Raw genomic sequence first — 57,671 nt, forward strand, 5'->3', positions numbered from 1 at the left:
TATTTTCGCCCACAATAGTCATAGAACTTGATTCTATGTTTGAGATGATCCGCAACTCGCTGTCAAGAGATTGTTGCCATCGATACCTATCTCACCTTCAATCCTGAACTCTTTTATAATGCCCGCTATTTTCCTAAAAAGTTGTTTCGGGAAACAGGATCCTTCGGCAATCCCGACAAAAAGCCCACCGGTTTTTGTTTTCATAGTCACCGAGGGAGATGCCGCATCCCGAACATACTCTACAGATTATCCGATCCCATTGAGGATTCGATACTCGATATCGAATCGTTCTGGATTGTCGATATCCATATTGAAATTTTTCAATCGCCTTTTTGATTTCTTGATAAGCAGGCGTGTACATGCTTATCACCTCCATTGTTTTTATTGTTCAATGGAGGTGTAGAAGGAACATGTCGAAACACCGGCAAAGTGTCGCTCACCATGATCGATCATTGTCTGGCCAGCAATTTTTATCTGGATCCTTGAATGGTAACGGTAATTGCACCCAGCCATTAGAATTCTGTTGGGCATCCAAGAAATTGGAGACCGTAATGCCCAATAGACGCACCTTGATTTTCCCGGCATCAGTATTCGCAAGCAGCTTTTTGACCGCTGCTATGATCGTACTGGAGCTGGTTATCGGCTCTGGAAAAGTGACACTCCGCGTGACAGTTTGAAAATCATGATATTTGACTTTCAAGGTTAATGTCAGTCCTTGGCGATCTTCACGCCGCAATCCATCCGCCACCTTCCTGGCAAGATCATCAAGGATAACGATCATCTGGTGGGTGTCGTCAATGTCGCTTGTAAGGGTGATCTCTTTGCCGTATGATTTATGGGTACGATTGGGTTGTACCGGTCGATCATCCCGCCCATGTGCAATATGATAATAGTATGCGCCCACTTTTCCAAAGCTTTGGACCAAACGCTCAAGACTGATTTTTTTCAGGTCTGCGCCGGTTTTGATGCCCAGGTTTAGCATGCGTTCCTCGGTAACCCTCCCCACACCAAAAAATCTACGGATAGGTAATTGGTCGATAAACGCCGGTGCATCATCTGGCGTGATGACGGTGATACCGTTGGGCTTATTACAATCAGAGGCGACCTTTGCCAGAAATTTATTGAACGAAACTCCAGCGGAGGCTGTCAACCCGCCTGTTACATGAACAATTTGTGTTCTGATCTGCTGCGCGATCTGGGTGGCCGATGATAGCCCTAATTTATTATGGGTCACATCCAAAAACGCCTCATCCAAGGAAAGGGGTTCAACTAAATCGGTGTATTGAAAAAAAATCTCTCGGATCTGATGGGAAACAGTTTTGTAGACATCAAATCGGGGCCGGATAAAAAATGCTTGAGGGCAAAGCCGATAGGCAGTGGCGCAAGCCATTGCCGAATGAATACCGAACCTGCGGGCTTCATAGGAACAGGCAGCGACTACCCCACGGCTACTTGGATCACCACCCACAATCACCGGTCTGCCTTTCAGCTGCGGATTGTCTCTTTGTTCAACCGATGCATAGAAGGCATCCATATCGATGTGAATGATTTTTCGAATGAAGTACATGCGCTTGTGGATCAAAAAGGTTTTCTGAAATTGACTACACCATTCAATGGTCTGTCAACCATGTTGACACAAACCGAAAAAAATATAAACGACCAACGATTTCCTTACTCCGGGACCAAGGGAGTTTCCAATCTGAATAGACTCAGCGGTCCCAGTATTCAGGGGGCGCATATCGCGCCCATATCCTTCTGGCTTCTAAAATCCTACGGTTCAATTCAGCGATTTTTTGTTCGAGAGTCGATCGTCTATCGTAATCCCTGCAATTTTGAAGTTGAACAATTAGAACAGCCAACCGATCACGGAATTTGAGATCAAGGAAGTTTTCGTATCGTTTTTCTATTTCATCGCGTCCATCGGAACTGTTGATGGATGAATGTAAGATTGCAAGGTTCTGGATGTGTTCCATGATTTTACCCATTGCATATCCGTATTTGTCAAATGCAGGACGTTTAAAATCAGCGGAATTAAATGCACTGTATTCAGAATCAGTTGCAGTGACATCATGGAATGCAAATTCATCTTTGTTGTCATTTTTGGGAATCAACAGTAGCAATTCAAAATCTCTGAAAAGGTAACAGCGAATAAATTCCAATCGGTCTCGGATTTCATCATCGCTCATCTTGTAATAGGGATTGTTCATACGAATTGCGATCAAACCGGCTCTCGGCGGTAATAATTCTTCTGGGATACAGTTTTCTGTGTTCATGGTTAATTCCTCTGGGAGTGGGTCTTTGCCCCCTCTCTTTTTCAATTCATTAAAAAGAGAGGGGCCATTGTATTCGAAGTGGAGAAAAAGACATGAAAAAAGAACCTACCATTTAGTATATTGGCTTAAAGGGAATCGAGCCGACCCGGCAGGGGAAACCTTAAAATAGGGGTTTGCGATGAGCAAAAGGCGCAGCCGTCCCCTATTTATTGGTTTAGGCTTTGAGTAGGTTCTATTTTTGGAAACCAGTGAAAAATTCAAGAAATAATGGGGATACAAGAAGATTTGTAGAGATCGACAAGCAACCTGAGGCATTAGTAGTCAATGAAATCGAGAGGATCTTTGACATTGCGCATTTGCCGCAGCCGTTCATCGATAAAGTAAGTTTTCCCATTATCCAACGTGACAGTTGGTAACATCCTTGGCAATGTCGATTTATTTGTTTTCATGGTATCACGCTCCGTTTGATTTTTCACGGAGCGTGCATCTAAAGATATTCATCCGATTGTGGTTGTTCAACAATTTTCACTTTTCTGATAGATCAGACAATATTCATGCTTGATCGGTATCAGGAACGGATTCTTGTTCTTGTAATTTATTCTTTCGCTATGACAGTTATGCTGTATCTTGATGATGATGGACTTTAGTTGGCCGATATTGGGGTTTGATAGAAGCGTTCTGAAAAGTGGATAATAATTTCCATCTTTGCGTTTATCCCCGATGAGAATGGCTATAATACCGTATGGCTTGATTACGCCGATTAATTTTTCAACCGAACTGTTCAATTTATCCTCGAATTCGGCTAAGGTTTGGCAGGCGCTCAAATCGCAGGGATTGCTGGAGTACTTGATAATATCCCAGTAGGGAGGATGGAACCATACCATGTCAAATTGTTTGTTTGGCATTGGGTCTGAGGTGATATCAAAGCCTGATTTTAGGTCTCTGCCTTCGTAGAAAATGTTTCTTTGCCGGAATCTATTGATACCGGCAACCACCTCTTTAATGGTTCCGCTTCCTTCTGCTGGATCAAAAACGCTCTGGCATTTGAATCGTAGAATGAGATCTTTCACCAAGTAGCCGCTGCAATTGCCTCTGTAGCTTGAATCCCCCCACGGACCTCTATCTGGGTACGATACAACGCTGTTCAAATTTTCAATCTCGCTGTATATCCCATAAAAACCATCGCCATAGGTTCGGATTTTTTCTTCCAGGTTCCTTGTTCTGGACATTTCTGAAAGTCTGGCACGAATGGTATGTTGCGGGACTTCAGGGCGGATTTGTGTAATTTGAAGATGGATCTCTTTGATATGGCCTGAACCGTTTTCGGAAACGAATTCCAGGATCAGGTGTTTAATTGTGTGTTTCATCTTATCACGCTCCGTTTTTATTGATAGTGGAGCGTGATATTTAGAAACTTCCTTTGGACGAAAAATTCTCCAAAAATCAGCTGTCCTGATAGATAAAAAACAACCTAACATATAAAAATTAAAGGTACATTTTAATACAGATAGCCACATTTCTTGGCTTACTGGGCGTTCGAAATGAGGTTTTCCACAAAAGCTCATTCACATAAATACACATCTGCAGATATGCTGTACAGGTGACACTGTCTCTTTTCCCAAAAAGTTGATAATCGAAATCTATATTAAGAAGAGCTACTTATCCTTTTCTGGGTGAAACTATGGCAATCTGGGATATTTTTCGGCAACAGTACGTGGAGGGCAAGGTTCGGGATAGACACCGGCTCGCAAACGGCAATATCGGTTTGATCGTGGAGGATAGCGTGGACCAACGACGCTACCATGTGGAATTCAATGATGGCAGGCCCGGTTTGAATAATTTTTATGGGCTGTTCAAAACTCCGTTTGAGAACAAAAGTGACCCCTTATACAAACTCATTGCCAAGGGTGATTATATTGGAGTTAGCTTAAATTACAACAGGATCCCTTTTAAACAGGCCTATCAATTACACTCAGTTTCCCCGATACCACAATACCGAGCACCAATTACTCGATATAATCAGCCAAGGTTGTTTTCAGCACCCTATTGAACAAGGGCCTTTCATCGAATCGATGAAAGAATTGGTGAGGCTTTTAGAATTGGAAAGGATCTATAGCAAGCTGCTTTGGTAAGGTTTCTTTTCACACCAGCATTTTACGGTGACCTGCCCGTCGATAACAACCGATCAATTACCTGATTTGGCAGAGCTCCCATTATTTCCCGAGTTTTACCGTAGCGTCCCATGGAGACTACCCGTGCATTGATCAGCCCGTAAAGGTCTAAAAAACTGATCATGTCACAGAATCGGCGTTGAGTCAGTGGACGGTAATTTTGGATTTCACACAAACTTCTGTAGGTTTCGTATGATTGGCCAGTGGTGATCTTGATAGAACCGTTTCGCAAAAGGCAATAACAAGCTTGTAGTGCCAGTCGTTGCTGTACCGCCAGAACCTGGATTAGCTCTATTGTCTTATCCACTTCCAATCGGTGCTCGGCAATATCAACCTCATCCAATCCTAAATATCCCGAGCTATCCTCAGCAACCTGAACAGCCTTGGTTAGCAATTCAACGGCTTTCCGCGCGTCGCCGGTCTCACGGGAAGCATATGCAGCAATTTTATTTAAAGCTGCAGGATCGATCTTGTCAGTCTTGAGCGCCTTTTTTGCACGTAGTTTCAAGATCTCAAGCAAATCCAGTGCATCATATGGTTCAAAGATGATGTCGCTCTTCTTTAGAAAGCTGAGGATTCTTGGATCCAGGGTTTTTTCCCAGTCCAAGCGATTGGTCAACATAATCAATATCAAACGGCAATCGACCTTCCTTGGAAGAGTTTTCCCAAAGAAAGTAAGAAAACCATCTGGATTGGGTCGGATATTATCCACCTCGTCGATCAAAAGGCACAAATAGTCTGAACTTTTCTTAATAGCGTCCTTGATTTTTGCCTGCATGTACTCAACAGGAATACCCTTACGATATCTGCGGTTGGATTCATTTAGGGCAATCGCTGCTTCATTTAAGGCCCCGAAGTATGTTTTTGGAGATGTCAAATCGATATAGACATACTTAAACCCAATGCCCCGTCGAGCAGCCGCTTCACTGAATTTGGATAATACATGTATCAGTGAGACCGTTTTACCACTACCCGTGGGCCCATAAATCAACGCTGACGGCGGGTGTGATCTATCCAGTACCGGTGTAAGGTGGGCAATTATCCGGCTGAGCTGCTTTTGTCGGATTTTTTGATTGAAAATTTGGTTTAAAACAGCAATGCGCTCTTCTTCAGGAAGTTTTTCATCATCCAAGAAATCAGGCCGAATTAAGATAGTCCGATCTTTTCGAGCTGCATGCAGCGATTCAATGAGGATTTCGGTGCTGTCAAGGATAAGATTCATTTTCCATCGGAAATTTCCTGACCTTACCTCTTTTACCTTTTATATAAATATCTTTGGTTTCTCTTCTCAGTGATAACGCAGCCAGGTAGGTGGGAAAGTTTCCGATGGAACTTTGCTTTTAAATTTGAACGGTTTAATTGATATATATATTTTCTATATAGAAAATATAATAATATAATAAAGAGTTATAAGCGCAACCACTGGTGAGTGACAGTGTAAAACTGCAGAAGTAATACCTCTACCTTTTGAGTTTTGATTTCCATCGGAAATCTACCCACCCAGCAATTTAAAAGAATCGGGATCTATAAAATTGATCTAATTACATTTCGATGAAAAACGCCCTATTCATCATTGCATAACCAATGTTTGATGATTCCATCATTTCCTGCTCACTTAACATCTCTTCAGATCCGTCAATATAGTTTATTATCTCAAATTGATTTTCGCGTTCATTATACCATATATGACGACTACTCCTCAGCCCTCCTTTCAGGAGAATGAAGCATTCACATCCATCTATAGAACTTCTTTTTAGTTCTTCAATTGAAGTTATTAGTTTTATTTTCATTTTTTTCACCTTTAACGATTCTTGAAGACCGAGGGTCAAAATCAAACTGAAAGATGCTTTCTCGATATTTAAAAGAAAGCATCTTTAAAATTTAAGGGTAATTATCGATTGCGGTGCCAAGAGATGTCTTACGCTGAGCCTATATATCAACCATGAAAAAACCCACAGACACACATTTCCACAAAATTTAAATATCAGAAGGATTCATCCGTAAATATGGTCATTATCGCTATCGCCAATCAGAAAGGCGGGGTTGGAAAAACAACCATTACCTTAAATTTGGCCCATATTCTGAGTCGAAGTAAAAAGGCCTCTGTTTTAGTTGTTGATAATGATCCCCAGGGAAATCTGACTCGATCCTTTTTCAAGGAACAACCACCAAAGGAGGCTCATGTTCTCAATATTTACGATGAAAAATCGTTGAAACCGGCAATCTGTAATCCACGGTTGCATTTGTTATGGGCGGATATTTCCCTCGCGCCAGTGGCTGAACGCGATTTTTCAGTAATTTTCAGGCTGAAGGATGGAATAGAGCTTTTAGAACCGAAACCAGGCAAATCGTATGATTACGTTCTTATCGATTGTTTGCCTTCTTTTGGACATCTTCAGCTTGCAGCGTTAAATGCGGCCGACTTTGTTTTAATTCCAGTCCGGCCATCCCCATATGCTTTGGCGGGGATGCAAGCACTTTTTCAAACCATTGAAAAAACAAAGAAGTATTTTAATCCAAAGCTTAAGGTGTTGGGCATCGTGGTAAATCAGATCGATGGCCGACGAATCGTAATAGAACGTGAAATGGAGTCAGCATTGAGAGAAACCTACGCCGATCTAGTATTTCAACATCGAATCCAAAAACGCGTTCGGGTGGAAGAGAGCCCTTCATTCCATCAAAGTATACTCCAGTACGATCGGAAATCGCCAGCAACGATTGAATTTAAATCCGTAGCACAAGAGATGAAACGCCGCATCGCTGAGATTGATCAAAATGAATTCAAAAACTGAAAAAAAAGGAAGGTTCAAGTCCAAGGGAGCCGAAATCCTTGGCCAGAATGCACCGAGTAGCGTGGAAAGTTTTCTAAATGATTCTAATGGATCTGAGAGTAACCCACAATCACGCCAACTCTCAATTCCACAAAACCTCAATTCCCCAAATGAGCCATTAAAATCATCAAATAGCCTGGGTAGGTTACACATCGAAGTCCGGCTTGATATCGCTCAGCGACTGATGCAGTGCGTCTTCCAAAGAAAATGTGATCCCCAACTCAAAGGCCGTGCAACCCAGCGAGCCGTCATTGAAGAGGCTTTAGAGGAATATTTCCGGAGGCATTCATAATTCCATGGGAAAACAATATGTCTTGATAAAATTACCCTTAGAGACGGTCCGGAATCTAAGGAAACGCCAGACCCAGTTAGGCAAACCCAGCATCAATGATCTTCTCATAGATATGATTCGTGTCTTTGATGATCGCAATGCCACCCTAAAATGTACTGGCTGGCGAGATGCTGGGGGTGTTTTGGGTGATTGAATCCCACCACCATAATCCTTTGATTCGTGATATCGCGAAAATGGAACCACAGGTGGAAGGCTTCCAACGAAATGTCCGAAGCTTTTATTTTGATGTAATCCTGTCAACTGTCAAATGCCCCCAATGTGCTGGTAGACTTCGTATGGTCGACCAAAGTAAGTGCCAGTGTCAATGCGGCTCGACTTTTGACCCCACATTAAGTTTTCAGGTTAGCCCTTGTTGTGGCGCAAAACTGCTTCGGAAAACGTCTCACTATGTGTGCTCGCTATGCGGGAAATCCGTTCCTTCAAAATTTATTTTCATGGAAAGGATTTTCGACAAAGATTATTTTAAAGAGATGATGCGAACATGCCGGGACCGAAAAAAACAACAAAGGGAAAGGATGCGACAATTGCTGGCCGCCTCACGTTCTGATGATTTGGAGTTAACGGCTGATCCTGACCTGGATAAAATCCCAGGGTTGTTGATCGATTTGGATGAGTTCATCGGTTCTCATATTGACTCGAATCAAAATTATTCAATCAAACTCCCCGACTCATTCAACATGGTAAGATACCGTAATCATATCCTCAGAGACCTTAGTTGGAATCCCGTTGAATTTTCAGAGATAGCACCGTTAATCGATAATCGACGTAAAGACCGCGTCTGGCGGTTTATCACATTAATTTATATGCAAAACGATAAAGAGATAAAGATCCAGCAACTTGAAAATGATCTACTGATCCAGAGGACGTACAATGAAACTCACGGTTAAGGATAAGGACTTTTTGGAGCAATTGAGAGCACTTCTCGATTCAAAGGACTTATCCATCGATCTGAAAGAAGATGGCCACAAACGCTTCGTATTGAGACAAAACTATGGCACCAAAATTGAGACTGCCTTTGGTCTATCCAGGCAAGGAATCCGGTGGCGTTTTCAACGGCTGTTTAACGACATCTATATATCAACTTACATGGCAATATTTTTTATCGAAAGTAATTTCGGCACCGAGCTTCGATCAAGGGCTCTGGAGATCGCAAAAGAGCAAATTGCTATTCGCAAAAAAGCTCAAAAAATGGGCAATATGAAAGTTTACCGACGAGAAACGCACATGAAATAGCCTTTGGCACGCCCTATCAATTTGTAAAGGTATTTGCCCTCCTAAATTTTCACGCCAAAATTGGCCCAAATCACCTATTCCACGCTTTTCACCATATCATTTGCCCGCCAGAGTACCTGGTTGCGCACCGTCTTCACGGAATCGCAGGGTTTTCGGTAAATCGCTATTTCCACTGAGTTCATTGGGATCGTAACGAAAAATTTTAACAACGGTGAGGAATCCCTAACCCTCGCGATGATCCGATTTTAATCAAATACCCAGGGGTAAAATATATGACCAGCACCAAAATCGAGTTTAATTGCCACAAAATCACCCGGATCCAAGGATTGGATGAGTTGGCAATGTTGCTGTTACCCAGCAATCGTAATCACCAAAGGATCTTTTTGGCAATATTCATTGAACTGAAATATTCGCCCACAGGATTCCTGACTTCTTTAACCGATCTTTGCTGCAAGTATGAGTTCAGCCCGCGAATGCTGGAAACTGTCCGCAGTAAAATGAGAAGGATGGGGATCATCGATCATGTCTCCCGCTTCAATAAAAGGTATGGATACAGGGAAGGTTGGATTATTTCCAGTCGATTTCAGAGGGGGTTGAAGCGCTTAGCTGAAATTTTCCAAGATGCAGGATCCCATAAAGAAAACCTCCAGGAGCAAAAGGACAGGGATCTTTTTCGATATCTTTGATTTTTAGAAGATTGTTGATCAAAGGAATATCAGGACTGTTGGGGGTGATGACTGCCCTCATTCTACACGCTCCAATAAAAAGTTCCTCCCCTAAAAGTCCACACATAAATTCCACCCAAACTTCGTAAAATAGGATCTGATAAAATTTTTTTTAATAAATCCTGTAAACATTTGACCTTTTATATACGAGCCAGTGAAAGAGTCGGTTTTGGATACACAGACCAACTGCGATCCGATTCAACATCAAAAGGAGATGATTTCAATGAATGTTTCCATTGGCCACAATAATTATATTAACAGTCGATATATTGTTGCCATAGTCCAAACGGACAGTTCCCCTTTCAAAAAGTTGAGATGTAGAGCCGACAAAGAACGGATGCTTGTCAATGCCACAGGTGGCCGGAAATCCCGAAGTGCCATCGTCATGTCCAGCAATCATGTGATTTTAAGTGCTCTGCAGGCAGACACTTTAAAAGAAAGGATTAAAAAAGAAGAATACCAATATGACCACGGAAATAGGTAGTCTCTATTGGGATAATCATTCTTCTAAAAAATAGACTCAGTGTTTTTCAACAACCGAATGTTGTTAAATAAAAAAGGAGAAAAAAATATATTTTTGGAAATCCTTCAAACATGTCCAATTTTGGTTTTAAGTTCTCGTCGATAATGTCAATTGACTGTTTTCGATTCAATCAGAGGTATATCCACAGCCGACACCATATAGGCATAGGATTGAAAGAGTACCAATATCGCCTTGGGAACATCGTTGACATCCAAACTTTTAGTGGACTTCCACTGACCATAATGATCCTTATAGCGTTTTTGAAAGACTGCCTTTTTAATGCTCATTGTTTGGCCATTACGAATATCTTAATTTGCGAATATTGCAACATCACAGCCACCGCATTGAATATTTTCTTCTGGTTTACCCATTTGTGCCACCTCATCAATCAATACTCAGTCAAAGCTCCAACTCATTTTGTGTGCTTTTCTTTTCAAACGTTCTTTCTTACCGGTATACTCCCCGGTGAGCCAATCTATCCCATATTCCCAATCATCCATAATTTACACCTCCGAAAATTGTTTGGTCATCATGCACCCAAACAATTTTTATTCTGCATTAACAAAACGCCTATTTGCGAGACCTGTTCTTTAAAGACGAAAAATTTTCCAGGTACTGAACCCAAAACCCAAACCAAAGGATATGAAAAAAGTGAGAAAAGGAGCTTATGCAACACAAATCTGTAACGCCATAACTGAAATCAGGGAAAATCTTTCATCTGGCGCTGTAAAATCCTCGCTTTTAATAGAACGACTAAAAAAAGAGGAACAGCGGCTATTGAATGAACTTTATGAGGAGTTCGAAAAAAAGGGCTTAGGCTCCAAGCGAACCAAGATCACCACAAAACAAAAAGAAAATCATTCCCGGAACCCCAGCCAAGGAGGTAGAAATGAAGTCGGATGAAACCCAATTCCCAGTTGTTGAACTTATTAATGTAGCCACCTTCCCCAGAATAACCCGTGACGGCTACTATTCTATGGTTATCACCGATGCTCATTGGGAACATCCTAAGACCAATCGGCCACAACTTCAGATTAAATTTGAAGTGAAGGAAGGGCCCAGCAAGGGAGCAAGACTGCATCGTAGATTTTACATGACTGAAAAGAGCTTAAGAAGTCTCTCCTATCTTTGTGCCGCCGTGGGTATCTTTGGCAAGCTCAGTGATCCACATCTGTTAATAGGTAAAGAACTGGTTGCCTTGGTGAACCTGAAAAATGGCATTAGGAAAGGGAGCCCATTTCCTGAGCCAAACCAATTTGTACCGTTGAATTCAAACACAGGAGGTAATCGTGAACAGGGTTAGGATTGTAGTGATAATCGGACTGCTCATCGGGTTGATCGTATGTGTATCTGATTCCATGTCGGCCCCTGAGTCCCAGACCAAATCACGTGTCATAATCATGGGCCTGGATGACACTGGCAGCTACACCCTTTGGGAAGATGCCAAAAAATTTGCCGCAATGATTGTCTTCCAAATGGTGCCAGGTGATATCTTCTACTTACGGAGAATTACGGCCACTAGCTACAGCGATGACTGTACGCTTTTTCGACTTGAACTGCCTGAGGCCCAGGTAATCGAAAGTAATAATCCTTATGATCGCGTGGCCAAAAAAAAGCGCAAAATAGCAGCATATCGAATTCATCATCTCAAAAAATTAGCTCTAAGGGAAATCGCTATGCTTCAAACCACCGGGGCCAAGAAAACGGATATCCAAGGATTTCTCGCCGTGGCCACAGAAAAATTTGCAGCACAAGATTCAAACCACCATAGATTGCTGCTGATTGCAAGCGATCTGCAGGAAAATGTGCGCTACGCCCCGGAGCTGAACCTAAAAGACGTCCGGGTGGCCGTGGTGGGCTTTCAACCACTGCCAAATCCAAAAAAGACTCAAAACCTTAAAAAATACTGGACTAAATATTTCTCCAATCTGGGAGCCCGGAGGACGCAATTCATCCGCGCAGATGAAAATATCCAACTAGAACGCTTATAGGGGGCCAACATGGAAAAGCAGGATATCTTGCTTTTTATTACAGGCTTTTCGGCTTTGGCATGCGTACTAGCTATTTTCCAGCGTCAAGTGTTAGCTGTGGTCGAGGCTTTGTTTCGAATGGTTTTAAGCCCCATTGCTGTTGCCGTGACAAGCTTGGAGCACTTGTGGGTACGTATGGGTGATGTCTTTCGGCAACAACTTGCCTCCGAAAACGGGTCGCTGGATGCACAGCGAATTTTTTACGAAGTCATCGGCAGTGTAATGTATTCCATCAGTTTCATTTTTTTTATATTTGCTGATTTTCATCTGCTCTTATTGACCCTCGACGCCCTTGGTATCGAAGGTAAGGTAGAGGCATTTCCCGGTGGCACCGCTGCAATCACGGCCATGGCTGTAATCTCCTCTTTTTTGTTTTTCGGTTTGGTTTTATGGGACCTGGCAAAATTATCCCAACTAGCTCCCTGGCACCAGAGGCTATCTTTACAGTGGCGCAAAGCCGTCACATTTATTTGCTTAGCCGGCCTTTTATTGTCCTTGGTTACCACAGGTTTATGTGGATATTGGCGGGGCAAAGCCAACCAGGAAGATAGTATCGATCCATCGATACCCTGGCACACCCTAACCAACAGCGGTGGATTGGCTACGTTTAATGGTTCATCGCAAGCATCTTTGAATGTACCCGTCGAGTCTTTGTCTTCCCCTGATGCTTGGATTCCACTGGTGGTGAATATCAACATTCCTTTGCTATTGATCATGGGTAGCTGTTTAGCGGGATACGGGGTGGTGCAGTTAATCAAATTCACTGTTTTGGGAATTGTTTTTATTGCCTCTTTGCCCTCTTATCTGGTGCTTGTTGCCTTTAGTTATCTTTCCCGCGTAATCGAATACATTTATGCACTAGTGGTGAGTTTGATTGAGTTGCCGGTCGCCATCGGTCTCTGGATTTTAGGTTTGTTCAAATACAAACCCGGAGAAGTAAAGACATCTGAACCTGAGTGTGACGCTACAGTTGTATCTAAAGAATCCGTTGCGCCAGATGAGGATGAACCTTTTGTCAATCCTTATGAGAATAGAAAGGAACCTTTCGATGAGTGATCTTAGTATCTTTCGAATTGTGTTTATTCTACCCAAAGCCCTTGGGGAACTGGTTCGTCAGCTGCATGGATCTATGAAAAGTGAGTTGACCATCCAGGGAAAGCAGCTGCGTTGGCATACCTGTGGTGAACGAGAACTGGAATTAAATCGAGTATACCATGAAATTCTGACGCAAACGACGCATCTCAATCGGAAAGAATCGTTACCAAAACCTATCATCAGCCTTAACCAACAGCATACACATCTGAAGTCCATGGTCACCGCCTTGAAACAGTTGCCGGTGATGGCTCACACCCTTGAAACCAGACCGCAGTGGAAAGAATGCCAACAGGCAATACGCACCATTGGCAAAGCAGCCGCGAACCAACGGATCACAAACGAGATTTGTGACTTGGTCCATCAAACCGATTCCAGCATCCGGCTATTAACACTAAATGCCCATCGTAGACTGGCCCAGGTGGAACAAAATGTGGTGGGCAGTCTTACCGTGGATACACTCCAAACTATGGGCTACCGGCTTAAAGCCCGAGGTCACAATTTGCTGGGCAGCGCTGGGAAGACCAACCTTAGGGCAAAGGTCGAATTGGGAGGTCGGATAATGATGGATACTACGGCCTTTAGCGGAATGGATTGCCACAGAGAGGTGGCCCGAATCGAACATGCATTGAAAGAACGAGGTTTGGTGCTCCAACGCGTTGGGGGAGATTCCAGGATTCGACACCAAGGGGTTTTGTTGTTGGATCCCTTTCCTAAAATGGATCATTCAACGGATCCGGTTACCACTCAAAATGAAACGTTGGCAATGTTTCAGGGCAATGGATCCCAATGGCAAACCTCACAACGCCAGTATCATCAACAGCGTCTGAAGCTGAAGGAGGGGTAAATGAAGCCTCCTTTTCTAGATAAAATGGACCAAGCCCTGAACACCAATCAGCATGTGATTTTGGATTTCAATACTACAGACCGCATCTATTGGTCAGAACAAAATTTGGGTCCTCTCTCCATGACCATGTTTCTGGGCCAGTACTATGCCTCCCAAGGATTCCGAGTAGCGGAGTATGCGCCGGCCAAGGGATTAAAAGAGTTAAATCTGAATATTGAGGCCAAAAGGAACAAAAAACCATTGGTCAATATTAGCCGCGCCAAGGATCCAGTGGAAGCGCTGCAAAAGATCGGCACCCTGTTACGGGAGAAAGATGCCAAGTGGATTGTATTTATCCAATATTGTGAACATCTGGCTCCACAGGACTCTTTAGGGGTATCTGCGGCATCGGTTCCGGGCCAGATTCAGACTTTAGAGATGTTACACCGTTTCTCCTTTGACGACGCCATTACCACCGGGGCTTCCCGTGTTGTGTTGGTCAGCTATGGGGCGTTACCCGCTGATTTGATCACGCGGGCCCATGGGTACAGGTTGATCCAGGTTGACCTCCCAAGCAAGGCTGAGCGGCTGGCCTTCATCGGATTTATAGAAGGTTTATCGGAGAATAACCGGTTTGGTGAGCTGGAGCCGGGATTAAAGGCGGAGGAATTGGCGGTTATCACAGGTGGAATGCCGTTGATCGGAATTGAGTCTCTCTATCTTTCTGCAGGGCATCAGAAGCGACCTATTACCAGAGAACAGGTGCGGATGGCAAAGGCCATTTCGATTGCCCAACTGGCCCAGGATCTATTAGCGGTCAGCGAGCCTGAGATAAGTTTTGCAGAAGTTGCAGGGCTAAAATCGGCAGTGGCCGTCATGAAAAAAGTGGTTACCCAGATTAAGTCAGCCCAATCAGGAGTGCCCCAGACTGTACTATTTCAAGGAGAGCCCGGATGCGGCAAAACACATTTGGCCCAGGCCACGGCACATGAGCTCAGATGGCCAATGATCGAATTCCGCAATATTCGTGGATCGTATGTTGGCCAAAGCGAGAGACAGTTGGAGCTGGTCATTACCATCGTAGAGCAACTTCAACCGGTAGTGCTGCTATTTGACGAGATTGACCAGTTGATCGGCCAGAGGGGGGCCGGCGCTTCAGGAGATTCTGGAACTTCAGAACGCCTATTAGCGAGGATGTTTAACTGGCTGGGTAGTATGGAGCATCGTGGGAAGATTTTGTTTATTGGCACCTCCAACCGCCCTGATCTTTTGGATGCAGCTCTGCTGGATAGGTTCCGAGTATCCATTCCATTCCTCCATCCTACTCAGTCGGACCTGGTAGAGTTGATTCCCTTACTTCTATCTCGTTTTGAGCGGAGCTTAGCCAAACAGCTGTCGTTAAATAAAGCTGCGGAGATCTTGGTTCCGCTGAAACCGTCAGGCCGCTCCCTCCAGGAAATCATCATCCATGCCGGTCTAATCGCCGATGAAACCTTAAGACAGGTAGGATCGACCCTTGATGAAAAGCACCTATTGCTGGCAGCCCAGGATTATTTACCAATCGAAAATCCTCTGGAAATGGAGTTTATTAGACTAACTGCCTTATCCATGTGCAGCGCCAACTCTTTTTTACCCTGGATGGATGGCACTAAAATCAGGAGCAACAACGAGGTGCCTCAATCATTAATTGCGGATGGAATTATAGATAAAAAAACCGGTAGACTTGACCGCACCAAATTGCATCAAAAGTTGAATGAACTGGCCCAAACTCGACAGATGTCCAGGATTATGAGGTGATCAGATGAATCTTTCAGTAGCGGGGTTGATGAGCCAGGATCAGGCCGAGGCAATGACAGCGGCCATTGAAAAGGCCAAAAAGGATCCAAACTATCTGTTTTCATTGTCCGGTGAAGGTCCTGTTGCAGAGTTCGAGCAGGCTTTTGCAGAGGCTGTAGGGTCTAAATATGCTCTGGCCCTGTCCAGTTGTACAGCATCTTTGCATGTTGCTTTATTAGCCTGTGGTATTGGGCCTGGGGATGAAGTGATTGTTAGTCCTTATACCTGGGGTCAGAGTGTGGCGCCGGTTTTGTTCGTAGGTGCCATACCGGTTTTTGCTGATATCGATCCGGATACCTGTACCCTGGATCCAAAGTCTATTGTGGAGAGGATTTCTGATAAAACCAAAGCGATTCTACCAGTTCATATTTTCGGAATACCTGCAGACATGGATCGAATTGTTGCTTTTGCGAAAAAAAATGAGCTTGCTGTTATCTCCGATGCGGCACAGGCTTTCGGAGCACTATCAAAGGGAAGGAAACTGGGAGGATTGGGAGATGTTGCATGTTACAGTCTGGGGCGTGGTAAAATTGTGTGTGGTGGTGAAGGAGGGGTACTTGTAACTAACAACCGACAAATTTATGAAAAAGCGATATTAATTTCCCAGCATCCAATGCGGGTGTTCAGAGAGATATTCGATGAAATGGAAAATCGTATTAATGAATTGAACTGGAACTACCGTATTCATCCGTTGGCAGCGGTGCTGGCTTTAGCGGATTTAGGTAGAACTTACGAAAAAATTCGGCATCGGAGAGAAATCATTAAAACCGTGGCCAGTGGTTTGGATGGGATAAATTCTATAAAGGTTTTAAGTCGCTATCATGGAGATGAGCCGTCAGTTTATGGTATACCGTTAAGTTATTCAGTTTGCACCAATAATAATATATCTCGAGAGAATTTTGTCGATGAGTGTAATAAATATAATATTCCTATTCAAGTTGGACCAATCAATATTCCTATTCATTATAGAAAAGAATTTCTGAATCAAGAAGTATTGTATAATAATTGCCCAATTTCGGTTTTAAGGTGTAAATTTCAAGAGCTATTTTTAATTGATGCGGTAACAATAGATATTATATCGAAAATACAAATTGAAAATAGAATCTGTAGATTGAAGTCCTTGCCAAATATAACGTAAAAAGTTGTAAAATTTATTTTTAATAATTGGGATCGAGGTGTTTACCCCAATAAAAACGATGTGTCAACAGGGGCTTATAATATCGTATTTTATCAATTGTAAGTGGGTAAAATTCAATTTCTTTATTCCAATTCTGTAAAATAATAGTTCTTGTTAGCATAAAAACATCATATTGATAAATATTAATTCCGGAATCTGTAATAATTTGTTTAAGGACTTCTAATGTGCGAATATTTTTAAGACCTTCTGCTGCAGCTCTCTCTGTATCCCAATAATTTAGTCCCTCAATAAGTGCTTGAACACAAACATGGGAACCAATCTTTCCTAAGGTACTAGCAGCTAAAGATCGAAAACTATTAGAAGAATTACATTGTTCAATTAAATATGAAACACCCTCAGATCTACCACTCTTTCCTAAAGCCTTTGCAGCAAGAAATCTAATATATTCATCATCATCCTTAAGAGCATTAATTAAATATGGAATTCCTTCAGGTCTATCATAGGCTACTAAGGCTATTGCAGCCAAATAAGAAACGTATATATTATCATTCTTAAGAGCATCAACAAGAACTTGAATAACATCAGGATGTCCGAACCTAGATAGAGCTTGTGAGGCTGCAATTTTAACTCTAACATCGCTGTCTTCTAAAGCATTTGCTAATAGCGGTATAATACCGGATATACGAACATCTTTTAAAGTGTAAACAGCATTACATCTTAGGTTTTTATCTTTACTTTTTACTGCATCAATTAGAATAGGTACACCTTCAAATCTACCAATTTGAACTAATGCAATTGCCGCGTTTACCTGTTTATAAATATTTTCTTCTGATAGCGCTTCTGTCAAAATCGAAATACTTTCAAAAGTTCCCATTTTGGCTAATGCTTCAGCAGATTCTCTTTGGACTAACATAGAATTATCATTAAGCAAAATAGATAAATATTCTATACATTCTATTTCACCGATTTGTCCTAAAGCCCGTGCAGTATATGTTCTTATATTCTCATCACTATCCGTAATAATTTTAGTTAAAGGTGCTATGCATTCAGTATAACCAATATTTCCTAAATAATTAATTGCTTTTGTTCTATCTAGATAATTATAATCCTCAAGAGCATTTGATAAAGTCTGAATTCCTTCAGGCCTTCCAATTCTTGCTAATATTTTTGCAGCAGAATATTTTAACTCTTTGGTCTTAATAAAATCGGGAAGATTCGCTTTTACTTGATCAATGTTTTGTTGTTTACGGTCAATATATTGGTTTAATTTTTCAATAACTATTTCATATTTTTTCCCCAAATTTTCAATTAATGAAACAACATTTTGTGCGTTAGGATAGTGAAGCCATAAAACAAATATTTTTTTGATTATTTCTTCTATTGTAGCGTTAAGGTTGCAATTTGATTCTATAACACATTGTCCAGTTAGCATAAGTAAACTTCCAAAGATATCATCAGGTGAATTAAATATATCGTCAATTAGTATCTTTGGTTGCGGTAAAATACCAGAAAGAAAAATTATTGTTTCATGCCAATCTAAATCCCAATAATATTTTTTAATTTCATCTAATACTTGAGCTACATTTTCTCTGAAAATTCTTTTCAGATAAGATGCCGTTAAAAATTCTTGAAATGTACGATGAAGAAAAATATATTGATTGCCATTTCTATCAAGTTTTTGAAGGATACCATCGTTTTCGGATAATTCTATTAAAAGTTCGATAGGTGAAAATTTTTTTAAATCGCTTAATATATCATTACGCTTTAGATATTTATCAATCCAAAAAATTATTTCTTTTTCGTTGAAATTCCTTATAATTTGTTTTTCGTATGTGGAAAAATGATATGCTAACTCTTCTAATAAAGCAATCTTAGGTACGATCATCATGTGGAGATTTTGTATCGTCATTGATTTTGGCCTTTTATTATAAGACCAATCCTTGAGTAAAAAAATTAATGCCTCTTTGTAGATTTCTACCTTTTTTGTTGGAAGCTTAATTTTTCCTATAGCAAAAAGACTGCATACTAAAGATAGGAGAAGCGGATTCTGCAATAATTCAGAAATTTGTGGTTTATTTTTTAGTTCTAAAATTAAGCGGTCTACTGTAAATCCATTATTTTTAGGATCAGTAAGAACGTATTTGAACCAACAATTGATGTACTTCTCAATCTGATTTTTACTGTATGGTAAAAGTTCTATTTCTTTCGCCTTGTATATAAATTTACTATGATATCCAACAATTCTTGAACTGCATATAATTTGACAATGGAAATTTCTAATAAACCTATCAAGCTTTCTCGAAAGATTGTTACGAAGTGAATGAGGAACCTCGTCCAAAGCGTCCAAATATAACCTGCATCTTCCTGTTTCAAGTTTCTTTTTTACGATGTGTTGAATTGGTGTGAATGTCTTTGTGTATTCACGCTCAATAATTGATAATATCGCCTGCAAGGATTCTTCTTCAAAATCTGCCAAATCATCAAGCCTAATGAATATCGGGAAAATTACCTCGTCATGGTATTCTGTTATTGGACGGTCGTCATTTTCTATCCTTTCAATTTGAGATTTGGCAACCATGGCGACCTCAAATTGCAACAAGGTCGTTTTTCCCATCCCAGGGTCTGCAAGCACCATAATATTTTTATCCTTAAAATCCTCTCTAGCTTTTTTCCAGGAAATAGGATTATAAGATTCAGATTCCATATGTCTAATAGCATAAGCACTGTTAAGATACTGTTCTGTTTCTGTATAACTTCCAATACTTTCCACTTCATGCCTAAATAAGCGTTCAGGCGTCACTTGAATAGGAATGTATAGATCATCCCAATTAATTTCTCTCGAAAGATGAAATACACTTAAAGTATTAAAATTTTCGAATATGCTTTTAAGAAATAATAGTATCTGATCCTTTTCGTTTTCCTGGTGGTGGTCGATTTTCGGTTGGTCTTCATCATCATAATAATTGATAATTGACCTCATTGTAGTAAGATCATTTTTAAAATTTTCCCAAGCTTTAATGTTTTTATGATCATTATATATGACATTTACATCATCTAAAGTGATTCTGACTTTATCGAAAGCAAACTTTAAATGCCAACTTTTAAGCCTGCTATGATTTATAAATAATTTTCCCCACTCATCCTGTTCTCTTTCGACATCGTACTGCAAAATATTATCTTCGTGATCTTCAATTTTCCTGCGATTTGTTATTTTAAATTTTGTTGGCTTCACAAGATTAGGTAACTCATTAAGCCAAGTCCTTTTAATTTTGGTTTTCAAATTTTGATAACTTTTGGAGGCATAGCCAATTGCTATTTTATTATCCAATAGTTCTAATTCATCTTTGTACTTTGCTTTTTGTATATCAATAAAATCTGATTTTTCAAATTTTTGCTGAATTATCATCCAAGCAATAATAGCAAGATAGAATTTTGGCGAATCATCTTTAAATATAATCGATAAAGGAGAAAAATATCTATTTGTAAATATGACAGTTATTGTGCTCTTATTTAAATCTATATCTATGTTTTTTATTTTAAGATCGCTCATAGCATTTCAAATTGAATATAAGAAATTGTTAGATCATCTAGACCGTCCAAAGGTATTCAAGTATTTTAAGCTCGTCTCAAATAAAGAGGCGGGACAAAAAATACAACAAAATATTATAGGCCGTCAAGAGGACTAGCCCGCCTTCGCAAAAATTAGAAAGGGGGGCAATGTGGCTCAAATCAAAAACCATACAATTATAGGAAGTTATAACGAACCAAAGGGTAGCACTCGTTTAAATATTGAAAATTGGATTGAGCGTTATTGCCATGAAATTAAAAATTTAACACCAGATGAAATCAAATTACTTGAGAGCTATAGACCCATCGTTCAAAAAGGTATTCAAATGGCCATAAATGGTACTTATCTATACGAATTGTTCGATATTGACGAAACCATTGAATGTTATGTGTACGAAATTATGATAAAATTAAAAGCTGATATTCTTAATCAAAAGACTAAGAAGAACATTTTTTATCGAACTAAAAAATTAGCTACTATTAGAAGATATACTTGGCTCAGAAGATTAGACAATCAAAAAGAGACCTTACAAGTATACAACGAAAATCAACACATTGTCACTAATACTGATGGCAGCTTTATTGATGCTGAAATTCCACAGAATGATTTTGAATTAAGTGTTAATCCAAGCGCTATTCATCATATTAATCCTGAAAACTATTTAAAAAGAAAACAATTAAATAAAATAATACAAAATCTTCCTCAAATAATTGGTAGTTTAGATATTAAACGAGCACATCTTTTTAAAGAGATACTTCAAATGCAACTAAGTGGCACTGATGTTGTTGGAAAACATAGAATTAAACTTGGACTTCAGAGTGACAAACAAGTACGTGAATTTAAATGTCAAGCATTTAAGTTAGCACAAGAAATTATGACTGAAATCGTCCCTGAGTTAAAAGAATATCAATATAGTTATAGAAAACAATATGGAAGAAAATGGAAAATTATTAAAACGACCTTTAACGAAAGAAAAGAGTTTTTCAAAAAACAGACTGCAAAGGAGATGGGCCCTGTTACCATCCGCATCTGGCACATATACAAAGGTAGAGAAAAAAATTCTAAACAAGCTTCATAATAATAGTTCAACATAAAAGAACCAGTTTCAAGGCTTTTATATTTTAGCATTAGATTAATAAACATATCCATATTACAGACCCTGAACCACACCTCTAAAACAAGGAATGGGAAATGATTAAAGACAATACTTTTAATCAGAGCGGAATATTCTCTGAACCTACACCTGGAGAAAAATTATCAAACCTTAAAACGACTCATAAAGTTTTCATGAAAGGAAGAGAATATATTATAAAAGAGGAATCAACATTACCCAAGTACGATGGTACCTTTGAAGATACCGAAACCATTTATGTGCATATTGATCCAGCAGGAAACCCAATACCAGAAAACCCTAACAATTACATTTATTCTTATTCTGGAATTTGCGTTCCGCCTGAAAAAGCTGCTATCTGTACTTCTAAATTTCATTGGGGCAACCGCTCGAAGACAATTGCTATCGGTCATGACGGACGCCTGACAGAAAGGGGGGCAATTTGTTCACACTGTGAAAGTTGGCAAAACACATCGATGACTGTGATTGTTATCCTCATTATAGGTGGTTTTATCGGTCTTATTAAAGCAATCTTCAATTTTTAAGGATGATAATTTGAAAATCAACGATAAGTCACCCACTAAGCTAATTAAATTTTTGTATGAAGGCAGAATTCTTCCTGGTCACAGCGGAATTATGCTTCTTAAGAAAATTGGTGAGGCAACAGGAAATTACGCCAAGCTCAAATATTATCTGGATCGTAATCCTGTCATAATGCGTCAAGCCCAACAGAATCGAGAAATAATTGAGTTTCGACGACTGGAGAATCCTTTTGAATTAATCAGTCGAGAGGACGCAAGACAATATTTATCTGGGCCTTTGCAGCTAGGTAACGTGAATCAACACGACGATATGTTTGGTATGCATCCTGATGATCTTTCTATGCCAGTTATTCTGGCTGGACGAGTTGGATCCGGGAAATCTAATTTAAACAAGCAGTTAATAACGGAAATATTAGGATCTGATTCCAAGGCCAACATAATCATTCCTGATCTTAAACTGGAATATCGCGCCCTAACACGGATGTGTCCCAATATTAGAGTAATTGGCTGCAACGAATTAAAAACAAATCCGTTGGAGCCAAAACCCTGGATGGGGCTTACTGAATATATCATATTTTTCGCACAAGTATTTACTCGCCAGAATTGGATCCTCGCAACATCTGAAAATATTTTGATTGAAACCTTGGAATACATTTACCGGAAACGAATGGTGTATGACGGAAGTCAGAACTGGCCGACAATGATGGACCTATTCCGGGTAATCTCCAAACGATTGGAATCCGAGAAGTCATTTCGTTATCGTGATGTCTTGATGTTATTGCAAAATCGAATATATCCTTACCTTCATTGTCCAGTGTTTAATTGTCGGAAAGGGATCCCTGATGAATACTGGCGTAGTGAAAATATTGTTTTGGAGCTTGATGAAGGGTTCACTGATAACATGTATAGCTTCATAGTGAGTTACTTGGTTGGCCTTAACTACCGTTATAACAAGAAACATGGATTGTCCGGATCTAAACTGCGCACCCTTTTCATAATCGATGAAGGCCGTGTCTTGTTCGATGCCAATCGGAATGTATCTGATTTTGGTGAATCTTACATTATTGAACTTTCCACGAGGACCCGTGATCACGGAATCGGTTATGTGATCGCCAGTCAAGAATCAGCCAGTTTCAACCAGACAATTCGAGCCAATGCTTACACTAAATTTGCCTTTCCGCTTACCGATGGTGCCGATAGAGACTTCGTAAAGGAATCTTTTGGTTTGGACCAGGACCAGGCGGACTACTTGTTCAAACTTCCCAAACACGGGATCTGTGTGGTGCGCTATGGAGGCTATGAGAGGCCGTTTTTACTCGGAGTTCCCCATGTGGACATGGGGTCTGCTGTTACAGATCAAGAGTTGGAGATCTTTATGGAGGGTTTCTATCGCAAAATACATCGCGATATAAAGATTCCCGATACGGCAATTAAGCTTGCCAGTGCCCAAAGCCCACCTCCTTTTGCCATGGCTCTAATCCATTTTCTAAGCCAAAAACCTTTCACCAAAAGCAGTGACTTGAAAAATGCTTCAGGGCTCAAATCCCAGGCCGAGGTAAATAAAGCGATCTCTTTGTTGGAATCTAATGGGTATGTCCATCGTAGGCCGTATCAGGTCTCAAAAAAAGGACGCAAAGCGCATTTTGCTGTGCTGACTAGAAAGGCCTACCAAGAATTCGGGCTCAAACCTATTCAAGGTAAAGGTGATTTTGAACATCAGCTTTACCAGCATTTGGTTTGCAAAAGACTTCAGAGCAATGGGTTAAATGCTCAAATTGAAGGACGGATCCAAGGTTCAAACAAATCCATTGATGTCCTTTCTTGGAACGCAGATGACCAAATAGTCGCCTATGAGATCACGCTTCATTTAAAGAATCTCATCGAAAATATTACCCAGGATATAGAATCAGGCGCAACCCAGGTAGTTGTGGTCTGCCAGAATCAGATGGGGTTGGAAAAAGTCCGCACTATTGTCGAATCTGATGATAATTTAGCCGAATTTCGAGAACAAGTAACTTTCTCTTTGATCAGTGAATATTTTAATTAACGTTTAACGGATTTGCGAGACCTTTATTATAAATTAGAAAAGATTCAACTTGATTAAACAATTTGAACGTATAAACAGATAGCTAAAAAAGTACTAGGAGGTGACTCTATGGAATATGAAATAGGAAAGCTTATTCTGTGGATTTTGTTCATTAGATATCTTTTCCAACTCCTTAAAAATCGGTCACCAAAATAGGATTATACTATGTTTGCAAACATAAATTGGCGATTAATAATTCAGGGGACAATAGTTATCTGTAGTATAATCGTAGTCTTTTCAGTAATCATACCTTTAATTTCAGAGTATTTAGCATTTGGAATTGAGTCAACATCAGAAACCCTCAGTGAATTTGTTGGACATATAACCCATAATCGTGATTCTCGGCTAAAGGATATGGCCCAGCTCGGATTGTCTTTGATTTTTGTAATATTAGTTTTAGAAATATTAATAAAAAGAAACTCTAAATAAATGGCATTTGTCTATGATCAAAAGGAGAAATCATGTCGATTTTGGAGAATCTCATTCATATTTCGGATGCTCCTAAAGCAATACATATTGCAGAAAAAACATTGCGTAACTGGAGATCACAAGGACTTTATCCACAGATTTTTGTCAAACTTGGGGGAAAGGTTTTTATTGATATCGGGGAAATTGAAAAAATCCTCCAAGACCAAAAAGATGCAGCGCTTGATCAATCACGAAGGCTTGGGCTCTGAATGGGTATCGGTAGATTTTTCATTGCCGTTCGCAAAGACCTTGTCAGCAACATTTGCACCTCTGCGAAGGGCTTCATCCAATAGATGTGCATATCGCTGTGTCATTTCAGGAGATTGATGGTTGAGTAGCTTTTGGAGTGTGTAAAGGTCCACTTCGCCTGATGATGCGAGGTGTGATGCAAAATTGTGGCGTAATCCGTGGAACCGGAAACCTTTTGGAATTTTAGATGCAGCTCTAATCCGAGACCATATTTTCCCAAAAGATACCCTTCTCTGCCCCTTATTGTTTGGAAAAACCCACTGACATCCTGGAACAGGTTTAAATTTTTCGGCAGTTTTTAAGACGCCTATCGCCTTACCACAAACTGGGAGAGTGACGGGTTTTCCTTTAGGATCAGAAAGCTCGACAAACCTCCGCTCCAAATCAACATTAACCCACTGCAAACCGATGACCTCATCAAGGCGAAAACCTGTATAGATTGCGAACTTAACGACAAGAGCGCCAAGTTTATTGTCCCAATTTTCAAGGGTAACGAGTAACCGCTTGAGATCATCGTTACTCAGACATTCAGTTATCTGGTTATTGACCTTCGGCACTTCTACTTTGGATGCCGGATTCTCGCCATGGAAAAGCTCTCGTTTGATGGCCCAATTGAAAATCCTCTTTATGAGTGCAAGGGCCTGCTTTTTTGTCGCAGGAGCGGGGGTGCCAGGTATCGGTTCGACCATATGATTGGATTCAGCCACTCCCTTCTTTACGAACCGGACTCTGTATTTCTGCATCCCATCCATGAGGTTTGTGATGTCCATCGGTGTTATCTGGTCCATCTTTCTTGATCCAAGGACAGGCTTGATATGCAGGTTCCACCGCCCCTCATTATGCCGCCAGTCTTTTTTGTTTTCCCTGGCCCACTTCAGATAGAGGTCGAAAATTTCTGAAAGTATCGGTGCTTTACGGATGTCGAAATGTTTCTCCTTGGATACATCGGTCTTGATTTTTGACTCGATCTTCCGAGCAAACGATAATGTTCCTTCAACCACCTCAGTGATGCGCTTACCTTGCGGGGTTGGAATGTTGACCCTGAATTTTCTGCTTTTGTCAAGGTCGTAACCGCATGATGTGCAGACTGCCTTCTTCTTTCCTTTGATCGTCGCTACATTCTTACGAGACCGATAAATTTTGCATGTCGGACAGTAGGCAAGGATGGCCATGATGATTCCCTCCATGGGCTGAATATATTTCTGTGTAACACAGATGTAACAAATATCAAGTCAAAAGTGGGATATTGGGAGGAAAATTGGTAAGGCAGATTTTAGAAGCAGTTATATTTTTATATAATATTTAGGAATGTTAGTCATAATTAGGACACGGAAGGAAATCCCAGGAATTGTAGGAACTTGGCTCTGAAAATTCATTTATCGGCATGAAAAGCTTTTAAAACCATAACTATCTAATTTCATAATTTTTATCTCATATTTACATAGCCTTTTCAAAATTCACTCTGAAGATCTGTTGCGACACTGGTACTTAAAGTCCCCGTGTTTAGTATTATAACTAACTGTTTTATATATCTATTTTTGTTTGTGTGATTTAATCAGTTGATAGATTAAAGAACTCAATGAGACTGATATAGCAATCTCCTGTTTTATAAGAATGGTTTCATACCACTTCCTTCTAACTCAACATAACCAGATTTATACTTTAAATTTTATTCTTCAACAAAATCAACACCCTATCAACCCCAAGAAAAGATCTTCAGGAGCACCAGTTCCCTGAACAAGCTTGAGCTGATAAAGACATTAAAGGACGCCACGGAATTCTCTAAATCGGAAGCTGCCGCTGTTGTGGACTTTTTTTTCAATGTGATGGCCGACGCCTTGGCCAAAGGTCATCAGGTGGAAATCCGTGAATTATAATTTTCTTTGTCAAGGAATACGATGAATACACCGGGCGCAATCCCAAGACCGGCGAGAAGGTGAAAAACAAACCCAAGAAGCTGTCGTTCTTTTAAGGCCGGCGGAGAGCTGAAAGAGAAAGTCGATCGTTGACACTCAAGTTAGTAACTCAACTTTCGGGATTCACTGAGAAGCTGATAGTTCTATTCTTCACGATGCTCAATGTGTTCAGAGCCACATCCATGGCTACATAGAAAAAGGCATCGAATGTTTTTTGACAATATGCTCCTATGGAGCGCATCCGATCTGCAGTCAGTTCCAGTATTCGCATCAAGGACTCTATAAACGTGATATCGCGTATCTCTTCGCAGCAGGCATGGAACAAATCGCCAAAACTGCGGTGATCAGTGGACATTCGGCAATGATAGGCCAAAAACATATAGCGCATGAAGACGATGCTGGTATGGCCAATCAGGGCATCAAAATCACGGCATTGGATTTCTTTTGCCAAACGCAGATGCTGTTTGATCATCTTAAAGAAAACCTCAATGTCCCAACGCTTCCCGTAGATGCGGACAATTTCCTTGTCGGGAAGACCGATGTCGGTAGACAAGATCGCCAGCCAGTCGCCGTTGGTTCTGTCGCGAATGAATACCAGCTTGCAGGGCAACCCACTGGATAGCGTCACCACCGTACTGGCAAGGATCTTAGCCCGACCACGGCGTTTTCTCAGCCGACGATAAATGGCCATGAGATCCAGATTTTGGCCTTGAAAACGATAATGAACCGTTCGAATCTTTTTGACCATCCCGATGACCGGTATCAGGTCAGCAAGGGAGGTAACTGTCGCTGGCATGGTGAACCAACTGTCCATCAATAGATATCGTGCCGTCAAACCGGCTTTTAAGGCCCGGTTCACCATATCATGGAGATGGTCAGTCGCCTTGACGGTGGCTTCCCGGCGGCGTTGATTGGCGCAGCAGCGTCGATCCATCGCCTTGAGATTATGACCAAGACGTTTTTGGGCATCTGAAGAAGACAGAAGCGCGAAATCGACGGGTAGACAGCTGGCGCCATCAGACCAGCATAATGTCAGCATTCGGAATCCCTTGATGTATTTACCCGTCGAGTGGTCATAAACTCTGGACAGCAACTCAACCGTCTTGGACCGCGATCGGTCGTAGGTGCTGTCGTCGATGATGAAAACCGATTCTCGATCGTCATCTGTCAGACGGTTGAAGACCAAAAAGATCCGCCTGGCCAGGGATAGGATCAGCTTGCGCCAATTATGTCGAACGCCTTTGAGAAGTTCATAGGCAGCATCTTTACCGAATGGCAGATCCTGGTTGAGGACAATGCCGCGATAGAAGTTCTGTCCCATAAACGACAGACTGAAGATCGTTTGTGTCAAAGAACGAACGCTGTGGCCATGCCTTTTTCGGATGCCACATTGATGAATTAAAGTACCGATCCGGAATCGATTGAAGAACGCGTCAATTTGCCCGTGAACATGAATGTCGGCTTGCGTTTGGGAGGCAACCTTGCTATGGTCCATTTGAGCCCTTTCTCTTTGATTTTATTGTGGATTGTGGTGATTCAACAATATATCAAAAGATTGGGCTCTTCAATTCTTTTCTATATTAAATCAGACACATAGATCATTATTTTGCCTCTCGATTACAATCCCGAAAGTTGAGTTAGTAATTGTCTCTCCACCTAACATCAATTCAAATTGCCACAACATATTTGTTTATTCTATTAGAATTCGGGTGTTTGGATACTTTCTTTGCATCGAACATTCTTTTTTGGATATCAAAATCTGTGAAGTATTCATGCTTTATATGCGAATGAAATAAAACTTGTTTCTTCACCTATAAAAATCTCTTGGGTTTTAGCCCTTCTAAAACATTCTAAACATAGAATTACACGTGATTGCCTATTATTAATTTTGTTTAATATAACTTCTGCAACATCAATTGCTTTTTTTCCGCATCCATCACAAATAAACATATTTAATCCTGAATTTTGTTGCACTTCTTTTTGTTTCAAATTAGATAAATAGAATGCTGATTCAATTTTCCTTTTAGCGCTTTCTATTTGATCAATAGCGGCGCGTATTTTTTCATTTTCAGTAGATTTTTCATCAATGATTGATAAAAGCAGGTTTTCAGCAAATGTAATACTCTCTTTTGCTTCAGTAAGTCTTATTTTAGTTTGGAAATCCATCTATATTCTATACGTTGGATAAGAAAGACAGCGATTTTCTATTTTACCGGGCACTAACAAATCCATCATAACCCATTTTATTTATTTCTTTAAGATCATGATCCAATTTTTTTGTGTTTTCATAATTTCCTATACGCACCCTGAATAAAGATTTTCTGTTATCTATTTTGTGAAAAACGCAATAAGACTTGTAACCCAGATTATTCAATTTATTTGCTAATGACTTTGCTGATTGGTACTTTTCAAAGGCGGCCACTTGAATATAAAAAGGCTTGTCGTAAGATAAATCAAACGTAGAATTTTTCACATAGCTGCAACCGTTAAAACGGTGATAAGAAGTCTCCATGTAAGGGGTTACCGTATTATAATCCATTTCTTTAGTACCTTCGATAACAACTTCGATATCATCATGGGTGAAGTGCGAACTATGATGGAAAATAATGGTCGCATCGTAAAAATAGCATCTATGATAGAATCCATTGTTTTCTAAATTAGGTTCACATATTCCTTTGTTTTCACCGCTGATGTCGTGAAGAAAAAAAAGTTGTTCAACCCGATCACCTACAGGACCGATTATAATAAGGTTTTCCTGATAAACACCCTGTGAGGTATACCCATCTCTCACGACCACTGCATGGAGATACCGCCCTATCTTAACCAGTTCCATGCTATTCGGTGCCAATCCCCAGCTCCCCGCATTGGTTATAGACGGATTAAATGCCTTCAAACTCCAAATATCTTCTTTTTCAATAAAAATAGCACCTCCCAAAACCACTGTACATGCATGGCAACTATCAAAGTATCGTTCAGTTTGAATTATGATAAAAAAATGAGGATCGCCATTTTCCTCGTAATGTGCGCTGAAGGCCATTTTGGATTCTAACTCTGATATTCTTCCTTTACTATACAAATATTGCAGGATCTTTGAATTTTCGGATGGGCACCACCTAGCGATCTTTTCATTGAGATTGTAAGTTTCAAATAGATATAACATTGCTTCGTCTTCATCAATTTTGTTTCCTACCACCTGATCAACAGCCAACCGTTCTTTATTTTTATCGTTTTCTGTAGCTTTGCAACCAGATGAAAACATATTCATGTCCTTAATGGCTGACGATTTATTTTTAATTCTTTTTTTATAGGTATAAAATGTAACAACAAGGCAAAAGCATAATAATCCGGATAGTGCATATACGATTGAGCGTTTGAGAATATTTCTTTTGCTAAATATTTTTCTCATAATCCATTTTTGTACTTATTGGTTTGCGAGTTTTTTTCCTAAAACGTGCTTTTATTCTTGTTTAAGTTTTGGCTGACATTAACATAGGATCTCATGAGACATATATAGGATTCATATTCAGCCCTGGTCCTTGACATCTTGCCATCGAATTCCATTATCGCTGACCGTTCTTCAAACAACTCTTGATCTTCAACAGAAAGTTTCCTGACCTTTTCTGCAAGTTCACGATCCATCTCGACGACCCTTTGCCTTCTTTTCTTCCCAAGCGGCTGTGCCAACCAAGGCAGCTCACGGATATCATAACAATTGCATTAAGACTCAATGATAGAAAACCAAACCTGATTTAACCTTAAGAATTCGAGGAAACCAGTTTGTCAAATTTCGGGCGTTTCATTTTCCTTTTCTTCGTAAAGCCAGGGTTTTCGTCGATTTTGGATCTGAGCATCCACTTCTTCAGGGTCGTTGCCGTGCCACACTGATGAAACTTTGCGAATTTCCTCCGCTACGATTGCTCTACCTCGTGCGGAAAGAGGTCGTGTGCGAAGGCTGAATGGTGAGGATGGCTGGCTGCCATTCTGTATTTTGGCATACCCATGGAAATTGGGCAGCCTGACGATGTCTATGGTTGAAAAATCGGGCCAAAAATTGATCGCCATTTCCTTGGCGTCCTCACGCCCTAATCGGAAGGCAACAATGGCCCCCACATTGCCGATGACGCTATCCAACAGGGTATCCTTACGTGTGCTTGAAAGCTGACTGCTGAGCTGCTTGGTGTATTGAGTGCTTAGCACCACACCGAGACGGTATTTTCGAGCCTCCGACAGAAGGTCGCCGATGCTGGCAGGAGGAATAAGACCTGCCTCATCAATGTACATGAAGAAGTCTTTACGCTCTTTTTCCGGTATGGACCCACGTCGCATGGCAGCAATCTTAAATCGGGCTACCAACTGGCTGGCCAGAAGGCTGCTGACCGCAGTACCACAGCGACCCCGTCCCATCTTTACTAAAAAGATCTTTCCCTGTTGTAGGATATCGTCAAAAGAAAAAGAGGTTGTATCCTGTCCGAAAATCCGCCGCAAATTTTGGTCGGCTGTAAATCGTCCGAACTTGCTGGTAATGTATTGTGCCACGTTGCAAAGCTGGATTTCACCCGTGTTTGAGCGCTCAATTTCCTTGATGAAATCCTTTACGTCTTTTTCCGATGTTCTTTCTGATAGCCAACGGCGCATGTCTTTTTCTAGATAGCATCTTTCAAATTCTAAAACCGTCGGGAAGAAATTTTGTCGCTGTCCATTTCCGTCGCCACACAACAACTTGAGCATTTTTCTAAAATGATTTTCAAAAATAGGACCGCCAGCCACTTTCATGTCGTACATGAGATCAATGGCTTGATACATCTCGTCAATGATCATGTCACGTTCTTCAATCGTGTCCCATTGGAGCAAGTTGAACCCCACTGGACGCTCATCGAGCACATCAAAAAGGATGACGTCTGCGGCTCGCCTTCTTGGAATTCGAGGCAGGATCGATTCCACCATGTCACCATGAGGATCCATAACGAACACGCCGTTTCCCTTGGAAATATCCTGAAGGATCATATTTGTTAGAAACACGCTCTTGCCGGTACCGGTGGCCCCCACGACGAACATGTGCTTCATGCGGTCATCGTTTGTCAGGCTCACCGGTTGTAACCGCTCATTATGGAAATTATCGAAAAGAACAATGCTCTTTTTCGATGCGGTATTGCCGAAGACTGAAGTGATGGCTGCCGTCCGCCACCGCCGTACGTAAAGTCCAGATGATTCACCTATGACCGGCAAGGGCAGCGCGAAGATAGCAGACGCTTCTTGGCAAGAGACAGGTACCTCTCCAAGGAAAAATGGATTTATCGTATCAGCCACATCAATGGGAAAAACTGTATGTCCACCGACAAAGAGGTGGTTTCCTTCCTTACCGGTGGTGGAGGCGAGCATCAGCTGGGTCAGCCCGCCAGCTAGGGCTTCGTCAATGGGGGTGCTGGAGAATAGAAAGGCACATACCCGGAAAGCTGCTTCATTGATTCGGGCCAGTTGAAGGAGGGCCATGTCTCGAATCATTGACACCTGCCTTGCGGAAGCAACCTGATCACCACTTCCGGCAGTTAAAAACCGCTCACAGTCGGCAATCTGATTTTCAAATTGCCGAAACTCATCGCGGTTGGGTCGGTAAGGTGTCAACCGAACCACCAGTTGAATTGGATCCCAAAGGGCCATCATTGCTTTTGCCAGTTGATTCGATGTCATCCTCGCCGGCGACCACGGAAAACAAAGGTCAACGCAATCACCTTTTTCTGCTGGCTCTAATATAGGTCCGAAGCCGACCGAAGTCCGTGGAAGGGGATTGGACAGGGCGACGCGACGACGCAATCGGCCGATGGCCATGGCATAACGGGCATCAAAGGGATGAAGCCGACACCGTAGTTCCGATTTCTGGCTTATTGAACTGAAGGTCACAAAGGGTAGATGGGTTTCCAATAGTGGTCGCAGACGAAGATATCCCTGGATGGCACCTTGAATGGCAGCGTCTCTGTCATCGGCGATAGTCCTCAAAATAATGCTAATCCACAATTGTCCCTGTACCGGTTGCTTCAGATCAGGATGGGCGGTCCAGTGAAGTTCTATTGCGGTGTGATCCGGCCAGATCGCCAAAGCCTGCATCAATTGTTGCCGACTTTGCCACTGGTTAATCAGCAATGCCTGATTATTCGGGGTGCCATTGTCATTTGATGTAGACACCAGTTCGGCTGAGGCCACTGATCTCAGGGCCAGGGCCACGATGGCTTCTACGCCACCATCCATTGATCGGGTGATCACGGCTGGCAAGTCTACAGAAATTTTCATGCTACCTCCCTATGTTAGCTTTTGATGCGTTTCAGACTTACAGATGTGAAGACGGCATCGCAGCAGCTGCAGCCATCCACCACTAAATATCGATCCGAAAGATCGTCAGGTAGCTGAAAACCGCCCAGTTCGCCCATTGCTGCCGCACCGGAGCGGCACAATTCGAAAAGCGACCCACATCCGCTGCAAAACTCCCTGATCACGCCGCGGTTCCATTCAAGTGGATCGGACAATTCTACCGGATCTGGTCTGTACCCACCTGTGGCATGAATTTTTGCTGCTTTCGCACAACCGAAAAGCTTAGCGTCAATCATTCGATCATCATCCCAACTCATTCTTTCTCCTTTGCCTGGGTACCGACCAGTTGCATGTAACGGAAGGGGATAATTTAATGTTAAGAAGCGATTCAACGTTTTCCGGCTTGAGTCCCATCTTCCAAAGTGTTTTCGCTACACTTTGTTTCACTTGAAGGTTACGCTGATTAATTTTCCGAATTTCTGGACTAATAACCTCATCAGTTTGGCTTTTCGCCACTTCATTCGGAAACACGAAGGATAGCGCCTCGCAATCAATTTTGTTCTCTTTCATAGCATCCTCTCTTAAACCTGTTTCGGGTCATATAAGAAGCTACAACTATTGCTTAAAATCCTTTATTTTCGTTCTTGAACGCCTTCCCTTGAATTTGAAGTACCAAGGATCCATCGCGTTGAGCCGGTATATTTTCGTGCCTGCTATCTGAGCCACTGCACATCAACACTCGTGATTAAGCATCTCTATGGTCTTAGTCATATGCTTTCTCTGGGCCGCCGGGCTGCACGCATAAAGAATCTCCACGGCCCGATCGACAATTACAAAAACTTGCTCCCATTCTTCAGTTTTTCCCTGGTTCCATTTAGAGGCCTGGTAACGAATAGTATCCATCCAATCAGTCATGCGTAGTTCCCACTCGGTGTCAAACCGCTCAGGAAACTGGTGAGAAAGTTTGGAAAGATGATCCATCCTTCTGGCATGACGACGCCTGGCTGCTTTTCCCATCCTATTTTTCTCCTGTATCATAAAGCCTATTACACAAAAGATGATATATATTCGATCTGTTTGATGTGGAGACAAAAATTATAACCCGATTAAGTCGTTTAAATCTAAATTCTTTATTTGGAGGGCAGATAATGATGAAGATTGAAAACTTTGTTCATTCAAAATTAGATCATTATTGTTAATGTTAATTTAGGATTTCTGTTCCCAGGCACCCTGCACCCGGACGGCTCCTGCACCGTCAGATGACTCTTACATTTTAGCCACCCATATGATGCACCCTCCTTGTTAGTCATTGTCATGCTTCCTAATAAACGGGAAAGCGTCGTTGTTTTTCAAAAAAACCTGCGTACACTCATGCTGCCGGTTAAGCATAGACTCGATCATATTCTGAACAATTTGATGAGTCACACTCAGGGCAGGGAGGACCGTCATCTGAACAAAACTTGGTACCACAATCCGAACAAGTATAAATGGGAAACCAATTCGAACTGATTGCATCTTTGGCCTCGCGGTCACAATAAGGGCAGGAATCGTATGAACTCATGAAGTACCTCCTTTGGGTTTGACTATTGATATGTTCAATATTTAGGATCTTAAGGTTGTTGCTTGTTTGGGATTTCTGTTCCCGGGTTCCCGACACCCGGACAGCCTTCTGCTGTCAGGCTTCAATGGATTTTATTATTCCACTATGTTGATTCCTCCATGTTGTTTTTTGGCTCTGGGGCATATAAACGGAAAAGGAGAATAATATTTCAGCGTAAAAACGAAGTTCTAAAAAGGAAGGGATAGGTGGCTTTACTTTAGTGGTTATTCTCCTTGAGTAGTGCCTCTTTAAAATGGGCAATCGCTCTGTTGCCCATTTCCAATAGCCCTCTATAATACCCATTCATATCAGCGATGTAATATTCAGAAGCAGAGCTCTTTTCGCTGTATAGTCTTGCCTTCACTATATCCAACTTATGTTGAAATTCGATTTCAAATGCTTCTGTTAGCGGCTGCGTCAAATTGTAGTAAACATGGCGATAAGAAAATGTGACGATTTCCCTGGTGCAGAAATTGCTGCGCTGACTCTATAGTATCATCAGTAACAGCCTGTTATTTTATCTAAAAACCAAGAATATGTCGAATAATAGGTTTTTTCACTCTTCGGAATAAGATAAGAAAATGCCGCTAACTTGTGCATTTTCAAACTGCCAGGAATAAGACATTTTCAGAACGCTGCTGACAGCTTCTATTGTCTCTTCTAAATAACTTATCGAGACCTTCGTGTTGTTGGGCATTTCAAGCATCCTATCTGTATAAGCGCACTTGCCCATTACAGCCGATTAAAGCTCAGTTCAGGCGTCATCTGCTGGAGGTGTTGCTTCCAGAACGCGATCGCCTGATCTTTCCGCTTCGGCGATATGCCATCCCGATCGATGTAATAAAGAGAGTTACATTTACACACTCAAATCAAATAAGATGTCTTTTGAGCATAATTCGAACTATTCGACCGGCAATCTGGAACGGAGCCTTTAGTAAAGCGAACAAAATGGATCCGGCCAGGAAACCGAACACTTCTTTTCCAAGTATAAGCTTCAGAAGGCTGATCGCAAAAAAAACTAACATCAGCAACAATGCCCAATCAGGTAAAAGGTTGATAAAAACATCGAACACCGGCTCTAAACATGACAGGGTTAAAACCATACCGATCAGTCCTAAGCCTGATTTTCGAAATCCGCACATGACCATCACTGCACCCAGCAACAAAAACAAAATGTATGCTTCTTCCGGAATAAACATTAGCAATGTGCCGAGCATAAAGCCTCCGATTTTCTTGATTGTTAAATTCAGGATTCTGTTCCCAGGTCCCTGCACCCGGACAGTCTTGGTCTGTCAGGATTTAGTGGATTTAATCAGTCGTCCAACGTTAAGTCCTCCTATCTGTATAAGCGTACTTGCCCATTACAGCCGATTAAAGCTCAGTTCAGGCGTCATCTGCTGGAGGTGTTGCTTCCAGAACGCGATCGCCTGATCTTTCCGCTTCGGCGATATGCCATCCCGATCGATGTAATAAACCGTGATTGAACGATACTGAATGGCCTGCATATTGGCTTTGTATTCATCATCTTCCTGTATGGAAGTCAGGTTGTCGCGGTAAAACGACAAGCGCTTGGTATTTTGCATCAGGTCCGACACGATCACCAGCCGGTCTGTCCTGCCACTTAGCGAGATATTCCAGATCGCTTCGAGGATCGGCGAACGGGGGGCCGTGCCAGGCTTCAAGATATCCACCAGCATTTGCTCCAACGGCAGATCGAACTGGTCCTCGAACTTCTGGTGCACCCTGCGTGGGTTCTTGTACAGCGGATTGGCCTGATCCCCTCTTCCGGGATTGCACATATCAAACACCGGCGTCGGCACCTCGCTACCGGATTCATTGAGCACGGATATGGCCAGACGCTCGGATACGTCCAGATTGTCTTTGGTTTGACGGATAATCTTCTCCAGCCGTGCACTTCTTTGCGCATCCCACGGGTCGGTCTTGTCGATGAGTATCCGTACAACGGGATAGCTGCCTTCAAGAGGGCAAAGCGTGCTCGTGTCATATTTTTGCTGGGTAACGCTGGCATAAACCGCAAATGCGCTAATCAGAGCAAATATGCTACCCACGATACCGATGATGATCCATCCTTGTTTGTCAGACTTTTTCATCGCCTTCTCCTTTTCCCGGATAGCGTTATAACCAATGGCCATTAGCCATGATTGGCCAAATTCTTTGCCTTGCGTTCAACCCGATCTGCCAGGTAATCAACTTTGCTGCCGATCTCACTGGATGCTTGGATATTTTCTTGGGAGATTTCAGACCCGGTTTTTTCGTCGGATACGACTCGCTTAAGGGCCTTGCGATCAACCTGGTCAGCCAGGTCATCAATAGTACGGCTGATCTCATGGGACTCTTCAAACAACTCTTCAATGACCTTTTGGGCATTGGCACGAGTGGTTTCGAGCTCGGTTTTAGCGCCGGAAACGATTTGCTCAAGGTTCTCCAGCATCAGGATGTCACACCCTTTGTTCAATTTGTTGTTCAGCGTGGGGGCAGTCATAAAGTAACCGGGAATCGCCTCGGTTCGAACACTCTTGTTGGCCTCGCGGTAATTCATGATCGCCGTGTTGACTACATCAGCCACCTGATTGTCGATGTTGTCGATATGCGCGATCACAGACTTGGCACCGCTGAGCAAATCCTCCATTTTCTTGATCCGCTCCTCGCGCTCCACCAGGCGGCTGCCGACCTTTCTTTCCGATTCACTGATAAGGTTGACCAGCGTGTCACGTACTTCGGCCTCTTTTTGGTTGTAGGCCCGCTCTGCGTCCTTGTGCAGACGATCCACCGCACCATAGCCGGGATACCGGTCATCATGCGCGTAGCCCTTACCCACTGCCAGGATGGAGATAATGGCACCAATCACAAACACAATGACGCTTTCCAGACTATCCAATGCAAACGTATCCTGTCTGAAGCGGGTCAGCGTCAGCATGATCGCATTGTCCGGGTCAATCGTCAGCAGGTCCCTGTAATGGGCAATCAACAGATGAAACGTCCCGATGGCGCCCAGATAGAATATGGCGGACAGCCCGCCGATGAATTTGCGCATAAGGTTTCGATGATTCAATTGGGTGAACCCGAACCAGCCAAACACATAGGACAAGCCGACGTTGGCAATGCTGACCACCAGGGCCTGGAAAAAGCCGCCCAAATAGCCCAGGTCACTGTTGGCAGAAAAGAAATAGGTGTTGGCAATGCACTCAGCCAGCAGAAAGGCGAACAATACGGCAAAATGTTTGACATACGATTCGGGGTACACCGCATTGCGCTGCAGATGATGGTCCGCTTTGAAACGGTTGAGATCGCGCCGGGCCTTTCTTTCGCTTACACGCAGCTTGATCAGCTCCGGGCTCGCATGCACCTGGTATTTGTTGAATTCTTTTTGGGGCTCGATCTTCAGGTCGTAAAAACTATCGGCGACACCGCTATCTGCGATGCCGGCCATTTTGCGCGCAATATCGGTCAGGTACTTATTGATAAAATCCTTTGTCTTGCCGAGGAAGCTCTCAGCCTCAAACAGGATGTTTTTCTCGGTCTTGGACAGCTCCGTATCACCGGCACCCGGATAGTTGTTTTGCCCATCGTCACGCCCGTTGACTTTGGGCTGCGTTTTCTCTTCAACCGCTTTCAAGGTCAGCATGGGAATTACCCCCCATTTTTTACTGCCGGCGGCCTGCTCGTATCCTAAAATTGAAATGGCGCTGTCTTTAACCTGTTGGGCATTACTTTTACGCAGCATGGCTGACCTCCTGGGGTGAGGGTGGTTAGGTTTTTGGATAGTTGTCCGGTGGAATTAATCTAAGATAAATTGAAAACAAGTTGTATTTTTCAGGACTGTTTTAAAACAAATGATAAAGGCAGGTATTTGGCTATTCCCAGATTTCATCTATCTGGACCAACAAGACCGTGATGTCGTCCGTCGCTCCGAGGTTGCGGGTTCGCGTGGCCAAGGCATCTGCAGCTCGCGAAACGTCGAGGTATTGCTCAGTAAATTCTGCGGCATCAATGGGATGCATAACTTTTGTTACTCCGTCACTTAGCAGCAGAATACGGTCAGACTCTTCAACTTCATACTCGTCCACATCGATGTTCAGTGAATCTCCAAGGCCAAAATATCTAAATATTGCGCCATCAGGGGTTTGATGAGGTCGTGTAAGCTCGGTTGCTTTGCCGTCACGTATCAATATTGCTGTAGTATCTCCTGCATAAAAAATGGTCAGTCTATTTCTGCATATCCAGGCTATCGTTCCCGCACAACCACCCAAGGGTCGGTCTGTTACTGGCATAAAACCCCAATGATAGACCTTAATATTGGTTCGCATAAGCAGGTCTAAAAGGCCTTTCACACTAGTCGGGGTTGACTCTGTTTCGCGGAAAAAATTAACCAGGTTATCGGCCATTTCCTGGGCGGAGGCCATGCCACGCGGAGCACTGCCGATGCCATCGAACACGGCAAATAGCTCACCAATTTTCTTGGATGCCACAAGCGGTATTTCACGCGACAATATGCGGTAACGGTCTTCGTAAAAACGATGCTTGGTTCCCTTGCTCCAACTTACTGCCGAAGAGCCTCGTTGTTCGGTTAGCATCGCAATTCCTTTTATATATATATATCGTTAGTTAGATGCGAGCTAATAAAGGACAAACAAATCGTTTTTTTCAAGAGAAAGAATGTTCTGAATCTTTCACCTATCAATTATCTTTTGAGGAATAATGACTTTCTTATTGGATTTTAAGGTTTGTCCTGGGATGAAAAAGTTGGATCCACCATTTTTTGTGGATCTATACTTTATGATTTTTCCATTTTTTGCAGCCCACTTCCCTACTTTCTTACCAAGTTTGGGGCCGATAATTTGCCTTTTTACTGCACCTCGCATGTCATATTTAGGGCCAGCATACTTCCGAAGGTTCTCCGGTTTTGGGATTCTAAGATCCATTGCCCGTTTATGAAAGGAAGAATTCTCTTTTAGTCGAATCAACACGTTACCTTTTCCCTTTTCAGCAACAGCAGTGCCCGGCCTTGAAGATGTGTAAAAGCCTTTTCCGAATCGCGATCTCGCCTTGAACTTAGATGGGTTGACACCATGCTTCATGATTCTCTTGGCTACGGCCCTCCGGGTGGCATGATATAACCAAGCCTCAGCCTCCTGGGGGCATATAACTGAAACGAGCAAAAGGCTGGCAAGAATCCAAGGAAGAACCATTCTGTTTTGCATGACCACCTCCTGTGTCGATTATATCATTAGTCGCTTGATGGAAAATGTATATGGAAGGTTTGCTTGATTGCTTAGACAGGCTATTTAAAATTCAGGTAATTGTAATGGGACAATAAAAATCCGAACAAAATCCTCAAAACGAGGTAACACGACTCTCCTGTTGATGGATGTTCAGGAACTGACAAAAAAGTTCCCATGCTTCCTTTTTTTGATCGATGGACAGGTTAGTTTGTGTGCTCAGCGACGTCTCCACTTTTCTTTTTATCGGTTCCAGGTAACGGCATGATTTTATAAATTCAAGGGTCCATTCCCGAGCCTTTCTGACAGCCAGTTCTTTGACAAATCGGATATTGCTGGCTACTGCTTTCGAAAGCATGCCGAGGATGTCATCAATAGAGATTGCTTCCGTCTGTGCGTTCTTTTGCCGCTCTATGTTGAGCATCACCTCATGGTTGTACCGTTGGCGGCAGTAGTCTCTTTTGGCATCTTCATCCATCTTGCGCTGGATGTTTTTCAATATGCCGAAGAAATAGGAAAGATTCCGCCGGCTGGCGTTCCGGCGGATTGCTTTCAAAAACGCATCTTCGGTCTGCCGGAGGGCTTCCAGCTCATACCCCTTGATCGTCCGCTGGGCGTGTTTGAGAGCATCGGGCGTCACATCGAGGCCGTAATGGCGAACCACCCAGTCGAGACGATCGAGTTTCACCTGGTCCGCTTCATTGTTGGTTTTTTGCCGCCACATGCGCATCGAGTCCTTTACGTTCGACAGCCCGCTGTTCATCGGAGACCCTTACCGCCATGTGCTGGCAGGGCGTCATCCTTCGCAGATGAACAGGAAGCCGGTTGCGCATATAAACGTAAACGGACACCAATATCTCCAACACGCTGCGCGCCAGGGTCTTCGGTGATGTCATGTCGATACGGATCTGTCCCAGGGCTTTTTTCATGTGGCTGAAGGCACCTTCGTCGGTTCCGTTGCCTTTGGGATTACCGGGACCGACCGGAACCGGTTTGGTTCCCCATCGCTTCAGATAGCGCATGACCTCGTCGCTACCGTTGGCGCTACCGCAATCGCCCAGAACTCCGATGGGCACCCCCCAGGCATGGCGATGGGCTTCAAGGACCTTGATTACCGCCTCGGCCGTTTCGCTGTCATCGACGCTGAAGGCCGTATGGGCGAAGGTGGCCACATCCACGGACAGTTCCACATTGAACGGATACGCCGTGTCTCCGAGCCACACGACCACCTCGCTGCCGTCGATGCTCAAAAGACCGTTGGGCACTTTTTGGCACAGGCTCTGGTAAAACCGAGGCCGTTTCTCGCGGATTCTCGCTTTGTAAAGATCATTGGCGATCAGGATCGCCTCGATGGTTTTGGACGATAGGTCGATGCCCGCTTCGCGCAACTCGACACGGAACGCTTTGAGGCGGATCCGTCGGCCTTGATATCCCTTGGCATGTTCGACAATGCGTCGAACCAAATCAACGGTGACCTTGGCCGCCTTGCCCCGCTTATCCGGTATGGTCAGCGGTCTCAACTTTTCGTCGAAGCCCTGGTTCCAGGCCGCAAGGGTGCTCGGCGGAATCACCAGCACCCAGGCGGCCTGCCGTTCCGGTCGCTGGGCCAACCGCAGAAACGCTACCGCTTTTCCTTTTTGGGCTTGGCCATAGTGCTTTTTTTTTCGGCCAGCATCGCATCCACTTCGTGGATCTCCCAGGCGATCTTACGGCCTTCGTTTTCCCAACTAACGTCGTCGTAGGCCTTTTTGAGTTTCTCATGCTCGGCCTTGAGGCGTTCAAATTCTTCCCGCGCCGGGTCGTTGGTTTCCTGATCCAGGCGCTTTTCCCATTGATAACCGGTCTTTCGGGATATCCCGACTTGGCTGCAAAGCGTTTTTACATCGGTATCCGGTGACAATCCCTTCTCTTTTAGAAGGCGTCTGGCTCGGATGATAATGGCCACTTCTTCAGGGGTTAACGGCGCCGACATGCTTCACCTCCCGCCAAGGTCAATCGGTTGGCCCAGAAGGTAGAGCGTTAACCGGCCTTCCGGGTTCATCACCAGGTTGATGACACTGCGCTCAATAAATGACGATATCGCATCCTGGCCGGTAATGTCGAATCCTTTGTCCATGGCGCTCAGCGCTTCTTTTGCATGGCCGTGAAAACGTTCGGCTGGGACCAGGAAACCGCCGATACCCTGATGCGCCCGCCGATAGTTGAAATGATCCACCCAACGCTCGATCGCCCCCCGGGCTTCATGCAGATTGGGAAACGGCTGCTGCGCAATCAGTTCCTGCTTTATCCTCCGATTACAGGCCTCGACCTTGCCCAGGGTCTGCGGATGATGCGGCCTCGCATGGGTGTGATCGATTCGTTCGCTCTCCAGGTATTTCTCGAAACGGTTGATCCCGCGCCATGAATAGAACACAAACCCGCGATCGGTGAGCAGTTCCTCCATTTTCCCATAGCGCGCCACGGCATCGCTAATGACCCCGATCACCGCATCGACCGATGTTTGATCCAGCAGTCGCCAACCTAGAATGAAGCGGGAAAAGTCATCAATCAGCAGGATCAGATAGACCTTGGCTTTGTTGATGAAAAACTCCAGGATGTCCATCTGCGCCAATTCCAAGGGACGACTGGCTTCAAAACGCTGGGTGCTGGACTTGTCCGATCGCTTGGTCTGTAGACGATAACCGTTGGCCTGCATCAGCTTTCTGACACTGCGGGTCGAGATGGTGATGCCGGCACGGCGAAGCTGCCCTCTGATCTGTCCGGGACCGAACCCCGGATTGGATTTCCAGCATTCCAGCACGGCAGCCTCCTGCTGCGCCGAAATGATCTTTTTACCCCGACCTGGACGGGAAGGCTGGTAGGTCAGAAATCCTTCTTCACCAAGAGTTTTCAGTTTGTTGCGCCAGTCATACACGGTTGTGTAATGAACCCCGGCGATTTTTGCCGCTTTTTTGATCCCGACAGTGGCGGCACTTTTCAAAATGGTCAGTTTCTGTGCCTGGGTAAACGACTGTGTACTCATCACACTTTCTCCTTCTGTTTTGTAGAGAGAAAGTGTTACCTTGTTTTTTCAGGTTTTGTACGATTTCTTAGTAGCACGAACAGGTAATTCGTTCGAAAGTGGATTTCTGTTCCCAGGCACCCCGCACCCGGACGGCCCCTGCACCGTCAGATGACTCTCTCGGTTTAATCCCCCATATGTTTTTTTCCTCGTTTGGTAATTGTCATGCTTCCTAATAAACGGGAAAGCATCGTTGTTTTTCAAAAAAACCTGCGCACTCTCATGCTGCCGGTTAAGCATAGACTCGATCATATTTTGGACAATTTAGTTAGTCACACTCAGGGCAGGGAGGACCATCATCTGAACAAAACTAGGTACCACAATCCGAACAGATGTAAATGGGGAACCAATTCGAGCTGATTGCATCTTTGGCTTCTCGGTCACAATAGGGCAAGAATCGTATGAGTTCATGGCTTACCTTCTTTGGGTTTGACTATTGATATGTTCAATATTTAAGGTCTTAAGGTTGTTGCTTTTTTGGGATTTCAGTTCCCAGGCTCCCTGCGCCCGGCCAGCCTTATGCTGTTAGTAGACTTTTACTTTAACGCCTTCCGCCCATTGTTCCACCCCCTTTCTTTGCATTACGGTGTTATTAAAAAAGCAAACAGAAGACATCCATCATTCCCATTCCTCTACCCGCCGATTTACCCTTTTTTCCCTTTTTCGATCATATTCCCTCCCGCTTCGAATAGTAAGCGTAGGCGGAATGAGCTGTTTCGGTCTTGGCAACCACAGCTTTTTTGATTTATTTTTAGATTTCTCACATTTCATGGTAGACACACCCGTTATCTTATTCAGTCATTATAGTTGAAAGTGGAAGCTCTATCCAATCCATTCCCCTGAAATGTGGAAGGGTGGATAAAAGCAAGACCGATTTAAAAACCTGGCCCCTAATACCCATGAGCCGAAACACAATGAGAATCTGAATTCGGCTAAACATTTTTCAATATTATTAAATGCCTTTTTTGTGGAAAAATGGACTGTTATTCAGCATGCCCCTACTGCAAGTCGGATTCATTCGATAAGCTAATTTCGAATTCATATGGTATATCACTAGTGTCCGGTTAAAGTTGACTAAAAACTGTATAACATAATGTTTTAAATATAAATAACTTCGTTTTTACACGGGCAACCCCTTGATTTTGGCTTTTGGCACCAGTATCTCCCTTCCCATGACATAAATGCGAAGGGAGATACACATGTATCAAGGGAGAACCGTCTTTTCACAGGTATTGGACTTTTTGCCACGGAAAAGCTTTCGTACCTGTGTCAAGCGTTATAACGGCAACTACCGAATTCGTTCTTTCTCATGCTACGAGCAGTTCCTGTGTATGGCATTTGCGCAACTGACGTATCGTGAAAGCTTGCGCGATACAGTTCTTTGCTTACGGGCAATGCACAACAAGCTTCATAACGTCGGGATCCAGTGTAAAGTTTCCAAAAGCACGCTTGCCGATGCCAACGAGAAACGGGATTGGCGGATTTACTGCGACTTCGCCCAGGTCCTGATCGGACAGGCCCGGAAACTTTATGCGGATGACGATTTTGGCCTCCAGCTTGACGAAACGGTATATGCCCTGGATGCCTCCACAATCGATCTTTGCCGCTCGGTCTTTCCGTGGGCGCGGTTTCGGTCAACCAAAAGCGGGATAAAAGTACATACGCTGCTTGATCTCAGGGGCAATATCCCGTCATTTGTATCCATAACCGATGCCAAGGTTCATGATGTCAACATTCTCGATGAACTGCTCCCGGAACCCGGTTCGATTTATGTGATGGATCGCGCCTATCTTGATTTTGAAAGACTTCATAGACTGCACCGTGGAATGGCTTTCTTCATCCTTAGGACCAAAGTCAACACCAAGCTCAGACGGCTCTATTCCGCTCCAGTGGATAAAGCCAGTGGCGTTATCTGTGATCAAACCGTCCGTCCGGTGGTGTATAAATCGGCCATTGCCTATCCAGAGAAATTGAGACGGATCAAATATTTCGACACTGAAACCGGAAAGCGCCTGACGTTTGTAACCAATCACTTCGAATTAGAGGCCCGGACAGTAGCCGACTTGTACAAGTATCGCTGGCAAGTGGAACTGTTCTTCAAATGGATCAAGCAGCATCTGCGGATAAAGAAATTTTTTTGGGTTTCAGAAACCGCCGTAAAGACCCAGATTTGGATCGCTATATCCGTTTATGTGCTGGTGGCCATCATGAAAAAGCGTTTGGCGCTTAACCAGAGCCTCTACACAATTTTACAGGTTCTGAGTATTACTCTTTTTGAGAAAACCCTTATTTCATGCGCATTGACAGAAAGCAATTACAATAATAAATTTACTTCTGGACATATCCAACTGAATTTGTTCAGTTCTTAACCGGACACCAATGATGGTATATAAAGCCGAAACCGCGTTTGAATTTCATAAGTTGATCAGAAAAAAATCGAGTTCGGCCACATTTTTTAAATATTTCACTTCTATTAGGATCCAGATCACATTGATTCCATCTTTTTATGTCCTGTTTGTCTATAATGATGAATGGCAATAAATTGGAAGACGATGAATTTAGAATATTTTGGGATTATAAGCGGAAAGGTTCAGGGGGGACCAACGGTGCACTTAATCGAATTAAAATTTTCGAAGCATTGAGAAATTCACAGGTTTTTTGTCATAGATACGAACAAAATCGTCAAAAAACAAAAATCAATAACATTTCGTCTCTTTTTAGTGGTATTGGCCTATCTGTTCATATTGAATTGGATGTGTTGAATAAATCAAATATCGGGTTTCTTTCTAAGTGGTGGATTGGCCAATAATTGCAGAAATATAGACTGATTAATCTTTTTCATGGGTTCTAAGAAACTCCTTTTCCGTGGCCAGATCCTTTGAGCTTTCCATACGATATAGGAAAACCTTACCTTCCAAGTGATCGAACTCATGCTGAAAAATTACTGCCAACATACTATCAAATGTTTCATTTCTCAGTCGCCCTTTTCGATCGATGAATGCCACTTGAATTTCTTTGTGTCTTCGCACTTTTCCCCGTAATCCGGGAATACTTAGGCAACCTTCCCATCCAATGTTCATTTTATCGGATACGGCCAATATTTCAGGATTTATGATTACAGTCGGCTTCATATCAGGTGCAGTTGGATATTTTGATGTCGGACGGGAACCCATAATAAAAATCCTCAAGGGGGCGTAAACCTGGGGTGCAGCAAGACTTAGACCAGTTGTCGTATCAGCTAATGTTGCCAACATGTCATCAATCAACTCTTGAACATGATTGGATTCCAATTCATCAATAGGTTGTGCTTTTTCTCGTAAAATAGGATTCCCTATCTGGGCAATTTGTAACAGCCTTGGCATTTGAACTCCTTCTTTTTGTTGTTCAAAGCGGACACTGTAATCCAACATTTTTGTCATTCCATAAAGCAGCAATTTCTACCAAAACTTGCTTTGCTTTCTTTGAAATTTCCCCTAAATCTGCTTCGGAAACACTTTTTATAAACTTTACGACACTTTTCTCATGAACATGGGTCATGAGCACCTGTCTTGTCTGCTCACTGAGTTTTAGATGCCTTTCTTCCTTTAGCATTTCAGCAATGCAATCATGGTTCATAAACTGTAAAGCATATAAAGCGCGGAAGCGAGTACGCCACCAGTCTTTCATGTGCAACGTTTCTAACAGGCCTTTTATAGCTTCTGCATTTTCAGTGTTTTTGACCGTCCACACCTCCCATCCTGTTCCGAAATAAATCGAAACGAGCAGTAGCAGGGCCATTACGTTCGGGCGAGTCTCGTTCTTCCAATTTTTTAAGTCGGACAAATAGGGTTTGAGCTGCCGCCCGTAGATTTCCACAAGCCTATAGGCCCAACCTTCAGTACGCCATTTAGAAGCAAGCCTCTCCGTCAGCATCGGTAACTCATCATTCGGAATCGTTGCAGCGGCCGCAGTGTTGCTGCCGGCTATGTGCCTGGCGAGCTTTTGAGCAATTTCCTCGGCGATATCTTCTTTAAATCGATTAAAAAGATAAGTCTCGATCCGCCGCAGATCATTCTCCAATTCAGTCTTGCCAGTTTTGCGCAAAGGAAGAGCGTATAGGATGCTTTGGGAATCACTCTCTTGGATAGTTAAATAAATTGGCCTCGGGGCGGGTCGGACGGTTACGACACCTAAAGTATAACTGCGATCCTTGTCGTCGCTAAGGCTGATTGGAAAAACATCTTCGATATGTTGATCTACACTTTCCGATACGCTGATTTTAACTTTCACCCCCGGTTGGCCAAAACAAGGATACCCTACGCTCTTGAACTCCAGGTATTTTTTTTGGCTTTTCCCTTTTCCCATGGAAAACCTGTCTGACAAATGACGCTGAAACTTATCGAATCCCCAACCGGTCAGTGCCAATTCAACATCCATTCCAACCACTAACAAATTGTCGATCTCCATTGGAGCAAAAGGCTGTGTAGTTTCGTAGCAAGCCATGGCGTGGTCTATCTTTGAGTTTAGTTTGCATTGATATTTTAATTTTGGTTCAACAATCGGGGCATTTTTCTCGGCAACCCCAATAATTAAAACACCACCCTGGGTATTGGCGAAAGCAGCCAATGTCTGAAATATTTTTTGTGAAAGAAGTGGGTTTAACGGAGGTTTTTGATCATTTCGCCACAGTACCGGGCAAAGGTCAAGAGCTGCGTCGTATTCAAAGGATGCTTTGTATTCAAGGATGGTTGATTCCTGTTGGTGAGTGCGAAGAAATTGAACAGGATTCTTTATAAGCATGTCCAGTAATGTTTGAACCTGGTCGGATTTATCAATATAATTCATTTAGCATCTATATTATAAGCTTCGAGCTTCTCTTAAATAAGTAGTATAGTATAGCAACTTATTTTATTCATTATTGATAGATTATAACGAATGATTAAGTTTACATAATTTGTTAGTAGTTCAATTGCTATGAGCAAAATAATTAATTGCAATGCGATTAAGAAAGTTTTTATAAATTCGTCCAAAAAATGCTTTAAAAGAATTTCCCCGCAGCAGAGTTGACGGGGTATTAATACAACTCTAACGGCATCTGTTTATTATACGAAGCAAAGCTTCGGCGAATTTAACCCTAAGGGATTAAATTTATGGAATTATGAGTTGAAAAATTATCTAAGAAAACCTATTCTTATACCTTTTAATTGAGCTAAAAGTATTATTTTATCACGTCTTGAATATAATATTCGTATAATATATGTTGAAAAAATTGCTATGGATGTATCCATAAAATTTTTAAATGGCTATAAACCACAAATGTCGTCAAGTGCGATAACGTTCTCATTACCAAGTAATTTTATATATTCTGTTTGATCCGTTGAAGCTGCAGCACCCCAAATTTGAACATTAACTCCATCTCTTACCAGTCCTTGAATAACCTGGACGTAGTCTTTATCTCCAGTAACCATTATTGCTTTATCAAGTTGGGTTTTATTCTCCTGTAATGCGAACACTTGTTTTTGTCGTACAACATCAGCCAATTTAAAATCTACTGCATTCTCAATTTTATTTGTTTCTTTAGGACGGTCAATATTAAATCCGCAATTAATATATGCTGGAATTAATGCACTTTCTGCAGGTCGTTCCCAAAATGCGACAGAAACTTTATATTCAGCATCAGGTGATAAATCACGCCTACTTGCTTCTTCTAATAACCTATTTAATACATTTGAGAGAAATGAAACTCTATCGGAACCAGAAGGAAATATTTTTCCGCGTTTGGAGGTGATTCTCTGAAGACTTCTAATAAAGTTTTCATGGTCAATAAACATACCTATTTTTCCTCTTACAACATTCTTTTTAAAATTTTTTTCATGGGTTTTAATTCTCAATCGACCATCCGTTTGCATTTGATGTTTAAGCCATAATCCAAGTACTTTGCCTCTAATCTTTAATTCGTTAGATTGTGAGGTTACAACATCACAAGATTTCAAATTTTGTAAGGCTCTATTATAAACAAGTTGATCATTTTGACGCATTTCTTGAAAAAATTCTTTTTGAAGCACTTTTTCACCTTGAGATTGAAGTCGAAACATTTTTTCGATAAAACGTTCTTCATCTATTCCTAGCTGATCTGTAGGCCACCAATAAGAAAAGTTTTCATCATTAAGAAGAATTGATTCATTAGTAATTGTGATTACATCTCCAGGTATCGGAACAACTCTATGCTCGTCGTTTAATAGATCTACTAATTCTGCGCCATATCTCTGGACAAGCCATGGATAGCCGCCGGTATATTCATAAACTGTATCAATTGTTTCCTGAGGTATTTTTATCCATTTTTGAAAACCTGCACGTAGAACATTTGAAGTACCCTCATGTGAAAGGAATGAAACTGGTAGAGGTGATAAATGTCCAAACAAACGTTCTTTTTTTGTAATAATTTTAGTTAAATCATTAAATCGTATAGAGCCAGTAAAAAATATAAAAATTCTATTTTCATCAATTTGAGATCTAAATAAATTTAATACCATCGTGTTGGGTATAGATTTATCGCTTTGCCTATTAATTGCATATAAAAGATCTTGAAATTCATCGATCATAAAAAGCGGTTTTTTTCCTGGCATTACTTTATTTAAAGAATCAATCGTTTTAGAAAATGATATTTCTGGTTCAGATAAAAACTCATTTTCGTCAGGTAGAATAAGCTGGGATCCTCTTTGGTTACATGATGATTTTAATTTATTACACATATCGAAAATAACTTTACCCGATTGAACTCCACCATCTAAGCTTGATTGATTTGCGTCGAAGTTAATATAAACAGGTATAACATAATCTGGTAACTCACGAGGGAGGAAGTTTAGAATAGATGTTTTTCCTACGCGACGTATCCCATCTAAAAAATATCGTGCATTTTGAACACCGTCAACAAAACTATTTTTGAGTCTTGTTAAAACATCTTCTCGTCCTTGAAACAATGTTCCTCTTTCAGGTGAAAGAGGTTTTCCAGCATCAAAAATTCTTTCAATGACCGGTGAGGAAAAAGCTTCTGAAAAAGTACTTATTGGTACATTAAGCTTTGAGATACCCATATCGATCTCGTTAATACCATCAGCGGAAGCTTTGATCCAAGCACTAAAATTTAATGAACTTTCTTTGGTATTAATAGAACGATAATTTTTACTGATCGACACAGGAATAAGTTCACTTGCCTTCGGCGCTAATCGTTGAATAGTAACTTTACCCGAATCATTTAGAATAACAGAATCATTTTCGATACTAATTTTTGCATCAATATCTTTTAGTTCTCTATCGGAAGAATTAGTGAACCGAAAAACAACACGAGTTGTATCTGATTCCAAGCTTATAAATGAGCTTTCTAGTTCTATTTTGATATTTGGTGTTATTCCTGCTATTTTGGACAAATCACCAATTACTCTTTCAATAACCTTTAAATAGGGTATTAACAGTTCCGATAAACCCCGTGAGGTAGATACAGATTGCGTATCGTGAACAATTTTTATAAGTCTCCTCTCATAATTGGTTGCATTTTCATGGAAATATCTTCTTGAATCCATCGAATCAGTTTTGAAAAACTGTTCAACAACCAACGTCAAATTTTCTATTATTTCTATGACATCTTCGCAACCCACAGGATGCATGTCTTTGATAATGTTACAAAAATCTTTAATAACCCTTGACTCAGATAAAAAAGTCGTAGCAGAATCCATATTAGTGAAATTTGCAACTACCCATGAATACTTTTCGGGTAGCTGACTAATTTTTTGACTTTTATTAATCTGTTTGGAAAAAGAATTAGTTTGAGTATTTTTTATTTCTTGATCATTTGTTTCTATTTCTATTTGATTTTTGGTATCTACATCTTTGAAACGATTAAATGTTTTTAAAAGGTCTTCATCAACTGTAAATTTATATGCAATATTGTAAGCCTTTTTTCCGAGTTCTAAAGAATTATTTCTGACACACAATTCTAAAAGGTCTCGGCAAATATTATCAAGAGCTCTTGGTGGGCTATTTTTATTTGTCTTAACAATTTTAACACCTCGCTGTAGAATTTTAAATGCTTCATCTACATTGTCTTTTTCTTTTTCATAAACTTGAGCCAATTCTAAGTAATTAGGGATGTATCGAGGAGAGATTTTAATCCTTGCTTTCAACCAAACTATAAGAGCATCTATTTGGCCTTCAATAATGGCTTTGTTAATATAATCTTTAAGATCTTTTATATCAAAGATTGGCTCTTCAGCAGGAGGTAGAATCCAGTCGGATTGGTTTAGCATTCTAGCAACATATTCTTTTTGCAAATTTTCATCTTGTAAATCGTAAGCTACAACAAAGGCAAGAGGATCAAATTGATTTGTTCTCATTTTTGGTACGATATTTAAAAATTTTTCTTTTTCGCCTAATTTATGAGAAAATGCTAAGACTACCAAAAATAAGTCTTCATCATGAATTTGCATGTTAAGCATTGGATATAAGATTTCGTACATACGGTCTTCTGAGCCTTGTTCGAAATACAATACAGCAAGATTCCATAAAACAACGCTCCTATCGTTATCGTTTTTTATAGGGCTTTTCTTTAATTTGTTAAGTATTTGTTCTGCAGCGGGAAGATTTCTCTCTTGCAAATGTAAATACGCCATCCAATTTTGTATTTCCAGATTATCAATTTGAAGAAGCCAAATATTTTTTAGGATTTCTATTGCATTTTTGAGATCATTTGGATTTCCTATTTTGGCTATCCTTGGGATTGCGCGAAATTGTCTAGCCAAATCTTTATTTTTTACAAAACCTAAATTAGGAGGTTTAGGTGGTTTGTAATTAAGCTTATTACGAGCTTCGGAATATAAATATGATTTTACTTCGTTGGCGCAATTTAGAACGGAGGTGTAAACGTCTTTATATCTATTATCTGCTGATGCAATTCTAATATCACTAAGTTCAATTTTGCTAAGTTTTCCAACTTCCTCAGGATTAACAAGTATTCCACTATCTTTAAGCGAATCAACAATCTCACCAAATCCAGTGCTTCTAAGTATTTGCTCCCATTCGTTTCTTTTTTCGGCAAAATCTGGAGATAATTGAAGTCGAAATGCTACTGGCAAATTAGCGTTAGCATAACTACGAATCTTCGGACGATCATTGGATATCAAATATTTAAGCGTACCCTCAAATGCGTTGGCTGCCGTTTCTGATAGAATATTATCTTTAATTACCGGTTGAATTTTTGTAAAGTTATACCTTCTTTGGCGTTGGTCAAATCTTCTAATAAGTGCCGGCTTTACGCATGAATTATAGACCTCGTTCTGAATTTTAATCAGGTCGGATGATGGCCCTTCAGCGATATCTTGAACTATTGGTGGAAGTAATGTTTTTAAGAATATATCTGCTGCCTTTTTCAATAAGTCATCATGATAAGATTGATATTTCTTCGCATTTCTTGACACTAATATTTTACACATTTCACAATAGATATTAGTAACCCAAAATCCTTCATAAAATAAACCTTCTATCAAAAATTTTTCGGCAATCTTAATTACATTTGTTACAGCAGGAGCCAAAAATATATTATTTAATTTTGTCCGATCCCAAATATCGTATTGTTTTTTTGCAAATTTTAAACTTCTTATTTCCCCTGAAAGATCATTTTCATATTTAGATGCCAATTCAATAGTACGTTCAATCACACCGCCAAACTTTTCGTTAACATCATTTTCGTTGTTAAAATAATTTTGCCAGTAAAGTTTATCAAATTTCTTTTCAACAATATTTTCTTTTTTTAATTCATCTTCTGTCAAGTTTCCTTTTTTCAATATTGATGATTCTTCATCAGTATCGATCAATGTATCCTCGCTGGATGTCAAAATATTTATTGGTTCAATTAATAGTTCTAAATTTTCTTCATCATCCAGTGTCATTTTCAATGAAGATAATAATTCTATAGCATTATTATTATCGGGATTAATTTCTATTACTTTTCTTAGTATATCTTCTTTATATTTATTATCTTCGACAACATCTGCAAACATCAAAAGTGCAGTTTCGTTTTCTTTATCGATTTCAGTTATGGTTAATAAAATTTGTTTGGCCGCTGGTATATTCCCACAAGCTATGTTTTTCTTTGCATTTTCCATGGCGTCATCAATGTATGACTTGCGAGTTTCATTAATTGTTTTAAAATTCGCATCTGATGATGATTTCAATGCTTTATCAATAAGATTTAAACGAATACAAATATCATCTTCAAGATAAGACAAATAGTAGCAGGCATATGTACATGCTTTTGGGTCCTCGGAGTATTCGTCCATAATTTGATCTAATATAATTTTTGCTTGTTGAAAATCCTTGCTTTTAATTGCCGCTTGGGCTTTACGCAAACTCTCATTACATCTTTTATCCATTGTTTATTCCTCATCAATATTTTTGTTTTATGATGATTAATTTACTTTAATAGCTAAAAATAGTATCACGCATTTTATTAAAATTAATATGGAATTTTACGACATATATTTAATAGTGAAGTTTTTAATTCTTCTTTGCTTTTAGCATTTTGTTTTCGCATACCAAGCCAACGAGTTAAAATACGCCGTTCAGATTTAAAATAAATTGCTACGTTAGGCTGAATTTCTAAACATTTTACGATTGAAGAAACATTCTCACGCAACATTACTTTCCATTCATTTTCAAGCATCCAAATCGACATTGGTGCCCGGATGCTTGATTCCAATAACCGGTACATAAAGGGCTCACATGTTTCAAAATAGGCAACGGCACGTTCAAGACAAGCCATGCCTTCTTCCGGGTTATCATATTGAAGCTTGGCTAATCCAAAATATTTTTGCGCCAAGCTAGACTGCCAGCATTCTACAATCGGGAAGTGAGCTTTGACGATAGCGTACAGGTCATTAAAAGCCTTTATTTTTCTGCGTTTTCGGCTAATGGCCTGCCTAAAAGCTAACTCAACTTGATAAAGCCAATAAAATTTATAATCAATAGATTTCCCGTACTTTTTCAAGCATTGTGATGCTTTAACGAAAGCTTTTCTGGCCTGCGGGAATTTTCCCCACCTACTGTAAATCATACCAAGATACCCATAGTTGCGGTGCCTATCCTCGGTTCTAATCATCTTCAGCACTCTTCTTTGCAAAGCGGACGCTTCTTTATAACGCCCCATGGCATCATATAACTGGCTCAATGAACTGAGATTTTTCGCTCGATGATGAGGTAACGAGTCGATGCAACGCTCAAATGCTTTTTCTACCTTTTTGTGGATACGTTCTGCTTCTTTATACTGAAATGTATCTTTCAAAGCTACTGCATAGCTGTTTTGCATCTCTAGATATTTTAATTCTCGAACCAAACCCTTTCTTTTGTAACGCCGATAAATTTTTTCGGCATTTGTTAATTCTTGGAATGTTTCCCGGACCTCTCCAAGGTGGCAATGACAGCATCCCTTCCGCCAATAAGCTTCGAACAGAGCTGGAATACTGAGTTCTTGGGGGGGCATTAATACATCCGTTTCCAAGTGAGTAATTAGTCGTATGGCATTTTCCATACACGAGTTGATCATTTTTCCACTGTACTGACTTTGAATCAGCTTTAATTGCTCGTCAACTATGACAGGTCCTGCGAGATTGGACAGGTCTGGGGTGGACTTGAAAACCTTTGTGATAACATCAAACAGGGATTTACAGGGATATGATTCGATAGTTTTTTGGCTTATTATGTCCTTTTGAGAATGAGCTACCCATAATCGGCTTATGGTTGAACGTTCCTTTATTATGGCTTTAACCTTTTCTGAGATACCTTCAACCGAACCAAGTTGACCATATCTATCGACATGACCGGTAGCGGAAATATTTGATGGTATAGGTTCTTTGGTCAGAAATGAATAAAGTGCGATGGCAAGTGGTAAATCCATTGAAGTACCCTTAACTTGCAAGTCTTCCGTTCCCAAATGATCCAAAATCATGAAATGATAATTTCTTGGATCCCACCACTGGGGCAAACCACTTCGTTTCTCGACTACTGCACAAACGGCGGCCCCCACACGATCTAACTGCCAGAGTCTTTGTTTAGGCATGTGCGCTTTTCCACCATTGACCACCACCAACTCTCGCATCATGCCGTTGTTGGCAACCACTGGAAACCAAATGCGACCAATAGGGGAAAAAGCGTTTTGTTGTGAACTTTTTTTAAGGGGCCTTAGCAAGGAAGGCTCTATCACATTCTGATCGAGGGATCGTAGCTTGGTACGGCTGGCTGCGGAAATATGCTGCGGACAGCGGTTCAAGTAGAATAAGATCCGCCTGAGTATCCAGTCTTTAAAACCAGCCAGCGTTTCCCAATTATTGACTGCCGTGGCAATCAAAGTGTTGATATTGCCGCTATCATCTAATTCACAGATATTATGCCAGATTACGTTGGATTCTTGGTATACGACCGATCTATCCATTTAAGTCCTTCTGATTTGCTGAATTGCGAATGTGAACTTATAGGTGATAGCGTTAATTACAAGGGTAACAGGGTGTTCGCTTGGCAGCTTTTTTAGATTCCCTAATGCCACTTCATAGACCCCAGGCGTATTGTCAATTGCATTTATCTTGCGTTGCCGTCCCTTAACAATTGCTTTCTCTAAAATGTAATCCTGAGCACAAATAACCCTCAATGTGATAATGTCGCGGATTTGGAGGACTAACATCTTGAAATTTTCAAATGATGATTCGGCTAAAAGTTTAATTTCAGAAAGGCTTATGTCCTGGTCTTGGGCAGCTACCTGATATGGTTGAAGTTCTAATTTTATTTTATCGATTATTATAATCCCATCCTTTGTTGTAATGACAATTGGCGATGCAGTATCTTCATATAGTTCCTCGTCATATGGCTCAGCAGAACTTGTTGCTCTATTTACCGGGAAAATGAGGTAATCTGTCATGGCAATTTCTTGTTCTTTCCAGTCCAAGTATTCTGCTGTGGGCTTGACCATTTCTGACTCATCTACCCAGAATTTTTCACGGGCATCAAACGTCTGCTGTAACGATTGAGGACTTAAGCTTCCCAATAAACGAATAAAACTTGAGACAAGCACAGGCCGCTCATTAAAAAATGGCAAAAGCAGGTCTACGCCCAAAGGATTGTTTTTAGATTTTAAAACGCCGCTTTCTGGGGGATGAATGAAGGAAGTATCCATTGAAATCGGTATCACCCGAAAAAGTTTTATTGGGTCTTCTGAACTAGGTGCCGAAACGATTAATACCGGTACCCCAATACCCGCGTTTTCTTCTGGCTTAGTGCTCCATATTTGACCTGGTGCCGGCTTTAAAGGCATCGGTTGGGGTGTTGGTTTTTCATTTCTCAATCGTTTAAGGATGGATTGGGCAAATGCGTCTTGAACTTCGGGCCGCTTATGTTCCTGGCGGCTGGGATCAATTTTGGAGATAGTTTTGAAAAGCTCTCTACAAACCCGGCACTTTTGCAAATGAATAAAAATACGTGTTCTTTCAGTTGAATCTGCCGTTTCAAATTTATAGTGGCTCAATTCTTCAGCAGTTGGGCAAAATTGATTCTGAAATGAGCCTATGTCTTTATGATAGCGGTTTTTCATAGCCGCTCCTTTTCCTTCAGCACCAGTATACCAACCAGGTCTGTTACATTGTTCATTTCCTCGGTGCTTGGAAACGAATTGGCTCCATTTTCGCAGAAATATTCTAATATATATTTTGCAGTCTCATTAAAAGATTCTGAAACCGTCCCGGTGGCACATCCAATTTTTTTGGCAACATCGGTTACTTTTAATCCTTTTATGCGGCGCCAATAAAAAACATCTTTCATCCGCACAGTCATACCATCAAATATCTCTTGCGCCATTAGCCGATGATCATAACCACTGATAGCAAGTGATTGAGGTTTTATTTCAGCCTTGAGCAATATTCTGTCGAACGGATTCTCTTCCTGATTTGCAGACTCTGGGTCATCCTTTTGAGATTCTACTCGGGTTATAGCCCTCAGTCCGCACGCCATTTTTACTACCTCTAGTAGATCTGTCTCAGCTATCATACCGCCACAATAGTTGAACAATTCGAAAATGTACGCCTCCATGTCCTTTTTAGATACAATCGGACTACGTTCAGAGTCAGGATTTTTTGAAAAACGAATTTTCAGCTCGCCGGCATTTACAAACGCATCCTCTATTTGATCAAAGGTTGTTGGTTCATCTGTCTCAACATTTGGCATCCTCCAGCATTTTCGCTCACCAACTATTTGCGGCTCATAAGCTTCACGCAAAATAATCATGACCTGTCTCTTGCGACTGTTCCAAAAGGGTATTTGATCGTCAATACTGTTTTGAAGCATGGATAGAAAAGCCGAATATAAATATGTAATAACTTCTTGATCTTCATCGTTTTGAAACTCGATAGTATCGATCCTGCGTTGAAGAGCGCCTCCAGAGCAAATTGTGTCCCAACATGCATTTTGAAAAGTTTCAAATTCTAAA

Annotated in this window: 48 protein-coding genes and 1 pseudogene (1 of these 49 only partly in view); 19 read left to right on the top strand and 30 right to left on the bottom strand. The window is 41.6% G+C overall.

The window, feature by feature from the left end; genetic code table 11:
* Positions 1-436: 436 nt before the first annotated feature.
* The 5 genes from dinB to Dvar_RS25955 all read right to left on the bottom strand — a co-directional run bounded on the left by dinB (position 437) and on the right by Dvar_RS25955 (position 6,234).
* The gene (dinB, locus tag Dvar_RS25935) at positions 437-1,567 is read right to left on the bottom strand and encodes a DNA polymerase IV (protein WP_419664162.1); all 1,131 of its coding nucleotides are present in this window, start codon (positions 1,565-1,567) and stop codon (positions 437-439) included.
* A 142-nt stretch (positions 1,568-1,709) separates the two neighbouring features.
* The gene (locus Dvar_RS25940) at positions 1,710-2,273 is read right to left on the bottom strand and encodes a hypothetical protein (protein WP_419656025.1); all 564 of its coding nucleotides are present in this window, start codon (positions 2,271-2,273) and stop codon (positions 1,710-1,712) included.
* Between the two features lie 515 nt (positions 2,274-2,788).
* Positions 2,789-3,640: a hypothetical protein gene (locus tag Dvar_RS25945; RefSeq protein ID WP_419656026.1), complete on the bottom strand. Its 852-nt coding sequence runs from the start codon at positions 3,638-3,640 to the stop codon at positions 2,789-2,791.
* A 787-nt stretch (positions 3,641-4,427) separates the two neighbouring features.
* Positions 4,428-5,666, bottom strand: a complete 1,239-nt coding sequence (locus Dvar_RS25950; RefSeq protein ID WP_419656027.1) for a Cdc6/Cdc18 family protein — start codon at positions 5,664-5,666, stop codon at positions 4,428-4,430.
* Positions 5,667-5,985: 319 nt separating this feature from the next.
* Complete coding sequence (locus tag Dvar_RS25955) at positions 5,986-6,234, bottom strand: hypothetical protein (protein ID WP_419656028.1); 249 nt, start codon at positions 6,232-6,234, stop codon at positions 5,986-5,988.
* Between the two features lie 216 nt (positions 6,235-6,450).
* On the opposite strand from Dvar_RS25955, the gene Dvar_RS25960 reads away from it, so the two are divergent.
* The 12 genes from Dvar_RS25960 (at position 6,451) to Dvar_RS26015 (ending at position 17,030) form a co-directional block, all read left to right on the top strand.
* Complete coding sequence (locus tag Dvar_RS25960; protein WP_419656029.1) at positions 6,451-7,236, top strand: ParA family protein; 786 nt, start codon at positions 6,451-6,453, stop codon at positions 7,234-7,236.
* A 498-nt stretch (positions 7,237-7,734) separates the two neighbouring features.
* Positions 7,735-8,514 carry a hypothetical protein gene (locus tag Dvar_RS25965; protein ID WP_419656030.1) on the top strand — a complete coding sequence of 260 codons (780 nt, stop codon included), beginning with the start codon at positions 7,735-7,737 and terminating at the stop codon, positions 8,512-8,514.
* The gene (locus tag Dvar_RS25970) at positions 8,498-8,860 is read left to right on the top strand and encodes a hypothetical protein (RefSeq protein ID WP_419656031.1); all 363 of its coding nucleotides are present in this window, start codon (positions 8,498-8,500) and stop codon (positions 8,858-8,860) included. Before Dvar_RS25965 ends, Dvar_RS25970 begins: the two co-directional genes overlap by 17 nt.
* 272 nt (positions 8,861-9,132) lie before the next feature.
* Positions 9,133-9,546, top strand: coding sequence for a hypothetical protein (locus tag Dvar_RS25975; protein ID WP_419656032.1), 414 nt, complete (start codon positions 9,133-9,135; stop codon positions 9,544-9,546).
* 262 nt (positions 9,547-9,808) lie between these two features.
* Complete coding sequence (locus tag Dvar_RS25980) at positions 9,809-10,069, top strand: DUF370 domain-containing protein (protein WP_419656033.1); 261 nt, start codon at positions 9,809-9,811, stop codon at positions 10,067-10,069.
* A 690-nt stretch (positions 10,070-10,759) separates the two neighbouring features.
* Positions 10,760-11,011 carry a hypothetical protein gene (locus Dvar_RS25985; RefSeq protein ID WP_419656034.1) on the top strand — a complete coding sequence of 84 codons (252 nt, stop codon included), beginning with the start codon at positions 10,760-10,762 and terminating at the stop codon, positions 11,009-11,011.
* A complete protein-coding gene (locus Dvar_RS25990; protein ID WP_419656035.1) occupies positions 10,998-11,411 on the top strand; it encodes a DUF669 domain-containing protein in 414 nt (137 codons plus the stop codon). The genes Dvar_RS25985 and Dvar_RS25990 overlap by 14 nt, the downstream gene beginning before the upstream one ends.
* A 97-nt stretch (positions 11,412-11,508) precedes the next feature.
* Positions 11,509-12,099, top strand: a complete 591-nt coding sequence (locus tag Dvar_RS25995; protein ID WP_419656036.1) for a hypothetical protein — start codon at positions 11,509-11,511, stop codon at positions 12,097-12,099.
* Positions 12,100-12,108: 9 nt separating this feature from the next.
* Positions 12,109-13,194, top strand: a complete 1,086-nt coding sequence (locus tag Dvar_RS26000; RefSeq protein WP_419656037.1) for a hypothetical protein — start codon at positions 12,109-12,111, stop codon at positions 13,192-13,194.
* Positions 13,187-14,077 carry a hypothetical protein gene (locus tag Dvar_RS26005; RefSeq protein ID WP_419656038.1) on the top strand — a complete coding sequence of 297 codons (891 nt, stop codon included), beginning with the start codon at positions 13,187-13,189 and terminating at the stop codon, positions 14,075-14,077. The genes Dvar_RS26000 and Dvar_RS26005 overlap by 8 nt, the downstream gene beginning before the upstream one ends.
* Positions 14,078-15,853, top strand: a complete 1,776-nt coding sequence (locus Dvar_RS26010) for an ATP-binding protein (protein WP_419656039.1) — start codon at positions 14,078-14,080, stop codon at positions 15,851-15,853. It begins immediately after the preceding gene.
* Between the two features lie 4 nt (positions 15,854-15,857).
* A complete protein-coding gene (locus Dvar_RS26015; RefSeq protein WP_419656040.1) occupies positions 15,858-17,030 on the top strand; it encodes a DegT/DnrJ/EryC1/StrS family aminotransferase in 1,173 nt (390 codons plus the stop codon).
* Between the two features lie 19 nt (positions 17,031-17,049).
* Here the strand turns inward: Dvar_RS26015 and Dvar_RS26020 are convergent, their stop codons facing one another.
* Positions 17,050-20,580: a HEAT repeat domain-containing protein gene (locus Dvar_RS26020; protein ID WP_419656041.1), complete on the bottom strand. Its 3,531-nt coding sequence runs from the start codon at positions 20,578-20,580 to the stop codon at positions 17,050-17,052.
* A 169-nt stretch (positions 20,581-20,749) separates the two neighbouring features.
* Between Dvar_RS26020 and Dvar_RS26025 the strand changes: the two genes are divergently transcribed.
* The 4 genes from Dvar_RS26025 (at position 20,750) to Dvar_RS26040 (ending at position 25,014) form a co-directional block, all read left to right on the top strand.
* Complete coding sequence (locus tag Dvar_RS26025) at positions 20,750-21,676, top strand: hypothetical protein (RefSeq protein ID WP_419656042.1); 927 nt, start codon at positions 20,750-20,752, stop codon at positions 21,674-21,676.
* A gap of 113 nt (positions 21,677-21,789) precedes the next feature.
* Positions 21,790-22,254 (top strand): hypothetical protein, encoded by a 465-nt coding sequence (locus Dvar_RS26030; protein ID WP_419656043.1) that lies wholly within the window; start codon positions 21,790-21,792, stop codon positions 22,252-22,254.
* Positions 22,255-22,264: 10 nt separating this feature from the next.
* The gene (locus Dvar_RS26035; protein WP_419656044.1) at positions 22,265-24,298 is read left to right on the top strand and encodes an ATP-binding protein; all 2,034 of its coding nucleotides are present in this window, start codon (positions 22,265-22,267) and stop codon (positions 24,296-24,298) included.
* A gap of 500 nt (positions 24,299-24,798) precedes the next feature.
* Positions 24,799-25,014 (top strand): hypothetical protein, encoded by a 216-nt coding sequence (locus Dvar_RS26040; protein ID WP_419656045.1) that lies wholly within the window; start codon positions 24,799-24,801, stop codon positions 25,012-25,014.
* Here the strand turns inward: Dvar_RS26040 and Dvar_RS26045 are convergent.
* A complete protein-coding gene (locus Dvar_RS26045; protein WP_419656046.1) occupies positions 24,994-26,226 on the bottom strand; it encodes a tyrosine-type recombinase/integrase in 1,233 nt (410 codons plus the stop codon). The two genes, Dvar_RS26040 and Dvar_RS26045, sit on opposite strands and share 21 nt — an antisense overlap.
* A gap of 561 nt (positions 26,227-26,787) precedes the next feature.
* On the opposite strand from Dvar_RS26045, the pseudogene Dvar_RS26050 reads away from it, so the two are divergent.
* Positions 26,788-27,063 (top strand): annotated as a pseudogene (locus Dvar_RS26050) (HU family DNA-binding protein).
* Positions 27,064-27,079: 16 nt separating this feature from the next.
* Here the strand turns inward: Dvar_RS26050 and Dvar_RS26055 are convergent.
* The 17 genes from Dvar_RS26055 to Dvar_RS26135 form a co-directional block, all read right to left on the bottom strand.
* On the bottom strand, positions 27,080-28,465 hold the full coding sequence (locus Dvar_RS26055; protein WP_419656047.1) for a transposase: 1,386 nt from the start codon (positions 28,463-28,465) through the stop codon (positions 27,080-27,082).
* A gap of 275 nt (positions 28,466-28,740) precedes the next feature.
* The gene (locus Dvar_RS26060; RefSeq protein WP_419656048.1) at positions 28,741-29,136 is read right to left on the bottom strand and encodes a hypothetical protein; all 396 of its coding nucleotides are present in this window, start codon (positions 29,134-29,136) and stop codon (positions 28,741-28,743) included.
* A 43-nt stretch (positions 29,137-29,179) separates the two neighbouring features.
* Positions 29,180-30,229 (bottom strand): SPOR domain-containing protein, encoded by a 1,050-nt coding sequence (locus Dvar_RS26065; RefSeq protein WP_419656049.1) that lies wholly within the window; start codon positions 30,227-30,229, stop codon positions 29,180-29,182.
* 521 nt (positions 30,230-30,750) lie between these two features.
* Positions 30,751-33,255 (bottom strand): type IV secretory system conjugative DNA transfer family protein, encoded by a 2,505-nt coding sequence (locus Dvar_RS26070; RefSeq protein WP_419656050.1) that lies wholly within the window; start codon positions 33,253-33,255, stop codon positions 30,751-30,753.
* Between the two features lie 14 nt (positions 33,256-33,269).
* Positions 33,270-33,590 carry a hypothetical protein gene (locus tag Dvar_RS26075; RefSeq protein ID WP_419656051.1) on the bottom strand — a complete coding sequence of 107 codons (321 nt, stop codon included), beginning with the start codon at positions 33,588-33,590 and terminating at the stop codon, positions 33,270-33,272.
* Positions 33,577-33,843: a hypothetical protein gene (locus Dvar_RS26080; RefSeq protein ID WP_419656052.1), complete on the bottom strand. Its 267-nt coding sequence runs from the start codon at positions 33,841-33,843 to the stop codon at positions 33,577-33,579. Before Dvar_RS26080 ends, Dvar_RS26075 begins: the two co-directional genes overlap by 14 nt.
* 162 nt (positions 33,844-34,005) lie before the next feature.
* Entirely contained in the window at positions 34,006-34,290 is a 285-nt protein-coding gene (locus Dvar_RS26085) for a hypothetical protein (RefSeq protein WP_419656053.1), read from the bottom strand.
* Positions 34,291-35,429: 1,139 nt separating this feature from the next.
* The gene (locus tag Dvar_RS26090) at positions 35,430-35,570 is read right to left on the bottom strand and encodes a hypothetical protein (protein ID WP_419656054.1); all 141 of its coding nucleotides are present in this window, start codon (positions 35,568-35,570) and stop codon (positions 35,430-35,432) included.
* Positions 35,571-35,742: 172 nt separating this feature from the next.
* On the bottom strand, positions 35,743-36,090 hold the full coding sequence (locus tag Dvar_RS26095) for a hypothetical protein (RefSeq protein ID WP_419656055.1): 348 nt from the start codon (positions 36,088-36,090) through the stop codon (positions 35,743-35,745).
* Positions 36,091-36,234: 144 nt separating this feature from the next.
* A complete protein-coding gene (locus Dvar_RS26100) occupies positions 36,235-36,984 on the bottom strand; it encodes a hypothetical protein (RefSeq protein WP_419656056.1) in 750 nt (249 codons plus the stop codon).
* A gap of 41 nt (positions 36,985-37,025) precedes the next feature.
* Positions 37,026-38,618 (bottom strand): hypothetical protein, encoded by a 1,593-nt coding sequence (locus Dvar_RS26105; RefSeq protein WP_419656057.1) that lies wholly within the window; start codon positions 38,616-38,618, stop codon positions 37,026-37,028.
* A gap of 130 nt (positions 38,619-38,748) precedes the next feature.
* Positions 38,749-39,468 carry a PP2C family serine/threonine-protein phosphatase gene (locus tag Dvar_RS26110; protein WP_419656058.1) on the bottom strand — a complete coding sequence of 240 codons (720 nt, stop codon included), beginning with the start codon at positions 39,466-39,468 and terminating at the stop codon, positions 38,749-38,751.
* A gap of 96 nt (positions 39,469-39,564) precedes the next feature.
* Positions 39,565-40,095, bottom strand: coding sequence for a hypothetical protein (locus tag Dvar_RS26115; protein ID WP_419656059.1), 531 nt, complete (start codon positions 40,093-40,095; stop codon positions 39,565-39,567).
* Positions 40,096-40,228: 133 nt separating this feature from the next.
* Positions 40,229-40,837, bottom strand: a complete 609-nt coding sequence (locus tag Dvar_RS26120; RefSeq protein ID WP_419656060.1) for a hypothetical protein — start codon at positions 40,835-40,837, stop codon at positions 40,229-40,231.
* Entirely contained in the window at positions 40,812-41,723 is a 912-nt protein-coding gene (locus Dvar_RS26125) for an integrase catalytic domain-containing protein (protein ID WP_419656061.1), read from the bottom strand. Before Dvar_RS26125 ends, Dvar_RS26120 begins: the two co-directional genes overlap by 26 nt.
* Before the next feature lie 11 nt (positions 41,724-41,734).
* The gene (locus Dvar_RS26130; protein WP_419656062.1) at positions 41,735-42,085 is read right to left on the bottom strand and encodes a transposase; all 351 of its coding nucleotides are present in this window, start codon (positions 42,083-42,085) and stop codon (positions 41,735-41,737) included.
* Positions 42,086-42,088: 3 nt separating this feature from the next.
* Complete coding sequence (locus Dvar_RS26135) at positions 42,089-43,135, bottom strand: DDE-type integrase/transposase/recombinase (protein ID WP_419656063.1); 1,047 nt, start codon at positions 43,133-43,135, stop codon at positions 42,089-42,091.
* Between the two features lie 1,238 nt (positions 43,136-44,373).
* On the opposite strand from Dvar_RS26135, the gene Dvar_RS26140 reads away from it, so the two are divergent.
* Complete coding sequence (locus Dvar_RS26140; RefSeq protein WP_419656065.1) at positions 44,374-45,543, top strand: IS4 family transposase; 1,170 nt, start codon at positions 44,374-44,376, stop codon at positions 45,541-45,543.
* Positions 45,544-45,716: 173 nt separating this feature from the next.
* Complete coding sequence (locus Dvar_RS26145) at positions 45,717-45,983, top strand: hypothetical protein (RefSeq protein ID WP_419656066.1); 267 nt, start codon at positions 45,717-45,719, stop codon at positions 45,981-45,983.
* A gap of 19 nt (positions 45,984-46,002) precedes the next feature.
* On the opposite strand, the gene def is transcribed toward Dvar_RS26145, so the two are convergent.
* The 6 genes from def to Dvar_RS26175 form a co-directional block, all read right to left on the bottom strand.
* On the bottom strand, positions 46,003-46,584 hold the full coding sequence (def, locus tag Dvar_RS26150) for a peptide deformylase (protein ID WP_419656067.1): 582 nt from the start codon (positions 46,582-46,584) through the stop codon (positions 46,003-46,005).
* On the bottom strand, positions 46,559-47,998 hold the full coding sequence (locus tag Dvar_RS26155) for a helix-turn-helix domain-containing protein (protein ID WP_419656068.1): 1,440 nt from the start codon (positions 47,996-47,998) through the stop codon (positions 46,559-46,561). Before Dvar_RS26155 ends, def begins: the two co-directional genes overlap by 26 nt.
* A 458-nt stretch (positions 47,999-48,456) precedes the next feature.
* A complete protein-coding gene (locus tag Dvar_RS26160; protein ID WP_419656069.1) occupies positions 48,457-53,577 on the bottom strand; it encodes a hypothetical protein in 5,121 nt (1,706 codons plus the stop codon).
* 83 nt (positions 53,578-53,660) lie between these two features.
* A complete protein-coding gene (locus Dvar_RS26165; protein WP_419656070.1) occupies positions 53,661-55,631 on the bottom strand; it encodes a tetratricopeptide repeat protein in 1,971 nt (656 codons plus the stop codon).
* Entirely contained in the window at positions 55,632-56,780 is a 1,149-nt protein-coding gene (locus Dvar_RS26170; protein WP_419656071.1) for a hypothetical protein, read from the bottom strand.
* Positions 56,777-57,671, bottom strand: the 3' portion of a protein-coding gene (locus Dvar_RS26175; RefSeq protein WP_419656072.1) for a hypothetical protein. The gene runs 65 nt beyond the window's last position; only the last 895 of its 960 coding nucleotides appear in the window; its start codon lies beyond the right edge, outside the window — the gene reads right to left on this strand; its stop codon occupies positions 56,777-56,779. The genes Dvar_RS26170 and Dvar_RS26175 overlap by 4 nt, the downstream gene beginning before the upstream one ends.

The organism is Desulfosarcina variabilis str. Montpellier, assembly GCF_048565275.1.
Lineage (GTDB): Bacteria > Desulfobacterota > Desulfobacteria > Desulfobacterales > Desulfosarcinaceae > Desulfosarcina > Desulfosarcina variabilis.

Coding starts and splice junctions, on each gene's coding strand:
- dinB (WP_419664162.1), bottom strand. CDS start 1,567: ATGTACTTCATTCGAAAAATCATTCACATCGATATGGATGCCTTCTAT.
- Dvar_RS25940 (WP_419656025.1), bottom strand. CDS start 2,273: ATGAACACAGAAAACTGTATCCCAGAAGAATTATTACCGCCGAGAGCC.
- Dvar_RS25945 (WP_419656026.1), bottom strand. CDS start 3,640: ATGAAACACACAATTAAACACCTGATCCTGGAATTCGTTTCCGAAAAC.
- Dvar_RS25950 (WP_419656027.1), bottom strand. CDS start 5,666: ATGAATCTTATCCTTGACAGCACCGAAATCCTCATTGAATCGCTGCAT.
- Dvar_RS25955 (WP_419656028.1), bottom strand. CDS start 6,234: ATGAAAATAAAACTAATAACTTCAATTGAAGAACTAAAAAGAAGTTCT.
- Dvar_RS25960 (WP_419656029.1), top strand. CDS start 6,451: ATGGTCATTATCGCTATCGCCAATCAGAAAGGCGGGGTTGGAAAAACA.
- Dvar_RS25965 (WP_419656030.1), top strand. CDS start 7,735: ATGCTGGGGGTGTTTTGGGTGATTGAATCCCACCACCATAATCCTTTG.
- Dvar_RS25970 (WP_419656031.1), top strand. CDS start 8,498: ATGAAACTCACGGTTAAGGATAAGGACTTTTTGGAGCAATTGAGAGCA.
- Dvar_RS25975 (WP_419656032.1), top strand. CDS start 9,133: ATGACCAGCACCAAAATCGAGTTTAATTGCCACAAAATCACCCGGATC.
- Dvar_RS25980 (WP_419656033.1), top strand. CDS start 9,809: ATGAATGTTTCCATTGGCCACAATAATTATATTAACAGTCGATATATT.
- Dvar_RS25990 (WP_419656035.1), top strand. CDS start 10,998: ATGAAGTCGGATGAAACCCAATTCCCAGTTGTTGAACTTATTAATGTA.
- Dvar_RS25995 (WP_419656036.1), top strand. CDS start 11,509: ATGGGCCTGGATGACACTGGCAGCTACACCCTTTGGGAAGATGCCAAA.
- Dvar_RS26000 (WP_419656037.1), top strand. CDS start 12,109: ATGGAAAAGCAGGATATCTTGCTTTTTATTACAGGCTTTTCGGCTTTG.
- Dvar_RS26005 (WP_419656038.1), top strand. CDS start 13,187: ATGAGTGATCTTAGTATCTTTCGAATTGTGTTTATTCTACCCAAAGCC.
- Dvar_RS26010 (WP_419656039.1), top strand. CDS start 14,078: ATGAAGCCTCCTTTTCTAGATAAAATGGACCAAGCCCTGAACACCAAT.
- Dvar_RS26015 (WP_419656040.1), top strand. CDS start 15,858: ATGAATCTTTCAGTAGCGGGGTTGATGAGCCAGGATCAGGCCGAGGCA.
- Dvar_RS26020 (WP_419656041.1), bottom strand. CDS start 20,580: ATGAGCGATCTTAAAATAAAAAACATAGATATAGATTTAAATAAGAGC.
- Dvar_RS26030 (WP_419656043.1), top strand. CDS start 21,790: ATGATTAAAGACAATACTTTTAATCAGAGCGGAATATTCTCTGAACCT.
- Dvar_RS26040 (WP_419656045.1), top strand. CDS start 24,799: ATGTCGATTTTGGAGAATCTCATTCATATTTCGGATGCTCCTAAAGCA.
- Dvar_RS26045 (WP_419656046.1), bottom strand. CDS start 26,226: ATGGCCATCCTTGCCTACTGTCCGACATGCAAAATTTATCGGTCTCGT.
- Dvar_RS26055 (WP_419656047.1), bottom strand. CDS start 28,465: ATGGACCATAGCAAGGTTGCCTCCCAAACGCAAGCCGACATTCATGTT.
- Dvar_RS26060 (WP_419656048.1), bottom strand. CDS start 29,136: ATGGATTTCCAAACTAAAATAAGACTTACTGAAGCAAAAGAGAGTATT.
- Dvar_RS26065 (WP_419656049.1), bottom strand. CDS start 30,229: ATGTTTTCATCTGGTTGCAAAGCTACAGAAAACGATAAAAATAAAGAA.
- Dvar_RS26070 (WP_419656050.1), bottom strand. CDS start 33,255: ATGAAAATTTCTGTAGACTTGCCAGCCGTGATCACCCGATCAATGGAT.
- Dvar_RS26075 (WP_419656051.1), bottom strand. CDS start 33,590: ATGAGTTGGGATGATGATCGAATGATTGACGCTAAGCTTTTCGGTTGT.
- Dvar_RS26080 (WP_419656052.1), bottom strand. CDS start 33,843: ATGAAAGAGAACAAAATTGATTGCGAGGCGCTATCCTTCGTGTTTCCG.
- Dvar_RS26085 (WP_419656053.1), bottom strand. CDS start 34,290: ATGGGAAAAGCAGCCAGGCGTCGTCATGCCAGAAGGATGGATCATCTT.
- Dvar_RS26090 (WP_419656054.1), bottom strand. CDS start 35,570: ATGCCCAACAACACGAAGGTCTCGATAAGTTATTTAGAAGAGACAATA.
- Dvar_RS26095 (WP_419656055.1), bottom strand. CDS start 36,090: ATGCTCGGCACATTGCTAATGTTTATTCCGGAAGAAGCATACATTTTG.
- Dvar_RS26100 (WP_419656056.1), bottom strand. CDS start 36,984: ATGAAAAAGTCTGACAAACAAGGATGGATCATCATCGGTATCGTGGGT.
- Dvar_RS26105 (WP_419656057.1), bottom strand. CDS start 38,618: ATGCTGCGTAAAAGTAATGCCCAACAGGTTAAAGACAGCGCCATTTCA.
- Dvar_RS26110 (WP_419656058.1), bottom strand. CDS start 39,468: ATGCTAACCGAACAACGAGGCTCTTCGGCAGTAAGTTGGAGCAAGGGA.
- Dvar_RS26115 (WP_419656059.1), bottom strand. CDS start 40,095: ATGCAAAACAGAATGGTTCTTCCTTGGATTCTTGCCAGCCTTTTGCTC.
- Dvar_RS26120 (WP_419656060.1), bottom strand. CDS start 40,837: ATGTGGCGGCAAAAAACCAACAATGAAGCGGACCAGGTGAAACTCGAT.
- Dvar_RS26130 (WP_419656062.1), bottom strand. CDS start 42,085: ATGTCGGCGCCGTTAACCCCTGAAGAAGTGGCCATTATCATCCGAGCC.
- Dvar_RS26135 (WP_419656063.1), bottom strand. CDS start 43,135: ATGAGTACACAGTCGTTTACCCAGGCACAGAAACTGACCATTTTGAAA.
- Dvar_RS26140 (WP_419656065.1), top strand. CDS start 44,374: ATGTATCAAGGGAGAACCGTCTTTTCACAGGTATTGGACTTTTTGCCA.
- def (WP_419656067.1), bottom strand. CDS start 46,584: ATGTTGGATTACAGTGTCCGCTTTGAACAACAAAAAGAAGGAGTTCAA.
- Dvar_RS26155 (WP_419656068.1), bottom strand. CDS start 47,998: ATGAATTATATTGATAAATCCGACCAGGTTCAAACATTACTGGACATG.
- Dvar_RS26160 (WP_419656069.1), bottom strand. CDS start 53,577: ATGGATAAAAGATGTAATGAGAGTTTGCGTAAAGCCCAAGCGGCAATT.
- Dvar_RS26165 (WP_419656070.1), bottom strand. CDS start 55,631: ATGGATAGATCGGTCGTATACCAAGAATCCAACGTAATCTGGCATAAT.
- Dvar_RS26170 (WP_419656071.1), bottom strand. CDS start 56,780: ATGAAAAACCGCTATCATAAAGACATAGGCTCATTTCAGAATCAATTT.